The sequence below is a fragment of the Mycobacterium sp. genome, from assembly GCF_035640695.1.
GTDB lineage: Bacteria > Actinomycetota > Actinomycetes > Mycobacteriales > Mycobacteriaceae > Mycobacterium.
In genome coordinates this window covers 1-57,671 of the sequence record NZ_DASQVQ010000169.1, presented here as the reverse complement: position 1 = coordinate 57,671, position 57,671 = coordinate 1, and the positions used below count along the sequence as shown (strand labels likewise).

At 65.0% G+C, this 57,671-nt stretch carries 53 protein-coding genes and 2 pseudogenes; 27 read left to right on the top strand and 28 right to left on the bottom strand.

What is annotated here, in order from left to right; genetic code table 11:
* Positions 1-634: 634 nt before the first annotated feature.
* From VE759_RS20085 to VE759_RS20065, 5 genes are all read right to left on the bottom strand, one after another.
* On the bottom strand, positions 635-1,252 hold the full coding sequence (locus VE759_RS20085) for an LLM class flavin-dependent oxidoreductase (protein WP_324935699.1): 618 nt from the start codon (positions 1,250-1,252) through the stop codon (positions 635-637).
* Positions 1,253-1,870: 618 nt separating this feature from the next.
* Entirely contained in the window at positions 1,871-2,347 is a 477-nt protein-coding gene (locus VE759_RS20080; protein WP_414687962.1) for a DUF5078 domain-containing protein, read from the bottom strand.
* 17 nt (positions 2,348-2,364) lie between these two features.
* On the bottom strand, positions 2,365-2,706 hold the full coding sequence (locus VE759_RS20075; protein WP_324935695.1) for a DUF732 domain-containing protein: 342 nt from the start codon (positions 2,704-2,706) through the stop codon (positions 2,365-2,367).
* On the bottom strand, positions 2,703-5,606 hold the full coding sequence (locus tag VE759_RS20070; protein ID WP_324935693.1) for an MMPL family transporter: 2,904 nt from the start codon (positions 5,604-5,606) through the stop codon (positions 2,703-2,705). Before VE759_RS20070 ends, VE759_RS20075 begins: the two co-directional genes overlap by 4 nt.
* Positions 5,603-6,031 carry an MmpS family transport accessory protein gene (locus tag VE759_RS20065; RefSeq protein WP_324935691.1) on the bottom strand — a complete coding sequence of 143 codons (429 nt, stop codon included), beginning with the start codon at positions 6,029-6,031 and terminating at the stop codon, positions 5,603-5,605. The genes VE759_RS20070 and VE759_RS20065 overlap by 4 nt, the downstream gene beginning before the upstream one ends.
* 174 nt (positions 6,032-6,205) lie before the next feature.
* Here VE759_RS20065 and VE759_RS20060 point away from each other — a divergent pair, with 174 nt between their 5' ends.
* Complete coding sequence (locus VE759_RS20060) at positions 6,206-6,826, top strand: TetR/AcrR family transcriptional regulator (protein ID WP_324935689.1); 621 nt, start codon at positions 6,206-6,208, stop codon at positions 6,824-6,826.
* Between the two features lie 765 nt (positions 6,827-7,591).
* Entirely contained in the window at positions 7,592-7,744 is a 153-nt protein-coding gene (locus tag VE759_RS22970) for a mechanosensitive ion channel domain-containing protein (protein WP_414687961.1), read from the top strand.
* Positions 7,745-8,091: 347 nt separating this feature from the next.
* Here VE759_RS22970 and VE759_RS22965 read toward each other — a convergent pair whose 3' ends face one another.
* Complete coding sequence (locus VE759_RS22965; RefSeq protein WP_414687964.1) at positions 8,092-8,535, bottom strand: TetR/AcrR family transcriptional regulator; 444 nt, start codon at positions 8,533-8,535, stop codon at positions 8,092-8,094.
* Between the two features lie 936 nt (positions 8,536-9,471).
* Here VE759_RS22965 and VE759_RS20055 point away from each other — a divergent pair.
* Positions 9,472-10,368 (top strand): alpha/beta hydrolase, encoded by an 897-nt coding sequence (locus VE759_RS20055; protein WP_324935687.1) that lies wholly within the window; start codon positions 9,472-9,474, stop codon positions 10,366-10,368.
* Between the two features lie 201 nt (positions 10,369-10,569).
* Here the strand turns inward: VE759_RS20055 and VE759_RS20050 are convergent.
* Positions 10,570-10,692, bottom strand: a pseudogene (locus VE759_RS20050) (hypothetical protein); the annotation flags it as partial.
* Positions 10,693-10,744: 52 nt separating this feature from the next.
* Positions 10,745-10,849, bottom strand: a pseudogene (locus VE759_RS22960) (adenylate kinase); the annotation flags it as partial.
* 254 nt (positions 10,850-11,103) lie between these two features.
* Here VE759_RS22960 and VE759_RS20045 point away from each other — a divergent pair.
* Entirely contained in the window at positions 11,104-11,598 is a 495-nt protein-coding gene (locus VE759_RS20045) for a MarR family transcriptional regulator (protein WP_324935685.1), read from the top strand.
* 219 nt (positions 11,599-11,817) lie between these two features.
* Positions 11,818-12,459, top strand: coding sequence for an AMP-binding protein (locus tag VE759_RS20040; RefSeq protein ID WP_324935683.1), 642 nt, complete (start codon positions 11,818-11,820; stop codon positions 12,457-12,459).
* Between the two features lie 305 nt (positions 12,460-12,764).
* On the opposite strand, the gene VE759_RS20035 is transcribed toward VE759_RS20040, so the two are convergent.
* Positions 12,765-13,595 (bottom strand): MerR family transcriptional regulator, encoded by an 831-nt coding sequence (locus tag VE759_RS20035; protein ID WP_324935681.1) that lies wholly within the window; start codon positions 13,593-13,595, stop codon positions 12,765-12,767.
* Between the two features lie 131 nt (positions 13,596-13,726).
* Here VE759_RS20035 and VE759_RS20030 point away from each other — a divergent pair, with 131 nt between their 5' ends.
* The 3 genes from VE759_RS20030 to VE759_RS20020 all read left to right on the top strand — a co-directional run bounded on the left by VE759_RS20030 (position 13,727) and on the right by VE759_RS20020 (position 15,663).
* Positions 13,727-14,089 carry a nuclear transport factor 2 family protein gene (locus tag VE759_RS20030; RefSeq protein ID WP_324935679.1) on the top strand — a complete coding sequence of 121 codons (363 nt, stop codon included), beginning with the start codon at positions 13,727-13,729 and terminating at the stop codon, positions 14,087-14,089.
* Between the two features lie 259 nt (positions 14,090-14,348).
* A complete protein-coding gene (locus tag VE759_RS20025) occupies positions 14,349-14,762 on the top strand; it encodes a PPOX class F420-dependent oxidoreductase (protein ID WP_324935677.1) in 414 nt (137 codons plus the stop codon).
* 16 nt (positions 14,763-14,778) lie between these two features.
* On the top strand, positions 14,779-15,663 hold the full coding sequence (locus VE759_RS20020; RefSeq protein ID WP_324935675.1) for an LLM class F420-dependent oxidoreductase: 885 nt from the start codon (positions 14,779-14,781) through the stop codon (positions 15,661-15,663).
* 302 nt (positions 15,664-15,965) lie between these two features.
* On the opposite strand, the gene merB is transcribed toward VE759_RS20020, so the two are convergent.
* From merB to VE759_RS19995, 5 genes are all read right to left on the bottom strand, one after another.
* Positions 15,966-16,631: an organomercurial lyase gene (merB, locus tag VE759_RS20015; RefSeq protein ID WP_324935673.1), complete on the bottom strand. Its 666-nt coding sequence runs from the start codon at positions 16,629-16,631 to the stop codon at positions 15,966-15,968.
* Positions 16,632-16,639: 8 nt separating this feature from the next.
* Positions 16,640-17,614, bottom strand: a complete 975-nt coding sequence (locus tag VE759_RS20010) for a 2-dehydropantoate 2-reductase (protein ID WP_324935671.1) — start codon at positions 17,612-17,614, stop codon at positions 16,640-16,642.
* A gap of 10 nt (positions 17,615-17,624) precedes the next feature.
* Positions 17,625-18,146 carry a DUF302 domain-containing protein gene (locus VE759_RS20005; protein ID WP_324935669.1) on the bottom strand — a complete coding sequence of 174 codons (522 nt, stop codon included), beginning with the start codon at positions 18,144-18,146 and terminating at the stop codon, positions 17,625-17,627.
* Position 18,147: 1 nt separating this feature from the next.
* The gene (locus tag VE759_RS20000) at positions 18,148-18,711 is read right to left on the bottom strand and encodes a helix-turn-helix domain-containing protein (RefSeq protein WP_324935668.1); all 564 of its coding nucleotides are present in this window, start codon (positions 18,709-18,711) and stop codon (positions 18,148-18,150) included.
* A 99-nt stretch (positions 18,712-18,810) separates the two neighbouring features.
* Positions 18,811-19,785 (bottom strand): LysR family transcriptional regulator, encoded by a 975-nt coding sequence (locus VE759_RS19995; protein WP_324935666.1) that lies wholly within the window; start codon positions 19,783-19,785, stop codon positions 18,811-18,813.
* 107 nt (positions 19,786-19,892) lie between these two features.
* On the opposite strand from VE759_RS19995, the gene VE759_RS19990 reads away from it, so the two are divergent.
* Both VE759_RS19990 and VE759_RS19985 read left to right on the top strand, forming a co-directional pair.
* On the top strand, positions 19,893-20,921 hold the full coding sequence (locus VE759_RS19990) for an amidohydrolase family protein (RefSeq protein WP_324935664.1): 1,029 nt from the start codon (positions 19,893-19,895) through the stop codon (positions 20,919-20,921).
* A 12-nt stretch (positions 20,922-20,933) separates the two neighbouring features.
* On the top strand, positions 20,934-21,935 hold the full coding sequence (locus VE759_RS19985) for a 4,5-dihydroxyphthalate decarboxylase (RefSeq protein ID WP_324935662.1): 1,002 nt from the start codon (positions 20,934-20,936) through the stop codon (positions 21,933-21,935).
* A gap of 36 nt (positions 21,936-21,971) precedes the next feature.
* On the opposite strand, the gene VE759_RS19980 is transcribed toward VE759_RS19985, so the two are convergent.
* Entirely contained in the window at positions 21,972-23,621 is a 1,650-nt protein-coding gene (locus VE759_RS19980) for a protein kinase family protein (RefSeq protein ID WP_324935660.1), read from the bottom strand.
* Between the two features lie 197 nt (positions 23,622-23,818).
* The gene (locus VE759_RS19975; protein WP_324935658.1) at positions 23,819-24,709 is read right to left on the bottom strand and encodes a hypothetical protein; all 891 of its coding nucleotides are present in this window, start codon (positions 24,707-24,709) and stop codon (positions 23,819-23,821) included.
* A gap of 468 nt (positions 24,710-25,177) precedes the next feature.
* Here VE759_RS19975 and VE759_RS19970 point away from each other — a divergent pair, with 468 nt between their 5' ends.
* Positions 25,178-25,744 carry an XRE family transcriptional regulator gene (locus VE759_RS19970; RefSeq protein ID WP_324935656.1) on the top strand — a complete coding sequence of 189 codons (567 nt, stop codon included), beginning with the start codon at positions 25,178-25,180 and terminating at the stop codon, positions 25,742-25,744.
* Positions 25,745-26,089: 345 nt separating this feature from the next.
* On the top strand, positions 26,090-26,968 hold the full coding sequence (gene ppk2 / locus VE759_RS19965) for a polyphosphate kinase 2 (protein WP_324935654.1): 879 nt from the start codon (positions 26,090-26,092) through the stop codon (positions 26,966-26,968).
* Between the two features lie 21 nt (positions 26,969-26,989).
* Here the strand turns inward: ppk2 and VE759_RS19960 are convergent, their stop codons facing one another.
* Positions 26,990-27,577, bottom strand: coding sequence for a peroxiredoxin family protein (locus VE759_RS19960; protein WP_324935653.1), 588 nt, complete (start codon positions 27,575-27,577; stop codon positions 26,990-26,992).
* Between the two features lie 94 nt (positions 27,578-27,671).
* Positions 27,672-28,577 (bottom strand): SDR family oxidoreductase, encoded by a 906-nt coding sequence (locus VE759_RS19955; protein WP_324935651.1) that lies wholly within the window; start codon positions 28,575-28,577, stop codon positions 27,672-27,674.
* Positions 28,578-28,664: 87 nt separating this feature from the next.
* Between VE759_RS19955 and VE759_RS19950 the strand changes: the two genes are divergently transcribed.
* The gene (locus VE759_RS19950) at positions 28,665-29,237 is read left to right on the top strand and encodes a TetR family transcriptional regulator (protein WP_324935649.1); all 573 of its coding nucleotides are present in this window, start codon (positions 28,665-28,667) and stop codon (positions 29,235-29,237) included.
* Positions 29,238-29,285: 48 nt separating this feature from the next.
* Here the strand turns inward: VE759_RS19950 and VE759_RS19945 are convergent, their stop codons facing one another.
* From VE759_RS19945 to VE759_RS19925, 5 genes are all read right to left on the bottom strand, one after another.
* Positions 29,286-30,311: a protein phosphatase 2C domain-containing protein gene (locus VE759_RS19945; RefSeq protein WP_324935647.1), complete on the bottom strand. Its 1,026-nt coding sequence runs from the start codon at positions 30,309-30,311 to the stop codon at positions 29,286-29,288.
* A gap of 328 nt (positions 30,312-30,639) precedes the next feature.
* Entirely contained in the window at positions 30,640-31,917 is a 1,278-nt protein-coding gene (locus tag VE759_RS19940) for a HAMP domain-containing sensor histidine kinase (protein WP_324935645.1), read from the bottom strand.
* Positions 31,910-32,659 (bottom strand): response regulator transcription factor, encoded by a 750-nt coding sequence (locus tag VE759_RS19935; RefSeq protein ID WP_324935643.1) that lies wholly within the window; start codon positions 32,657-32,659, stop codon positions 31,910-31,912. Before VE759_RS19935 ends, VE759_RS19940 begins: the two co-directional genes overlap by 8 nt.
* Positions 32,660-32,669: 10 nt before the next feature.
* A complete protein-coding gene (locus VE759_RS19930) occupies positions 32,670-33,464 on the bottom strand; it encodes a YoaK family protein (RefSeq protein ID WP_324935642.1) in 795 nt (264 codons plus the stop codon).
* Positions 33,464-34,423, bottom strand: coding sequence for a lactate/malate family dehydrogenase (locus VE759_RS19925; protein WP_324935641.1), 960 nt, complete (start codon positions 34,421-34,423; stop codon positions 33,464-33,466). Before VE759_RS19925 ends, VE759_RS19930 begins: the two co-directional genes overlap by 1 nt.
* A 309-nt stretch (positions 34,424-34,732) precedes the next feature.
* Between VE759_RS19925 and VE759_RS19920 the strand changes: the two genes are divergently transcribed.
* On the top strand, positions 34,733-35,218 hold the full coding sequence (locus tag VE759_RS19920; protein WP_324935639.1) for a hypothetical protein: 486 nt from the start codon (positions 34,733-34,735) through the stop codon (positions 35,216-35,218).
* A gap of 576 nt (positions 35,219-35,794) precedes the next feature.
* A complete protein-coding gene (locus tag VE759_RS19915; RefSeq protein ID WP_324935637.1) occupies positions 35,795-36,337 on the top strand; it encodes a DUF3455 domain-containing protein in 543 nt (180 codons plus the stop codon).
* Between the two features lie 358 nt (positions 36,338-36,695).
* Here VE759_RS19915 and VE759_RS19910 read toward each other — a convergent pair whose 3' ends face one another.
* Positions 36,696-37,433, bottom strand: a complete 738-nt coding sequence (locus VE759_RS19910) for an IclR family transcriptional regulator (RefSeq protein ID WP_414687960.1) — start codon at positions 37,431-37,433, stop codon at positions 36,696-36,698.
* Positions 37,434-37,524: 91 nt separating this feature from the next.
* Here VE759_RS19910 and VE759_RS19905 point away from each other — a divergent pair, with 91 nt between their 5' ends.
* The 6 genes from VE759_RS19905 to VE759_RS19880 all read left to right on the top strand — a co-directional run bounded on the left by VE759_RS19905 (position 37,525) and on the right by VE759_RS19880 (position 46,449).
* Entirely contained in the window at positions 37,525-38,691 is a 1,167-nt protein-coding gene (locus VE759_RS19905) for a pyridoxal-phosphate-dependent aminotransferase family protein (protein ID WP_324935633.1), read from the top strand.
* A gap of 213 nt (positions 38,692-38,904) precedes the next feature.
* A complete protein-coding gene (locus VE759_RS19900) occupies positions 38,905-40,236 on the top strand; it encodes an MFS transporter (RefSeq protein ID WP_324935632.1) in 1,332 nt (443 codons plus the stop codon).
* A 93-nt stretch (positions 40,237-40,329) separates the two neighbouring features.
* The gene (locus VE759_RS19895; RefSeq protein WP_324935630.1) at positions 40,330-43,290 is read left to right on the top strand and encodes an FAD-binding and (Fe-S)-binding domain-containing protein; all 2,961 of its coding nucleotides are present in this window, start codon (positions 40,330-40,332) and stop codon (positions 43,288-43,290) included.
* A 71-nt stretch (positions 43,291-43,361) separates the two neighbouring features.
* Complete coding sequence (locus VE759_RS19890) at positions 43,362-44,510, top strand: CoA transferase (RefSeq protein WP_324935628.1); 1,149 nt, start codon at positions 43,362-43,364, stop codon at positions 44,508-44,510.
* Positions 44,507-45,307, top strand: coding sequence for an enoyl-CoA hydratase (locus VE759_RS19885; RefSeq protein WP_324935626.1), 801 nt, complete (start codon positions 44,507-44,509; stop codon positions 45,305-45,307). The genes VE759_RS19890 and VE759_RS19885 overlap by 4 nt, the downstream gene beginning before the upstream one ends.
* Positions 45,308-45,552: 245 nt before the next feature.
* Positions 45,553-46,449: an alpha/beta fold hydrolase gene (locus tag VE759_RS19880; protein WP_324935624.1), complete on the top strand. Its 897-nt coding sequence runs from the start codon at positions 45,553-45,555 to the stop codon at positions 46,447-46,449.
* A 79-nt stretch (positions 46,450-46,528) separates the two neighbouring features.
* Here VE759_RS19880 and VE759_RS19875 read toward each other — a convergent pair whose 3' ends face one another.
* The gene (locus VE759_RS19875) at positions 46,529-46,846 is read right to left on the bottom strand and encodes a hypothetical protein (RefSeq protein ID WP_324935622.1); all 318 of its coding nucleotides are present in this window, start codon (positions 46,844-46,846) and stop codon (positions 46,529-46,531) included.
* A gap of 223 nt (positions 46,847-47,069) precedes the next feature.
* Between VE759_RS19875 and VE759_RS19870 the strand changes: the two genes are divergently transcribed.
* The 6 genes from VE759_RS19870 to VE759_RS19845 all read left to right on the top strand — a co-directional run bounded on the left by VE759_RS19870 (position 47,070) and on the right by VE759_RS19845 (position 52,250).
* Positions 47,070-47,324, top strand: coding sequence for a hypothetical protein (locus VE759_RS19870; RefSeq protein ID WP_414687959.1), 255 nt, complete (start codon positions 47,070-47,072; stop codon positions 47,322-47,324).
* A gap of 53 nt (positions 47,325-47,377) precedes the next feature.
* Positions 47,378-48,721 (top strand): type IV secretory system conjugative DNA transfer family protein, encoded by a 1,344-nt coding sequence (locus VE759_RS19865; RefSeq protein ID WP_324935620.1) that lies wholly within the window; start codon positions 47,378-47,380, stop codon positions 48,719-48,721.
* Positions 48,722-49,036: 315 nt separating this feature from the next.
* Positions 49,037-49,483 carry a hypothetical protein gene (locus VE759_RS19860; RefSeq protein WP_324935618.1) on the top strand — a complete coding sequence of 149 codons (447 nt, stop codon included), beginning with the start codon at positions 49,037-49,039 and terminating at the stop codon, positions 49,481-49,483.
* Between the two features lie 170 nt (positions 49,484-49,653).
* Positions 49,654-50,316 carry a hypothetical protein gene (locus VE759_RS19855; RefSeq protein WP_324935616.1) on the top strand — a complete coding sequence of 221 codons (663 nt, stop codon included), beginning with the start codon at positions 49,654-49,656 and terminating at the stop codon, positions 50,314-50,316.
* Between the two features lie 63 nt (positions 50,317-50,379).
* Complete coding sequence (locus VE759_RS19850; RefSeq protein WP_324935614.1) at positions 50,380-51,336, top strand: hypothetical protein; 957 nt, start codon at positions 50,380-50,382, stop codon at positions 51,334-51,336.
* Between the two features lie 74 nt (positions 51,337-51,410).
* Positions 51,411-52,250 (top strand): conjugal transfer protein, encoded by an 840-nt coding sequence (locus tag VE759_RS19845; RefSeq protein WP_324935612.1) that lies wholly within the window; start codon positions 51,411-51,413, stop codon positions 52,248-52,250.
* 5 nt (positions 52,251-52,255) lie between these two features.
* Here the strand turns inward: VE759_RS19845 and VE759_RS19840 are convergent, their stop codons facing one another.
* The 3 genes from VE759_RS19840 to VE759_RS19830 form a co-directional block, all read right to left on the bottom strand.
* Positions 52,256-53,362, bottom strand: coding sequence for a F420-dependent hydroxymycolic acid dehydrogenase (locus tag VE759_RS19840; protein WP_324935610.1), 1,107 nt, complete (start codon positions 53,360-53,362; stop codon positions 52,256-52,258).
* Between the two features lie 87 nt (positions 53,363-53,449).
* Entirely contained in the window at positions 53,450-55,054 is a 1,605-nt protein-coding gene (locus tag VE759_RS19835) for an alkaline phosphatase family protein (protein ID WP_324935608.1), read from the bottom strand.
* Positions 55,055-55,110: 56 nt separating this feature from the next.
* On the bottom strand, positions 55,111-57,671 hold a 2,561-nt coding region (locus VE759_RS19830; RefSeq protein WP_324935606.1), incomplete at its 5' end, for an Hsp70 family protein.

Genomic DNA, 57,671 nt, shown 5'->3' with positions numbered 1-57,671 from the left:
AGATCTCAAAGAGATTGTCATAGTCTCGTTTTTTGTGTCATCTAAGTGTCATCGATGACACGAAAACCAGAATAAGTATGACCCTGATCAACGCCGAGGTACTTCTGCCGCTGAGCGGCGTGACCGTGAGGCCCTTTGCTGCCGAGCGGCTGGGTGGCTACTCCGGTCAATCTCGACAGCATCCACCGGGGCGCTGACGGCAGCGGTGAATCGGAGAGGCTCTACGTTGGTGAACTTCGACAGCTCCGGAGCCGCCGGGCTGCTCGTAGGCGGAACTCGGAATCGGCCCGCGAACGCCGGGTGATCGATCGATCCCTCGTCTGTTAATACGGCCCGCGATGGCGATGATCTTGCATCGCCAACGTGGTGACGGGGGCGTATACCAGTCATCGTCGACTCAGCTTTGACAAAGAGACGGTTTCGATGACCGAGGAGATTTCAGCGGCTGGCGGGCGGCTGTCCCCGACGGCACTACCGAGATCAAGCCTGCAGGTGCTCGTCGGGGCTGAAGCGGCCAGCCTGTTGTCAGCGATTTTGACGAGCGCGTGGTCACGCACATTCTACCCGCGCGCGAGCTCGAGTTCGGGTGCCAGCTCGGTCAAGATGGGCAGCCGATTCGACGTTAGAAGCGCGTTCACGACAAGGTGAGAGGCGCCTGCGTCCAGCTGGGCGCGCAGGTGCTTCGCCGCGGTCGCCGCGTCACCCTGCGCGACCAGCCCGTCGATAAGCTCGTCGCTACCACGTGGGTCAAGTCCTCTTCGGCGAAGCCCATGCGCATCAAGTTCGCCTGGTAATTCGCCAGCGCGAGATTGTTCGCTGCGATATTTGCACGACCGGCGCCGCGGGTGCTGTGCAGGCCGCCGAGGGCCACCTTGTGCTCGACCGCCAGCATCGCGTCCGGGCCGATCAGAGCCCGCGCGCGCCGGGTGTACCCGGATGTCACCAGAAACGGGTGGGCACCGGCTGATCGCTCAGCGGCCAGTTTCAACATTCTCGGGCCGAGCGCGGCGAGCGCCCGCCGTTGCTTGGGCACGCCGCGCTCGTCCAGCACATCTAGGTAGTCCACCACCGCCTGATACGGAGAGCGGAAGTTGGCACCATGTTCCCGGTGCCCCGCACCGATACCAAGTAGGAATCGTCCGGGGTAAGCCGCGTCAAGCCAGTGGTACGTGTCGGCAACGGCTCGGCCGTTCATATGCCAGATGTTGACGACGCCGGTGGCCACGGCAAGCGTCTCGGTTGCTTCCAGCATCTACGATTGTCAGCTCCGGGTCGCGCGTGCCCGCGATCCACAATGCGGTGTAGCCAAGGCGCTCTACGTCGGCCGCCGCCTCTGGAGTCAGTTCGTCTTGACGTAATGCACCCCGATCGCGCCAATGTTTACCGGTGTCGTGATGTCCTTCATCGATGATCTCCTTAGATGCCGTAGGTCGGCCGAAAAGTGATGGTGTGGAAAGCGTTTCACTTACCTGCTCCGGGAAGGAAACCCCTCAGTTCGCCGACGACATCGTGGCGAGCCGGCTCAGCGGGTGGGCAGCTAGTCGCGCAGTCGAGCTTCTGCCACGGCTGGCAGTGATCGGTCTTGAAAGACTTATCATCCGAATCGATCTGAACGACTTGCGGCTTCCTGCTTAGCGCGTTATCGACAACGTTGGTGCCGCTAACGCGTTTCCAGTAACAAGCGCTATCCCCGACCGGCCCCGCAGAGCTGTAGGTGCCCGGCGTTATCTCTGTCCCAATCGCATACGTGCCATCGCCATCGATGGTCGTTCTCGGTCCATCCAGGGGTGTTGGATCAGCATATGCAATTGCTGCGGTGCCACACATCGCGACAACCACCGCGACGGTGACAGCAGGTGCCTCATACATCTCACCCATCCCAGACGGACATGTCGTCTGGTGGGTAGTCGGCGCAATGGTCCGTTTCCTTCGCGGCGACGCCCTTGTTGTTGAAGAAGACCTTTGCCCAGTTCGGCCATGAGGCCGTCATGGGATCGGCGAAATGCGTCACCCTCTCTTCGGAGTAGGCGCGCCGATCGGCGGGGCTGAGCGAGTAGAAGTAGTGCGCGTTGTCGATGGCGGCCTGTTGAACCTCCGGCGACTTATTGTGCTTATCAATGATGTATCGCTGATAGTAGATCGGCGTGTAATCCCTTGCAGCGGCAAGGATCTGCTCGGCCGTGCAGGTTGTGACAATCATCCGATGAGGGATGGGATAGTCGTCCGTCGCGTCGGCTGCTGCGTTTCCGGGCAACAGCATCGCCCCGAATGCGCCTGCGAGAACGGCAATTCCGACTCGCAGAACCCTACCTGCGTTCTTTCGTCGCACGCGCCTTGGTCGGTGCATCTGTGGCTCCTGTGATCTCATTGATTAGGCCCCGCGACTGCCTTTAACCGCGCCGTCAGGTCAGGGCAGTAGGTGCCGATGGCAGTGGCGAGGAACTTCCACGTCTGCTCGGTCGTGGTGCCCCGCGGCAGGTTGTGCGACAGGAACTCGGCGGACTTCTCGGCCGTGGCGTCCCGTCCGCTGCCGAGTCGATCACACGTGATCTTGGCCAGCCATGCGTTGTAATCCTTCTGTCCGTAAATGCCGTAGCCATGAAGCTGATTGGCGAAATCGGTGTCGACGTCGGCGTGCGCCGGGGGGGCTAGCAGGACCGCCGCGGCCGCGATCGGCGCCAGTGCAGACACCATCCCCAATCTCATTGTCGCCCTTGGGGATTCATTGGACCCACGCTCAGCGGCTGGGTGGTGGTTGAGTCTTCTGCCGCTGGACCTGCGGCCGGGGCGGCGTGGGTGTGTACTCGTCGTGGCCACCAGAACCAGCGCCCGAGCAGCGCCGCGATCGAGGGTGTCATGAATGACCGGACGACGAAGGTGTCGAACAGCAGTCCGAGCATGATCGTGGTGCCGATTTGGCCGGCGATCCGTAGATCGCTGGCGATCATGGAGCCCATCGTGAAGGCGAACACCATTCCGGCGGCGGTGACGACACCGCCGGTGCCGCCCATGGCGCGGATGATGCCGGTCTTCAGTCCTGCATGGATCTCTTCCTGGAAGCGGGAGACCAGCAGCAGGTTGTAGTCCGACCCGACGGCCAACATGATCACGATGGCCATCGGCAGCACCAGCCAGTTCAGCGGCATGTGCAGCAGGTGCTGCCAGACCAGCACCGACAGGCCGAACGATGAGGCCAGCGAGACGGTGACGGTGCCGACGATGACCGCGGCGGCGACCAGGCTTCGGGTGATGCCGAGCATGACCATGAAGATCAGGCAGATCGACGCGGTGACGGCGATCATCAGGTCGTACATGGAGCCGTCGTGCATGTCTTTGTAGGTGGCCGCGGTGCCGCCCAGGTAGAGGTTGGCGTTCTCCAACGGGGTGCCCTTCACCGCTTCGGCGGCGGCCTGCATGATCCGGTCGATGTGCGAGATGCCTGCAGGGGTGGCCGGGTCGCCCTTGTGGGTGATGATGTACTGCGCGGACTTTCCGTCCGGGGATAAGAACAGCTTCAGGCCGCGGATGAAGTCCGGGTTCTGAAACGCCTCGGGTGGCAGGTAGAACGAGTCGTCGTTCTTGGCGTCGTCAAATGCCTGGCCCATCACGGTGGCGTTCTGCGAGAACGCGTCCATCTGGTTGATCAACCCGGAGAACGTGCTTGCCGTCGTCATCGTCAGCCCTCGCACCGTCTGCAGGGTGGTGATCAACTGCGGCAATAGGGCATCTAATTGCGGCAGCAGCACGTCGACCTTGTCGATGTCCTTGGTGACGTTGCCGATGTCGTCGGTCAGCGTGTCGATGCCGTCGAGGGTGTCGAACACCGATCGCAGTGACCAGCAGATCGGGATGTCGAAGCAGTGCGGTTCCCAGTAGAAGTAGTTGCGGATCGGTCGCCAGAAGTCGTCGAAGTCGGCGACGTGGTCGCGCAGATCTTCGGTGTCGGATTGGATTTGATGGGTTTGGCTGGCCAGATCGTGGGTGACGCCGGTGAGTTGATGGGTCAGGTCGGCGATGTGTTGGCTGATCTTGATGGTCACCAGCAACTCATCACTGACCTTGTTCAGGTTAGTCACGGCGTCATGCAGGTATTTCAGGTTCTCGATGGTTTGGCTGCTTTGCATGCTGATCTGAAACGGGATCGAGCTATGGTCGATCGGGGTGCCCAGCGGTCGGGTGATGTTCTGCACCCGGGCCATACCGGGAATGTGGAACACGCCGCGGGCGATGCGGTCGAGCACCAGCATGTCGGCCGGGTTGCGCAGATCGTGGTCGGCCTCGACCATCAGCAGTTCGGGCTCCATGCGGGCTTGCGGGAAGTGCCGATCCGAGGCGTGGTAGCCGACATTGGCCGGGGTGTAGGCGGGGATGTAGTAGCGGTCGTTGTAATTGGTGGTGTAGGCCGGTAACGCCAGCAACCCCACGAGTGCCACCGCAGTCGTGGCCACCAGCACCGCCCCGGGCCAACGCACCACGACGGTGCCGATGCGGCGCCAGCCCCGCTCGCGGTGGGCTCGTTTGGGGTCGAACACCCCGAACCGGCTGGCCACGACAACGATCGCCGGCCCCAGCGTCAGTGAGGCCGCAAGCACCACCAACAGACCCAACGAGCACGGCGCGCCGAGGCTGTGGAAGTAGGGGAGCCGGGTGAAGCTCATGCAATACATCGCCCCGGCCACCGTCAGGCCCGATCCCAAGATCACATGGGCGGTGCCGGAAAACATGTTGTAATAGGCGGCCTTACGGTCCAGGCCGCGTGATCGGCCTTCCTGATAGCGGCCGACCCAAAAAATCACGTAGTCCGTCGAGGCCGCAATCGCCAGGACGATGAGCAGATTGACCGCAAATGTGGACAGGCCCATGAGGTTGTTGTTGCCTAGCACGGCGATCACACCGCGCGCGGCCCCCAGTTCGATCCCAATCGTGAAGAGCATGATGACAGTGCTGAAGATCGACCGGTAGACCAGCAGCAGCATCACCGCGATCACCGCCAGGGTGACGAAGGTGATCTTCTTTGCACCCTCGTCGCCGTACACGCGCCGGTCGGTGGCGAGCGGCCCGGGTCCGGTCACGTAGGCCTTGATCCCCGATGGCGGGGGAACGCTGTCGACGATGCGCTGCACCGCGGCCACCGATTCGTTGGCTTCGGTGCCGCCCTGATCGCCGCGCAGATTCAACTGCACATAGGCGGCCTTGCCGTCGGAACTTTGGGAACCGGCCGCGGTCAGCGGGTCACCCCAGAAGTTGTTGATGTGCTCGATATGCGTCGTGTCCTGGGAAAGCTTGTCGATCAGCGTGTCGTAGAACCGGTGCGCGTCATCACCGAGCTTGTCCTGGCCCTCCAACAACACCATGGCTGTGGTGTCGGAATCGAACTGCTGAAAGTTCTTGCCGATGCGCATCATCGCGATCGTCGACGGGGCGTCCTTGGCGGTCATCGCCACCGAGTGCTCAGCACCGACCTCTTCCAGCTGCGGCGCAACAACATTGACCACGATGGTTACCGCCAGCCAGCCGAGGATGATCGGCACACACAGCAACCGGATCGTGCGTGCGATGAACGGGCGCTTCTCCGTATTGGCGGGCAAGGTGTGTCGCGTGCTCATGCCGACTTCACCAGGCAGGATGTCTGAGCGTTGTGTGCATCCACCGAATGCTCGTCGCGCACGTCACCATTGACGGTGATGCGGCAACCAATGGTGTCGCTGTCGCCCTGCGCAACTACGTTAGCGGCAACTGCGGTCAGCGTTGTGACGAGCTCGTGCGACCACGGCAAAGTAACGGCATCGATGCGCTGTGGCTGGGCATTCTCATCCAAATAGTTGATGTCGGCGACTGTGCCTGCGGGCCCGTAAATCTCATACAGAACGTGCTTGGGGTTGAACTGGACGATCGCATCGGCGTTACCGGCATCCGGACGGTATGGGTCTGAGCCGAAGATCCCGTGCAGCCGCGAGACCGTGAACGTGGCAATGACTACCACGACCACCATGACCATTGGGACCCAAATACGTTTGACAACTCTGGTCATTGCACTCTTTCTTCCCACAGGCTCTAGGAATGCCGCATGACGTGCTGACAATTAACGTAATATGTCAGTGGTTTAGTCTCCCAGCTCGATTGCTACGTGTCAAGTCGGCGGAAATCACAAGACTTCTGATCCATACATCACTGGACGTCAGACGTATCGTGTAACATCGGCTCTATGCCGCGAGGATCACGCAGTCAGCCAGCCGCCAGCACAGATGATGCACGCGAGCGGATCCTGGCCGCCGCTGAACGCTGCATCGAGCGTCACGGAATCCGCAAGACCACGATGGACGATGTTGCGTCCGAGGTTGGATTGTCACGGCCCAGCGTCTACCGTTACTTCGCCGACCGCGACGATCTGCTCCTCGAGTTGATCACACGGCATTCGGGCGCGTTGATCGCTCGGGCACACAAGTCCATCTCGCGGCAGAGCAGCCTTGCGGATCAGATCGTCGAGGGTCTCCTCTACATCGCCGAGCACGCCCGACAGGACCCCCTGACGCGGCATGTGATCGACCCCGATGCCACGAGTCTCGGCCGACGAATGATTACTTCAGGGGCGTCGGAAATGTGTAGAGCCGAGCTCTGGGATCCCTTCATCGATGCCGCCGTCGCTAACAATGAACTGCCGCGTGGGCTGTCCCGGGCGGACATCCACTTGTGGTTGGGCGGCCTGGGGACGATGCTGATGCGTGGTCTCGAGGATGGCGAAGCCGACGTCAGGCGCTACCGGTCGATACTGCGTCGCTTCGTCGCTCCTGCCTTCGCCGGCTCAAACGCACAGGTAAACGCCTGACCACCGCGAGTCGCCACATCGTGCCCAACGCACTTAGTTACGGGCGCGAATCGCCCACCCGGCTGGATTGCGCTCGAAGGCAACATCACTATCAGCGCTGCGCCGGAGATGAACCACTTGGCGTCTGACGAAACCGGCTGAACCTCGACGCTGGCTCGCACCTCATCTGTTGCGACAGATTACGAGATGCGTTACTCGTCCAATTACCACATCCAATGGTCAATGGCTCTTGACACTCGGCAGCGATCGGGCATACTGACAAAAGACGTTAATCGTCAGTCGACAATCGTAAAGTTGATCGCCCGTCGATAGGTGTAGTCATGTGGATACTCATCACCAGTGACGGCCACCGGGTAGCCGGTATCTGCTCGGAGATGGATGCACGCCGTAACGTCCACACGCTGGGCGTTACACAGCTGCGTGGTCCCTATTCGTGGGACGTTGTAGATAACCGAGGGCACCGGTTCATCGCTGAGATCAGCTATCGATCGGGAGGTGGCTGGCGATGATTGTTGGACGCAACCCACGCCTTCCGGTTATCGGCGACAGCGTGCTGTTACGGGCCGGCAACACCAGCGGTGTCGGCATCATCGTCGACACAAACGCGATTGGGTACAAGGTCTATTGGCGCATGGGGAGAGGCAAGCTCTCTTGGCATGCCCGCCGTGAGTTGACCGTCCCCCGGCTCGACTACGGACGGCGATGGCCATGACGTGCAAACGGCAAAGAGTTCCCTAATGGCGATGGTTCTAGAAGCAGTGGAGGGTGCAAGTGAAATTTCAGCTAGGCGATAGGGTGCGCGACGGCGTGCATGTCGGCACTGTCACGGACGTTGGCACCATACTGATCCAGGTCAAGTCCGATGAGGGAAGATCGCGCCTCGTCTGCCGGTGGGAACTCGTGAAGGCTCTTCGCTGACATGAAAGTCGGGCTTGACCATCGGATGATCGGCACGTTCCGTAGTGGGTTACCAAAACCCCTGCACCGCTCGTCGATTGGGGCGGCCGTAGGCTCCATCCTTGCGCGGGGTGGAAATGCTGGCGGGTGTTGACCACGACAGGAATCGTGCAGGAAACCGACCTGGCATGGGCACTCGCCGACGCCGTCAAGCCGTACCTGAGCGCCGTTGAATGCAACCACGTCTTTATGGCAATCGGCGCTGGCGAACCATTTGCAGCGATCCGGGGCCTATTGAAATCGGCCGTTATCAAACGAATCGCCCTGCAATCCGATCTGGTGCAACAGTGCACAACCTGGCTGCACGCCTACGGTGGGCACATCGACGAGCGGTACCTTCGAAGCCTCATTGAGGACCATTTGGTTCCACACTCGATCCGTGTTCCGATGACGGTAAGGATCAACCGTCTGCCAACCACGGCAAAACCCCGGCGTGTCAGGGGTCCTGTCGGGCGTGCTCGGCGATGTAGAGGAGACCCTCGACGATCTGATCCGCAAGGCTGCCGGGAAATGGACTTGTGTGCTCGGCCGATCAACTCTCGCGAATGCCGCGTGATCAGCTCGATGAGCAGATCGTCGCGATCAGCGAAGTAGCGGTAGACGCTGGGCCGCGACAATCCAACCTCGGACGCAACATCGTCCATCGTGGTCTTACGGATCCCATGACGCTCGACGCAGCGCTCAGCGGCAGCCAGGATCTGAGGCTTCAAATCAACGTCCAGCGTTGCAATTTTGATAGCTGCCGTACGCATTTGTGCAGCCACCACCGGGCGACCCCGAGGCGGGACCGGGTGAGACCCCGGACTTACCCCCGCGGACGTCACCGCCCTGTGCGCACACTGTCGAACCGCCGACGGTTTGACAGTCGGAAGTGGGATCGGCTGCCGCTGGCGGCGCAATGGTAATGCAGATGGCCGTCCCGATGGCCACGGCGGCGGCAAGGACAGAGCTGGTCTTTTTCATGGCTGATCTCCAAATCTTGAGACGCCGCCCCGACCTCCGCTATTTCGGACGAACTGCTCGCGTGCATCGACGATCGTGGTGAGTTTGACTTCCGGTTGCAGGGGCAGGCCGCGGACATAGTACATATTACGTCATACGTTGTATGACGTATCAGTACGTCAAAGTCTATTGAGATACCTTGACTCCAGCGTCGCTGTTGCCGCATAATGACAACAAACGTAAAACGTCAGTCGTGGATAGTCATGCCACTGACTCGGTATGGCTTCGTTGGCCCGATACGGCATGGAGACGAGTGCAATGCAGGAGCGACCAAGGGCATCCGCCACGACCGCAAATACCCTCGATGAAGCGCTACCTCAGGTTCGGGCGGGCGTCCCGCCGGTTGAGGTGCGGGCCACTGAGGTTTTGATCACCGAACAGGAACTCGCTTTCAGCACCGCAGCCGCTCTGGCGCCGCAGCGTCATGGGGTCGGCCAACGGCTCGTCACCAGCCTGTGGCGAGCGTTGGCGGGGACGACGAATGCACCCCATCGGCCCCCGCCTTCCCCGCCGTACTATCTCGAGCGGGCCCGCCTGTCCCGTGAAATCGACCGCTTATGAACGCGGTAGCAAGCGGTCGTATCAGCACTACTCGTAGCCGCGATCGCGACGCCCGCCCCTACCCCGTGTTGCGGGGGGACCATTGTCGATCGCATTTTGCTCCGATCCGCCGGCGCCACAAGGATGTGCACATCACCACGGGCGACGGCGTGCAGTTAGCCCTGCGCGACTACGACCCTCCCACCCGTACCCACACCGTCGTCTTCCTGCATGGTTTCTGCCTTTCTCGAACTTCGTGGACGCGCCAAATCGATTACCTGCTAAGGCATTACGGCCACAGCACGCGGATCATTGCCTACGACCACCGCGGTCACGGCGGCTCAAGCGCCGCTCCCATGGGCACCTACCGGATCGATCGGCTCGCCGCTGACCTCGACGAGGTGCTTACCGCGCTGAACGTCACCGCGCCACTGACCCTCGTCGGCCACTCCATGGGCGCAATGGTGGCGCTGGGCTACCTCAGCCGTCCCGCCAGCGAACGAACCGTCGATCCCCACGGGCTGGTCCTGGTCTCCACCGCCGCCGGAAAACTCGCCCAACGCGGTCTTGGCCGGCTACTGGGCACACCCGCCACACCTGTGCTGTTCAAGCTCATTCAGCACACCCCCGACCCGGCTATAAAAATGCTGGCAGGGCCCGTGTGCGCGGCGCTGAGCCGATGGTGCAGCTGTGGAGCCGCGCAGCGCGCAACTCTTGCCACCACCGCCGCCGAAGCACTGGCCACTACACCCATATCGACCGCCGCTGGATTCCTGCCCACGTTATATGACTACGACGTGTACCGGACCTTGGGCTCGGTCCGCGCGCAGACAGTCGTTGTCAGTGGAGGTGCCGACCCGTTGACGCCGCCCGTGCATTCCCGCGAACTGGCCGACGGCATCCCCGGCGCCGCCCACTTGCACGTTCCGCAAGCCGGTCACATGCTGCAGCACGAAGCACCGCACGTCATCAACCGCGCAATCCGGCAGGCGATGACGATCCACGCCAACGCTCACGCTGGATCCGCAGTGATCTCGTGTTGAGGTTCAGATTGGCTCACGCAGGGTCCGTGGCCCGTCTTATTCCTCTCAGTGCGGTCGATGGCTGCACGCCTAGTTGGGCGGGAGGGCGAGTGACCTTTCGGCGAAAGTATGGGTTAATTATCACCCAACCCGCCACCGGTTCGCTGGTTGTGCTTACGGCGCAACATCATCGGTATGGTCGGGGACCGAGACAGCCGTGGCCTAGGCGCGGAACCGGCTGAGCGTGCGCATCTTGTTCATCACCTCCAACGCCGCCACTTTGTAAGCCTCCGCGAACGTCGGATAGTTGAAAACCGCATCCACCAGATACTCGACGGTGCCGCCGGTCAGCCATCAGAGCGTTCATCACCTTTGATGGCACAGGATCACCTGCCTCGAGGTACCGGTTGGCTGCCATACCGAGCCGTGATCCGACGCTGATGCTCTCGCGTATGAGTTGCTCCGGTGCGATGCGCGGAGTCGCGAACTTGGCGGCAAGCATGCAAGCCTGTGTGCTCCTACCCGACCGGGCGGTCCAATCAAGATGGCCTTCACTTGCTTTTCCCGAACCGCGAATCGCTTTGGCCTGCAAGCAGGGCCGCGCGAGTACAACGAAGCGATATTAGTCATGGTACAGCGATAACATCGAGTTCTTATACAACCATCCTTATGTGTCGCAGATAACTCTAGCAATAACCAGGGTACAGGTGGGCGGTGAACTAGACAGATACATAAGTCACTGATATAAACAAGCCCATGCAACGAGAACGCTCTAGAGGTACCCGAGAGGGGATCGCTGAGACGCTCGACCGGGCTGCGCTGCTGCTGGTGCGGCACATCGCGCGGAGCACCAGCCTCACTTCTAGAGCCGCGTTGAGGGCGCTTCGCGACGACGGTCCCACTCGGCTCACCGAGCTGGCGTGCGCGCAGGGCGTCAGCCAGCCGGCGATGACTCAACTGGTGGGTCGGCTGGAGCGCGAAGGTTTGGTCGTACGGCTGATCGATCCTGAGGACGCGCGCGCGACATTGGTCGATATCACCGAATCTGGGCGCGCAGCGTGGACTGAGCTGAAGGAATCCCGACGCGAGCGGCTGGCAGAACTGCTGGACACCCTGTCGCCCGATGAGGAGGCGGCGCTTGGTCTAGCCATGCGCGTTGCACTGCCGCTGATCGAGCAACTAACCCGCCACGCTGCCGCACACCCGAAGCCCCAACCGGCGCCATCGGTTTTGGCGTCCGAAGCCGTCTGATTCGAAGTCTCGATATGCAGTTCACCATCGCAGTGATCGAGCAGGCCTGCTGGGTTCCCGACGTTGTCGCCGGCCGAGGCCTTCCTGCCTCGACTTCGCCCGACTTGGCTTCTGCCGAAGGCAAGTCGCCTTCGCCGTCGACGAAATCAGCTGCCCCATCGAAAGCGAGCTAGCCGACGAGGCTGCCTGCTTGCGGGCATTACCGATCAGGAGGTTTCGATGTCGGCTGACAACCCACATGAGCCGGTCGGCTTTGCCGACCGCCTGGCGTTCGGACAGCGCGCGGTGCAGATTGTCAAAGATCCCAACCCTGGGTGCACCTTGGCCGAGCCTCTGCCTCGATTCGAAACGATCACCTACAGGGAGCTATGGGAGCGCGCGGGCGCGATCGCCAGCGCGTGGACGAGCAAGCCCGTGCGGTTTGGCGACCGAGTATGTCTACTGGGATATCTCAGCATGGATCGCGTCCTGATTCATGTGGCGTTGATTCGTCTTGGCGCCGTGGTGGTTCCGTTGCAAGCCGGTGCCGGGGTAACACAGCTGAGGACCATCGTCGCAGAGGCGGAGCCAGGAGTGATTGCCGCCAGCATCGGTTACCTGCCCGATGCGCTCGAACTAGTGCTGACGGGCCATGCACCGACCCGGTTGGTCGTTTTTGACCAGCAGCCCGAGGTTGATCACCACCACGAGGCAGTGAAGGCAGCACGACGCAGGCTGGCACGCGCCCACACACCGGTGATCGTGGAAACCTTGGCCGATGTGCTCTCACGCGGCGAACGGCTTCCTCCCGCGCAGTCGTTTGCAGCGCCGGACGTCCTCGTCACATACGTCTCGAACTTGCGGCTGCTAGGCCTGGTGTAGAGCGGCACGCGGCGTCATCGCGTGGGACGGACACCAATGGACGTGGATCCTCACTATTGGACCTCGTCGACTCGGGCTGAACCTCAGCGGATCGCTGAGGCGCTCCGGGCGGCGCGGGAGTGGGTGCCAGTAAATCCAACGAATATCCGCGGCTCGGACCCCGGAGCGCGATCCGCCCGACGCCTCGTCACCCCGCAACACCGCGCCGGCAGCAGACAACAGTGCGCGCAAATTCTGCGTGGTCGTCTGGATGTGGCCGTGTTGCACCGTCGGTGGGCATGCAACGTGACGGCGCGTGGGCGGGGTTAGGCGGTGGTGGTGTGAAAGACCGGCCAGCAAATTTCGGTGCGCCAGGCCGTTTCGTCGCGGGTGTCTTGGGGGCCGACGAGGAAGTACTCGCGAATGGGCGCATCGACGGTGATCGCGTGTTGGGCGACATGGGTGGCCAGGGCGCCGTAGGCCAGGTCGAAGTCGCGATACGAGCCGGCGTGCACCACGGTGATCAGTTCGGCGGCGGGTACCACCAGTTCGGTGAGGCGTCCGGTGCGTCGGATGTCGCCGGCGATCGGGACGAAAACGGTCGCCAAGCCTCGGTCGTTGGCGATTAACTCGTCGGCGAAGATGCCCCCAGCCGGGCCGCAGATGCGCCCCCGTTGAGCGGTCAGGTTGGCGTACAGCTCGGCGAGCGCTCCCTGGACCCACGTCAGCGCATCGCTGACGTCGACGACCTCGCTGATCGCAACCGCCTCGGTCGGTTCGACTCTGCGGTAACCTATCCGGCCTTCCGCAGTGGGCCCGGGTTCGAGCAGTTCACGCAGCGTCTCAACGGCCCGCTTGGTCTGCGCGAGTTGGGATTCCAGACGCATCAGGTGCGCGTTGATCAGCTCGTTGCGTTGACGAGTGTCGGTGGTGTTCATAACGGTGCGGATCTCGTCGAGCGGCATTTCTAGAGCCCGGAAACGCCGAATGATCTGCGCTGTGGAGATCTGGTCGGCGCTGTAGCGGCGGTAGCCGGTAGCGCGATCAACATCGACGGGTTCGAGCAGCCCGATCTGGTGGTAGTGGCGCAGCATCTTCACGCTTAACTGCGTCGCACGGGAGAAGTCCCCGATGGCCAACAGCGCGGGTGAACTCATCGTCTCAGTGTGCACTCTCCCCCTGGGGGAGACTCACGCCCTGAGCGAGCCTTGACTCGCCCACGATGGTAGCGCGCACGGTGGATCACCGGCTGCACCACGGCGCCGGCCACGAATTGGGAGACAAGAGTATGAAAGAGACCGACCTGACGGGGATCGTCGCCGAACACATCGACGCCATCAACGCCGGCGACACCGATCGCACGGTCGCCACGTTCGCCGAGGATGCCTACGTCAACGACAACCTCCGCGAATTCGTCGGAATCGACGCCATCCGCCGTTGGGTGGCCAAGGAGATGGTCGGCGAGAAGGTGAGGATCGAAGTGCGCGAGGTGCTCGATCATCACGGCGATACCGTGGTACGCGGGGCCTACGACGGTACGTTCGACCGAACCAATCTGCCCGACGACATAGTTCTGACGAACTACTTCAGCGTGCGTGACGGCCAGATCGTCAGCCTTGTGATCATCTTCAACCAGCCAGTCGACTACTGACCTGGCACAGCGAATCGACCCAGCGGTAGCGCCAGGCGTTCGACACCCCGCGTTGCTTTCGGGTTCAACGGCTGCAGAGACGTAAAGACAATCTTCCGTAGATGCATCGGTCCGCATGCGTTCTCGTTCTTAGCGCGCGCTACCAACGTATAGGGGCCATCCGCGGGCCGCAGGCACTCGGGGAATTGACCGGCGGGGGACGGCGTTGTGTGCGATGTGACGCTGGACATATTCCGTCATATGTTAGATAGGAGCGAATATGGTTGCGGTTCCCGCCGGCTACGACGACCTGCTTGAACGCCCGCTATATGGGCATTTGGCGACGACCCGGCCCGACGGTTCGGTGCAGGTGAGTCCGATGTGGTTCGACTGGGACGGCGAGCTGCTGCGGTTCGCGCACACCACCAAGCGGCAGAAGTACCGCAATGTACAACGCAACCCGCGGGTTGCCATGTCGATCTCGGATCCCGACGATCCGTACCGTTATCTGGAAGTACGCGGCGACGTCGAGCGCATCGAGCCCGATCCAGCGGCGAGCTTCTTTCGGCGTATCGCCAACCGCTACAGCGGCGACGAACCTCCCCCGGACGCCCCGCCCCGGGGCGAGGCTCCCTCCGACGCCCCGGACTGGGTGGTCATCGTGGTTCGCCCGACCGGGTTCAGCAAGCATTAATACAGCGAGGACACCAATGACAACACCAAACATCGACCTTGGCCGATTCGGCGTGTTTACCTGGGACCCAGGCAGCAGTTTCCTCGACCTCGGACTGGCAGTCACCCCCGAGCAGGCCCAGGAAATCGAACGGCTCGGCTACGGCACGCTATGGGTTACTGGTTCGCCGGCCGCCGAATTGTCGTTCGCCGAGCCGCTTTTGGAGTCCACCACCGAGCTAAAGGTTGCCACCGGCATCGTCAACATCTGGACGGCGGACGCCAAAACCGTCGCCGAGTCGTTTCACCGCATCAATGCCGCCCATCCCGGCCGATTCGTGCTGGGCATCGGGGCCGGCCATCCCGAGCACACCAAGCAATATCGCAAGCCCTACGACGCGCTGGCCGAGTACCTCGACGAGCTAGACGAATACAGCGTACCGGCCAATCAGCGTGTGCTCGCCGCGCTCGGGCCGCGCGTGCTGAGGCTGGCCGCCGAACGCACCGCCGGGGCGCACCCGTACAACACCACACCTGAACACACTGCACAGGCCCGCGAGATCATCGGGCCGAACGCACTGCTGCTGCCCGAGCACAAAGTGCTGCCGATCGCCGACGCTGAGGAGGCGCGCGCGGTCGGCCGGAAGGTTCTGAACACGTACAACTACCTCAACCTCACGAACTACGTGAACAACTTCAGGCGGCTGGGTTTCACCGACGCCGACCTCACCCCGCCCGGCAGCGACAAGTTTATCGACGCGCTGGTCGCCTACGGCACCACCGACGACATCGCCAAGCGCCTGGGCGAGCATCTGCGGGCCGGCGCCAACCAAGTCGTGATCCAAGTGCTCGGTGGCTCGGACAAACTGCTGCCGACGCTGAGCGAACTGGCTGGCGCACTGCGGCCGACTCCGCGGCTATGACCTCTCGCGATGCACCCCCCGACCGAAGCGACGCGGAAGGTCAACCCTCAGAGATAAGTGCAGCATCATTGGGCCCGGCGCCGGCAACACCGAAACGGTGGTACACCATCGTCCCAGCGCACGGGCGTCGACCATGCTGGAACTTCTCCACGACCTTCTGCTGACGTCACGGTGACGAAATGGACTGTGATCTGCCCAATCAATTTTGCGGTTACCTCAGGGCGCCTTCCACGCGTTTCAACGCTGCCTAGGAAATGACTCTCAATGATTAAGTCAAGCCGCCGCGGTGTACTGGGCGGGTTTCACAGCTCCCAAAACGGTCCGCTGAGACCGACCCGGCGGAAGTACTCGCCGGACTCAGCGGGCTCGCGACGGACATAGCCGCGGTCGAGCCGTCCGCGGTACCAGCCTGCCGCGAGGCGCCACAGCGTAGCGAGGTCCATCACGTAGCCCCGCGTGTTCGACGTCCGATCCAGCCACGCGTCAACACAGGCATCGCCGCAGAACAGAAGCTGATGCCTGCAGGTATGTACGACGTCGTCCCATGTCCTGCTCATCGGGACAAGGAAATGGGCTACTTCGCCGCCCTCCGGTGGTCGATACCTGTCGACCACCCAAGCCAGTGCAGCGTCGCAGCCCGGACAGCGGGTGGCCACCAACACGTCCGGCTCGCTGTCCAGGAGATGCGCGATCGCAAACGAATCCCATGCGCAGCCGCCCCACCACAGCGTCGACGATCCCATTACCGCGAAGCCCAGCGGGACGGCCGCGAACGGGTGAGCCATCACAATCTGATCGCGCTCGCCGAGCACTAGGTGGCGCGCGATAGCAAGGCGCCGCAAGCTATCCCGCGCCTCATCCTCATCAACGCGCAACGACGTGGCAAGCGCATGGACACCCGGCGCGCTGCCTGTCGTGGCGAATGCTCGATAGACAGTTAGCCGGACGTCCTCATCGTCGATGGACACGGCCGGAGTTATTTAGACTCGACCGGCGACCTCAGCTGGGTCAACCCGGGCGGTAATTGGGTCTCAATTTGGGCGATCCGGCGGTGATAGAGGTTGATGACGACGATGGCGGCGTCAAGTAGCGGCGTGGGAATGGTGTGCGTGCGGGCGCAAGCGGCTAGCTCGGTTAGCACGTCGATTTCGATCGGGCGGCCGGCCTGCATGTCCCTGAACATCGATGGCCTGAACGCCGATGTGGGATCGGTCAGGACGGCCTCAAGGTTGGACTGAGCTGACGGCGCCAACCCGTAGCCCTCGGCGGCGGCAACCGTGGCGACTTCGGCCAGAACGGTGTGGGCCAGGTTGCGTCCGCCCCCCGTTCGCGCCACGGTGCCGATGTTTCCCCCGATGAGACAGGTCAGCACGGCGGTCGCCGTGATGAAAGCGAATTTTTCCCACATGGCGGCTACCACGTCGGGTCGAATCGTCACGGCGACGTTGTCGACGTCGAGCTCGTTGATGGTGCGGTTCAATGCCTCGGATCGGCCGCCGTCGAGTTGGCCGATAGTGACTTGAATGCCCGGGGCAACCTCCTCGATTGTGTTGTCGGGCAACATCGAGGTGGCTAACTTCGCTTCGCTGCCCAGCACCACGTCGTGTCCGAAGGCGGCGGTGAGCCGTCGCAGGTGCCGAATTCCGTTTACCACTGGAACAATTCTGGTGTTGGACGCGACGGCGTCGGCGATGTCGTTGATCGCGGACGGGACGGCGTTGGAACGAACGGCCAGCACGATGACGTCGTAGTGTCTGCTCAATTCGGAGGCTGTCACGGCATCGACGGGGACGGTATCGACGCCGCCGCTGTGACGAATGCGCAGACCCTCGGTGGTTAGGTGCGCCAGCCTTGCGGGACGAACCAGGAACGCAACATCGCGCCCGGCGGCCAGCAACTGGGCGCCGAGATAGCCGCCCACCGCTCCGGCCCCAACGATAAGGATGCTCACCGTGGCCCTCCTAGGGTTGTTGCATTCTCAGCTGCCGAGGTACGTCGCCGCCGAGCAGGGTGATCAATTGGGCGAGGAGAGCGTCGAGTTCGTGGCCGACGTGGGCGATCTGTGGGTTGTCGTAGCTGGCGAAGAGCAGGCTGGGTTGGTCGACGGCGAGTTTGGTGTCGCCGTCGGGGTCGGCGTAGAGCAAAGTACGCAGGGGAGCGTGCAGCATGACCGCGGGGTCGTGGCGGAACATGCGTTCGGCGATGGTGTGGTTGCCCATCAGGTATTCGGTGGCGTTCCACACTGACGGCGAGCCGGCCATGAGTGCGGTGACGTCGGCGCGGAAGTAGCGCATGAAGCCGTGTGGGGCGTTGATTTCGGCCAGCTCCAGGGTGGCCTGCCAGGAGGCCGTTTGAAAGAAGCGGGCGGAATCCACTTCAGGGACAAGGGTTTCGTACTGTTCGCGGGCGTCGTCGTAGATTGCCGGCAGCGCCACCACGAGGCGTCGCGACGGGTGGTCGATGGCGGTGGTGTGGGCGGTCATGTCACGCACTCGGGGTGCTGGCCACGGCTGCCTCGGCGCTGGCGGCCAGTTCGGCGATGGCCATGTCGAATGGCTCGGGGCTGCGCAGCACGCGGCTGAGGATGAGCGCTCCCTCCATGCTGGTGACCGCGTTGGTGGCCAGCTCTACGGCGCGGCGGTGGGGGATGTTCTTTTCGGTGAGCCGCGCGGCGAGGGTGGTGATCACGTCCTGGAAGGCGCGCCGGGTCACGTCGCTGAGCTGAGCCGACTCGGGGGTCGACTCAATGACAATGGGGGCAACGGCACACCCCTCGCGGTAGTTGCTGGCGACCAGTTCGTCGCGAAAGCGACCGATGAAGGCCGCGATAAACTGCGCGGCGGTGCCGGTGGTGCCCGCCGTACGGTTGATGTGGGTGATGGCGTCGGCGGCATGGACCAGGGTGACCTCGGTGGCCAGCTCCTCCTTGCCGCCGGGGAAGTGAAAGTACACCGAGCCGCGCGGGGCAGCGCTCTCGGTGACGACGTCAGACAGCGCCGTACCGAGGTAGCCGTGCTCGCGGAAAAGCCGGCGCGCGGCGGTGATCATGCGCTGCTTGCTGTCGCTGCGTCTTGGCATATCGTTCATCATACATAGTGTTTAGACTGCGGTTCCGGCCTCCCGGGGCAGGAATCGCGTATCTATGGTTTATATGTCGTCCGACATATTTCTATGTGACGGCCGCCCGGAACGCTTCGACTGCGATGCGGGCTGGCGGCGCGGCGGGCTTGGTGCGGCCACGCTGCCCACGATGTGGCGTAGCCAGGCGTGGGACGGATCGTTGTCGAGGCGTGGGTGCCAGACCGCGTAGAACTGCAACTCGCCGAGTTCGGGGGGCCCGTCGAGTACGCGTGTGGCGTCGGGGTCGGCGAAGTGGTGGGCCAGTCGGGCCGGAACGGTCAGGATCAGGTCGGTGCCGGGCAGAATGTTTGCCGCCAGCACGTGATAAGGCATGCTGACGGCGATACGTCGCGGTGTGCCGCGTGCTTCGAGGGCCTGGTCGACGGCTGGTTGACCGATGTCAATGGTCAAATGCGGCCAGCGCAGATATTTCGAGAGCGACACGGCGCTGCGCCGCGCCAGCGGGTGGTCGGCCGCTACGACGCACACGTAGCGATCGGTGAAAAGGTGTTGGCCGCGGTGTTGCTCGGGTGGTGGGCGCCCGTAGATCAGCAGGTCGATCGTCCCCGCGTCGAGCTTGGCGAACACGTGCGCGTCGAGGGGTTCACAGCGAACCGTCGAATGCGGCGACTGGGTCAGGATCGTGTGAACCAGCGCCGGCCCGAATGCCGAGAAGGTGTACTCGCTGACGGCGACTCGAAACGATTGCGCCGCGCTGGCCGGATCGAATGTTTCGGTAGCAAACAGGTGCTCGAGTTGCGTCACTGCCGTGGCCAACTGGGCGCGGATGCGCTCGGCGCGCGGCGTCAGCGAGTAGCCGTCGGGTCCGCGCACCAGCAATTCGTCGCCGAACTGGCGACGCAGGCGGTGCAGGGCTCGGCTCATTGCCGGCTGGCTGAGCCGGACCCGCAGGGCCGCGCGCGAAACGTGGCGCTCCTCCAAGAGCGCCACCAGCGGCGGCAACAGGTTCAGATCGACCTCGTCAATATGCGTGGAATGCATAGTAGCCATATTAGTCATTCATTTCACAAATTAATGTTGGCGGCGCAGACTCGATGGTGAGGCAGTCGCACCGGTGGCCTCCACAGCACCGAGACGAGGAGAGTCCAGTGAAGTTGATTTGTATCGAGGAACACGCCATCGACCCCGCGATCCAGGAAGCGGCACAACCCGCCCTGCAACGCGAAGCGCCCTACATGGGGTTGCAAAACACCGGCAATGCGACCTCCCGGCGCCACGCGGGTGATCGGTCGAGGGGCCTTGAGATGTCCAAAGCCCTGAAGCTGGCCGCGGATCTCGGTGATGGCCGAATCCGCTCCATGGACGAACACGGAATCGATATGCAGGTGGTCTCCTACAGCAGCCCGGCCCAACTCGTCCCGCAGGAACAAGCCGTTAAGCTCGCGCAGGCCGCCAATGACCGGCTGGCCGAGGCGATCCAAGCCAATCCGGCGAGGCTGAGTGGCTTCGCAGTGCTGCCATGGCAAATTCCGCAGGCCGCCGTCGATGAACTCGACCGCGCGGTCACCGAACTCGGTTTGAAAGGCGTGCTCATCGTCGGACGTCCCGGTGAAACATTCCTCGACGATCCGAAATACGACCGGGTGTTGGAAAGGCTCAATGACCTGGGGGTGCCAATCTACCTGCACCCGTACCATCCGCTGGCCCAAGTGCAACAGCCGTACTACGGTGGCCTGAAACCCGAAGTCACTGCTCAGTTCTCGCTCGCGGGATGGGGATGGCACCACGAAGCCGGCATCCACGCCTTGCGCTTGATCCTGTCCGGGGTCTTCGAACGATTCCCGAAACTTCAAGTGATCAGCGGCCATTGGGGCGAAATGGTGCCGTTTTACCTGCAGCGCCTCGATGACACGATGCCGCCGACCGTCACCGGCTTGTCGACAACAATCACCGAAACCTATCGCAAACACGTATGGGTCACCCCCAGTGGCATGTTCTACCGGCCACAGTTTGAGTTCATCCGCGAGGTCATCGGAGTCGACCGGCTGATCTGGTCAGTCGACTACCCCTACCTCACCCTCGATGGCACCCGAAAATTCCTGGAAGGCCTTCCCATCACCGACGACGAGGCACACAAGATCGCACACCGAAACGCCGAACAGCTCTTCCACTTGTGAAAGGGGCAAGCCATGACCGGTGTCAAGCTCAGAGTTGGCTGCCGTGAATATGACCACACCCGTGCGTTATTCGAGGGCACCACAACGATTGATGGCGTTGATGCCAGCTTTGAGACCGCCCCGATCGTCTCGGACATTTTCGAACGCATGGTGCGCCATCATGCGTTCGACGTCGCCGAGCTGGGATTGACGTTCTATCTGCGCACGCTGGACTTCGACGACCCGCCGTTCATTGCGCTTCCGGTGTTTCCGGCTCGCCACTTTCGTCATTCCGCGATATACGTCAATACCTCTAGCCGGATCAAATCCCCGGCAGACCTCGCGGGCAAGACCATCGGTGAATTCGCCATCTACGGCCATGACGCCGGCGTGTGGCCAAAGGGTATCCTGTCCGACGACTACGGCGTGAAGCCAGATCAGTGCCGATGGATTGTCGGTGGCACCAATTGGCCGATGACGCCGCTTGATTTCGTCCCGTCCCGACATCCGGTCGATGTCGATGTGACACCGACCCCGGACGGCAAGGCGCTGGATCCGATGCTCGAAGAGGGGCGGATCGACGCGCTCATCTCGGCCCACGTGCCGCGGTCTCTGCTGGATGGCTCAACGAAGGTCGCGCCGTTGTTCGCGGACTCCGAGTCGGTGGAACGTGAATACTTCGCGCGCACCGGAATTTTCCCGATCATGCATACTGTCGTGGTTCGCAGGGATTTTCTCGCCCGGCACCCCGGCGTTGCACAGGCCATTTATCGAGGATTTTGCGACGCGAAGGACATCGCACTGGAGCAATATGGGCGCGGCCGAAACGATCAATACATGGACTGCATGGTCCCGTGGTTCGCCGCCCTCTTCGATAAAAACAGCCGTCTGCTGCCCGATGACTGGTGGCCCTACGGCGTCGACGCGAATCGTCACACGATTGACACCTTCCTGCGCTACTTCTACGAACAAGGTCTTTCCAAGCGCAGGTTCAGATGCGAAGAGATCTTCGTGCCAGAGCTACTGGACACATGACTCCGCCGGCGGCCGCGCTCGCGGCGGAGGACGATGTCACGCCCGGGGCGACGTGGTCTGCAGCGTGATTTCTGAAACGTCGGAGTGGCTCTTGCCTTGTGTGGTGCCGAGTGTGGCGATCCACACCAGTACGTTCGCCACCGGCTCGGGGTGATTCACCGGGATGCTGTTATGGCCGGGCCGCACGGGCATCGGCGGCGCGAGCTCAGCGGTGTCGGCGAGCCGGACGGGGGTGGCGCTGGTCGCAGACCGCACCTGTACCACAGTGCCGGTGCTGCTTAAATCGACGGTCACCGCGCTGAGCGCAGTCGGCTGTGGAAGTTGCAGCAGCACGCCGACACCCTCTTTGAACTTCGGAAACGGGACGGCGTCGAAGTAGGTGTCGGTTGACCATGCCGTCGACGGGTCACCGTCGACTGCCAACCCGGCCGATTCGGGACTGTCGGGCGCGCCACCCGGCGAAAACACCGCAGCTTTGACGGGTTTCACCGGACCGCCGACGGTAGTCGACGGCGGCGGTTGCGGCGGTTGGGGTGACTTCGATGACTCGGCATTAAGACCCAACTTGTCGGTGTTCAGCGCCCTGCTTGCGGTGCCGTCCCCGGTCATGCCGTTGAGCGTCGAGGCGAGCATCAGCGCCGCCACGACGATGACTGCCGCGGCGACGGCGAAGTACGCTCGCAGGGTCTGGCGGCGAGCGGCTTCGGCCCGCTCCGCCGGCCCGAAGTTGCCAAAGCCCGCATAACCGCCAGGTGGCGGCAGCCGGGGCGGTTCCCTGACGAATGATCGCGGCTCGGCCGCAAGGGCTTCCGCAGTGGCTTGCTGCAGCAGGCCCAGAACCGTCGAATTGTTGTGGATTCCGCCTTGCTCACGAACCAAGCCGGTCGCGACGGCAGATATTAGGAACGGGATTTCCGGGTTGAGGGTGGCCGGCTCCGCCGGCTGGCCTTGCGGATCACGCTCAGTGTGGGCCCACCCGCTGGGCAACTCCCGATCCTGAAGCGGCCAACGCTTGACCAGCAGTGCATACATAGCGCCGCCGATGCCGCGCAGGTCGCCCTGCGGCGTCGCATCCGGCATCGTCGCCGGAAATGCCAGTACCACATCCCCTTCCGCACTGACCCGCAGCCTGCTGGGATGGTCGATCGACAACGCGATCCCGCCGCGGTGAGCAGCCTCGGCGGCCACCACCAAGGGTTCCACCGCGTCGGCGACACGCACCGGCGACGGCGCGGTGTCGGCCACCTCCCGCAGCGTGGCGCCCCTGATCCACTGCGCAATCACCAGGCCGCCGCGAACGCTGCGGCCCACGCCGAGCACCCGCGCGATGCCCGGTGTGTCGATTCCCCTCAGCTGCGCCGTAAGCCAAAGGATGTGATCGATGTCCCCGGCCGGCAGGACGCCGTCGGGGTCGACGAGCGTCAACGCCACCTGGTGGCCCAGCACGGTGTCGACGGCCTGCCAGAACTGCAGATGCTGGGGGCCACCGTGGAAGATCAGCAACCGGAACCGGCCCTCGGCAACGCTCCCTCCTGGGGTCAGGTGAATGTCGCTGTGATGCGGGCGGGGCTCGTCGGTCGCGGAGGCATCCGCCGGCGGTGCCGAGGGCTGCTTTGGACAGTCCGGCTCGGCACCCGATGGGTTCTCGTTCGATGTGGCATCGGTTGTGGGCTCGTCGGTCGCCATGTAGCTCGAACCTCGGTTTCTTTGGCCCCGGCTGGAGTCCCGCGCCGAACGCAAATCTGGACGCCAGAATACGTACGTCGTCGTGGACATAGCCGCGCACGAGCGGCCTTAAACCCCGCATCGGATGCTTCGGTGTCGTCAGCAGCGAGGCAGCGGTACCCCATTCATCACATGTATTGATTTGCAATCAATTACAGTCAATCGCCGCGAGCATCCAGGCCTGTTCGAAGCAATTCCCAGGCAAGATGCCGAGCTTCTGCGGCTCTCTCGTGCATGAGCCGCTGTACGGGCGGGATGGGATTGGGCTGCGGCGCACTGCCCTCGACGACGCCAATGTGCACATCCTCCGCTACGCGAATCGCCATCAGCGCGGCCGCATTGACCCGGTTCAGCGCTTCATGCAGGCGGTCGTCCTCGACGAGCAGGTGGGCATTGCCGAGCTCCACCGAGAAGTCGTTCACGACGTGACCGATCTGCTCGAAGATGGGATTCATCGCCCGTTCCCGCTCGTCGGGGTCCTCGATGCGCAGGATGCTCGCGCCCTGGTTCCACAGCATGGCGAGCATCTGAGTGTGCGCGCTGACGGCACGCGATACGCCGATCATCGCTTGCTTCTGTTGATGCTCAAGTAGCTGGAGACGCTGAATGCGAGCTAGCTCGCGTTGGGACTCCATCTCGGCGCGGTGCAATCGCTGCGTTAGCGCGAGTTCGCGCCCGAAGCGCTCATCGGCGGCCGCTAGCTCGGTTCGCAGCCGTTCGGCGGCTTCGGCGGCGTCCTGCTTCGCCTGGCGCTGGATGTTGAGGGTCTGCCACAACGCCACCGCGACCGCGCAGAATGCACCGGTTCCGGAGAACCACTCGGCCTTGGATCCGATTTCGGCGCGACTGAGGAACATGAGCCAACCGACGGCCGAGCCGACAGCGAACCCGCAGGCCAGCCACCAGATTCCACGTGAGCCTTGGGCGGCGGCGAACCAGTGCGGTCCGCGGCCGCCCGCCAGGATCGGCTGCGTCAACTCCGCGGAGTCGCTCGCTTCACCCGGTTCTGGAGACGCAGCGGTCATGGTGGCTTGCGCTGCTCCCGTCATGTTGGCCTCCTGCCTGCCGGAGCCTCCCGCAGTGCGGGTTCAGACTAGGACCCGCGGATCAGCCGATGCAGGGCACCGCCGGCGGCGCCTCGACCCGGCCCGACATCACCTACCATCCATGCGACCCGGGCGCATGGACGATGGGTGACATCTGGCACCAGTCATTAACCGACTCGTGTCCGTTTGTCCGCCTGCAATTCGACGATCGGTCAGCATCGCCGTGAACTGACAGGCCCTGCGCTGCATCTGTGCTGGGCGGTAATCATAGGCGTCCCCAACCATTTCGGTCGGCACGTGTTATCCATCGCACGTTATCCATCGCACGCTCGCGGAACACCTTCGCGTTGTACGCGAGCGATGTTGACCGCTAGTCTCAACCCATGCTCGCCAAGGAGCGGTGCGCTTGCGGAAGCCGCCTTCTGAGCTACTCGCCGTTGCTGGAACTAACTGTTGGAAAGTTGAGGGCTGATGGGAGAACCTGCGCCACATGAGGGTGAGTCGTCGGTAATTGTCAGTCTGTCCGAGGCGGCGATGCACATGTACACCGCCGCCATCGACGCATTGCCCTTCCCAGAGGACAAGAAGTTCCACAAACGGGCCGACGTGGTTTTGTCGGGCATGCGCAAGCTGCGGGCCGCGCTGACGGAAGCAGCAAGCCGCAGCAGATCCTCACCCGCAGTGATTGTGGCGCTCAGCGATGTGAGGCGGCGCTACGACGATCTGATGACCTATGCGGCCGCGGCACCCGGATCGAGTTTGGGCCAACAGCTGTATTCCGTACGTGTTCACGCCAAACTGTCGGCCGAGGAGGTCGCGAACGGGGCGGGGCTGCGCGCCGACCTGCTGGATGATCTGGAGGCCGGCGAAACCCCTACCGAAGAGGAAGCGGCGAAGCTCAACGATCTCATCGCCGCCCTTGGCGGGGTGCCCGGTACCGAACACCTCGAGCAGCCGCCGCCACCGCCGTCCCAAGAGCCCCAGGAGTCGCATGTCAATGGCTGGGATGAATCGCTAGTCGGGGACAACGCCGGCTAACAGTCGGGCGCAGTGATAGACGCCGCGCCCGCGTTTCCGCGACACTCGTCGAACTGGACGTGGTTCAGGTAGGTCCAGTGCTGCCGGGCCGGTGAATGGTGTCGGTAACGGCACGGTCGACGGCATCGCGCCACCGACCGAAACCAGGCAACCTGCCAAAGCCCGGCCGACTGTTGCGGCGTGGTGTAGTGGCGCGCTGCCATCACCGGCTATCTTCGGCGACGATGAACGCCGGCTGGGATCGACAGCCTTCCGCGGCGAGCGACGAGTCGTCGCGCGACGCCGCCCGCCATGCGTTCATCTGCGGCAAATCACATGAAGCGGTTCATCGGGGGACGTTTGGCGATGACTGAGATTGATCTGGAAGCGCTTTCCACCAGCGAACACGGGTACACGGTCGACGACGAGGACGACGACGATCCGGTCCTGCTGGACCGCGACGGCAATCCCGTCGAGACTTGGCGTGAGGGCTATCCCTATGATCAGCGGATGGCCCGCGACGAATACGAGCGGGTGAAACGGCGGTTGCAGATCGAGCTGCTCAAGCTGCAGAAGTGGAGCAAACGCACCGGTGCCCGGCACGTGATCGTGTTCGAGGGCCGCGACGCCGCCGGCAAGGGTGGCACCATCCAGCGGTTCATGGAGCATCTCAACCCGCGAGGTGCCCGGGTGGTGGCCCTGGAGAAGCCCACCGAACGCGAAAGCACGCAGTGGTATTTCCAGCGCTACGTTTCACATATGCCGGCTGCGGGGGAGATGGTCCTGTTCGACCGGTCCTGGTACAACCGGGCTGGAGTGGAGCGCGTGATGGGCTTCTGCACATCCGACGAATACGCCGAATTCGTCAGGCAGGCACCGCTTTTCGAACAGATGCTGGTTGAAAACGGCATTAGCTTGACCAAGTTCTGGTGCTCGGTGTCACCGGCCGAGCAGCGCACACGCTTCGCGATCCGGTTGGTCGACCCGGTTCGGCAGTGGAAGTTCTCGCCGATGGACATGGAGTCGATCAACAGATGGGATGACTACACCACGGCCAAGGAAGACATGTTCGAAGCCACAGACACCGATAAAGCACCGTGGATCGTGGTCAAGAGCAATGACAAGAAGCGTGCCCGGATCAATGCGATGCGCCACGTGCTCGGCAAGTTCGACTACGACGACAAGGACCACGAGGTGGTCGGCGAGGCCGATCCACTGATTGTGGGACGGGTCCTCGCTGACTGAGGCGGGAGGGTCTGATGGCTGCTATGTCGCACCAGCGGCTTCGGCCTTCCGGTAGGGGTAGTGCATCGAGTGGTCACCGGCGTCCCATGCCTCGCGCAGCCCAGGCGCCGACGGATCCCAGTCAGGACGGACTTCGCGTGTCACTTCGCGCAGATCACGGCGCAGCTCCTCAAACGAGGGTCGTCCCCAAAACCAATAGCCGTTGTAGATGCGGTGGATCACCAGCCCCGGCTTGAGCACCAACGTGTGCGGAATCATCGGGTCGTGATACGGATCGGTGTATTCCTGGATCTGCAGATCCTTCTGCACCCTGCGGCCGGCGTCGGATAGGAATGTCCACTGCGCGCCAACCGATGCGCGGAACTCCGCGGTCTCGAGGATGTTGTCTGTCGAGATGGTGACGATCTGGGTGTAGGCCACCGCGATCTTCGAGTAGTTAGCCGCCAGCTCCAGATGCTGCTGGTGATCCTTCGGGCAGAAGTGCCCACGCGACAGCATCAGGATCATCGGGTCGATCCCCTGAAGCTCGCTTAGCCGGCGCCGCGTCTTGGTGTGATCAGTAAGCTCGTAGTCGGGAAAATCCCCACCTGGCACGATGTCGGCGCGCACGGTGCTCTCCTTCGCATGGTCGTATTGGTCGGCGCCACCGAAGTGACCGACGCTTCCAGTGTCGCTGACGAACTCGGCGCGCGAATCTAGCCGGTCACGCCTGGAAGTAGTGGTCCTGTTGGAGGTCCTCGAGCAGACCTGCGTGCTGCGGCTGCCAGCCGAGAAGCTCGCGGGTTGCCGCACCGGAGCACGGGTTGTCGAGCACGACCATGGCGGCGAGGAATCCGAAGGCGCCCTGGGCGTCGTCCGGCGCGACGCTGACGGCGGGCACACCGAGCCGGCGACCGATCGTCTCCGCGATGCTACGAAACGGAATGCCCTCATCGGCCACGGCGTGAAGCCGAAAGCCAGCCGGCGCCGACTCCAGGGCGAGGCGGTAAAGGCGGGCGGCATCGAGGGTGTGGACGGCGGGCCAGCGGTTGGCGCCGTCGCCAACGTAGCCTGCCGCGCCGTCGCGCCGGGAATTGGCGATGAGAGTCGGGACAAAACCGTGCCGGTCCAGCGCGCTGTGCACCGTGGGTGGAAGACGGACGATCGACGAACGGACACCACGATCGGCCATGGCGACGACCGCGTTTTCCGAATCGATGCGGTACCCGCTCTCGAACGCGTCGGCCTCGGTGCCGACCCCGTCCACTCCGGCCATGGCCAGCATGAGAGTTCCAGACGTGCCGACGAATGGCTTGCCGGTGCCGGCGAGCGCTTCACCGAAGGCCTCGATTGCTTTGAGGTCAGTCGCGGCCGCGCCGACGATGTCGCCGGTCGTCATGGCGTTGTGATCGAAAGCCAGGTGGATGACTGCGTCGGCCGCGACGGCCGCGTCGCGGAGACCGTCTGTGTCATCAAGGTCGGCCCGCCGCACTTCGGCACCGAAGCCGTCGACCACGGATGCGGCCGCATCGGAGCGGGCCAAGCCGACCACCCGGTGCCCGGCGGCAAGGAGTTCCGGGACGACGGCCGAGCCGATGTGCCCAGATGCGCCGGTGACAAAGACATGCATACAATTCCTCCAACCACGGTGATGTCAGTTACTGACATCGACTATAGGACCTGATGTCAGTTGGTGTCATCACCTAGGATTTCGTGGATGGGACGCTGGCAGCCGGACTCGCGCGCACGCCTAGAGCGGGCGGCGCTGGAGCTGTTTGTTGAGCGCGGTTTCGAGCAGACCACTGTCGCACAGATCGCCGCGCGCGCCGGCCTGACCGAGCGGACCTTCTTCCGTCACTTCGCCGACAAGCGCGAGGTGCTCTTCGGCGGCGGCCAAGAGCTGGAGGGCGTTCTCGCTCGGCTGGTCGCCGAGGCCCCGGCCGGCGTTCCGCCGCTCGAGGCGATCGTCGCTGCCCTCGAGAAGGTCGCTGACGAGGTCTTTGCCGAGCGGCAGAGCTTGGCGCGGCAACGCCAGTCAATCGTCGAGGCGAACCCGGAGCTGCAGGAGCGCGAATTGCTAAAGCTTGCCTCTCTCTCCGGTGCCCTCGCCCGGACGCTGCGCGAAAGGGGGATCGGCGACACAGCGGCAAGTCTTGCCGCCGAATCAGGAGTGACTGTGTTTAAGGTCGCCTTTGTCCGGTGGCTCGACCCGCACAACGCGCGCAGTCTCGCTGAGCTGGTCCGGGACGCGGTTACGGAATTGAGGGCACTGGCGACCCGCGCGCGATGACGCACAACCCGACGAGGTGCAGGTCGAGTCGGCAGCCGCGACAACTGGTCAGCTCCGTGTCAGCTCGATCGCATCGACGACGACCGCGGTCGCGTCGTCCTGACCACCACGCGTCACTACAGCGCCAACCAAAGCGTCGGCGACCGCCTGCGGATCGACATGAGCCGCAAGCACACGCCCGATCGTCGCCTCATCGAGTTCGCGGGTTAGCCCGTCGGAGCACACCAGGATGCGGTCGCCGGGTCTAATCGGCAGCATCCGCGTGTCGGGTTGGCAGTCAGCGTGCGCCTGCACCGCGCGGGTCAACACGTTGCCCATCGGAGCGCCCCGCGCCGCCGAAGGCGTGACCGTGCCGGAATCGATGAGACCCTGCGCGACGGAATGGTCGACAGTTAGCTGCCTCAAGCCGCCGCAATCCCAACGGTAGGTCCGCGAGTCACCGACGTTGACCACCAGCCAGCTCGGCGCCGCGTCGTCGCCGCCGGTGACGATCACCCCGGAGACGGTGCTGCCGGGCGACCGGCGGTCCCGCACCGGGATCCGAGCCATTCGGGCCCGGGCGTCGGTGAGGCAGCCAGCCATCGTCTGGCGGGTCACGTCGGCGCGCCCGGCAAGCGTCAGCAGCGCGTCGACGACCGCGCGGCTGGCGAGGTCGCCCGCGGCGTGGCCGCCCATGCCGTCCGCCACCATGAAGACCGGCGGTTCCGCGGCCGACGAGTCCTGGTTGTGTCGGCGCGCAGAGCCGACATGGCTGGCCGTGCCCCAGTCGAGAACCGCGCCCGCGATGACGGCGCGTCCGAGGGTGGCCTCGACCCGAAAGTAGCGCCGACCCAAATAGATTGTGCTGCCCGGCGGAACCGGTGTTCGACGCGATGTCCCAACGGGGTGGCGGCGGCGTCCATCGGTTTCAATGTCGGAACCGTTGGTGGACCCACAATCTCGAATCCACAGTGTGCCTTCGGCGACGCCAAATTCGAGGTGTGTTCGCGACAACGTCTCATCGGCCAGGATGACGCGTTGCCCGACGCCCGAGGCCCGCGCGAGGTTCCGCCCGATCAGGCCGCTGTCGCGCACCGGGACGGAGGTCCCGTCGTCGAACTGTAGGCGGAAATGAGCCCGGCGGGCCGGTCGTGATGTGGCCGTACAAGGAAGAGGCTTTGTAGAGGTATTCCTCGTGTCGGTGAATGTCCTCAACCGGGGTGAGGACGCTAGCGGACCGGTCGACCGACAGCGTGGCACCGATGGGAGACGCACACCGGCCGTCTTGTCCTCGTCGAGCACCGTCGGCTCCCGTCGTACGCCAGCGCCAGATGCGCTGATAATGTCCACGGTCCTCATTGAGGCTGAGGCGAACCTGTGAACTTGTCATGAAGTCGCCGGAATTCGACTACGTCGGTCAACCTCAGTCGGCCTCGGGGAGAAACAGCGTAAAAGTGGTTGGGTTGCGGCCGGTGATTACCAACCGGGCGCCCTCGGCCTCGGCGAGGCTGCGCGCCAGCGGCAGGCCCATGCCGCGCCCGGTTGCCGAGGAACGAATGAACACTGCGTCATCGACGTCGACGCTGCCCTGGTCGCAGACATCGACCGCGACGCTGCCAATCGTTTCGCGGGCGTGCACGTCCACGCGCCCGGACCCGTGGTGAACGGCGTTATCCACCAGCACCGCAAGGATTTGTCTCACCGCCGCCCCCGATGCCCGGACCGGACGGTTCCCGGGATCGGCCCGGACAGACAGGGAGCGACCTTCTTTGGCGAGTAGAGCGTGCCAAGATGTGTCGATTTCCCTTAGCAGGGCGGCGATATCGAGCGGCTCAGGTCGCCGGTCGACGTGGACACGGGCCAGCGATATCAGGTCATCGATGGTGTGCTCCAACCGATCCGCGGATGCGATCGCCTCGCGTGTGGCAGCACGGAAATCGGCGCCCGGCGTCGCGAGCGCGTTTTCCAGGCACAACCGCAGACCTGCCAGCGGCGTGCGAAGCTGATGTGAGGCGTGCGCGGTCACCGCGCGCTCACGCTCGACGAGGTCGCTGATGCGTTCGGCGGCTTGGTTCAGCGCGGTTGCGGCCGTGTCGATTTCGGATATCCCGCTGGGATCGGCCCGCATCGTGAAGTCTCCGTCGCCGAGCTTTGACGCCGACTGGGCGAGGTCTTCCACCGGGCGGGCCAGGCGGCGTGCCTGCCAGCGAGCCAGTTGCCAAGTAAGGGTGAGGATCACCACCCCGAGGCCGAACATGCCGAACCATGTGAGCGCGATTCTCGGGTAAACTCCGCTGGTAGCCGTGCTGGCGCGGATGGCGTAGTTTCCGCCGGCCTGGTCTGGGATCGGCACGGCCGCGGTCAACGTACCCAGGGCGGACTCATGCTGGATGGTGTCGTCGGCGATCGCATGCGCCACAACGTCATCCGCGGTGGCCGGGCCGTCACCGCTGAGCAGCCGGCCGTCGGGACCGTACAGGGCCAGCCGGGCGTCGTGCGCGGGACTGACCAACGGACCCGGGCGCCCCAAATGGACCACATCGGCCGTCACGTCCAGGGCGGCGATATCGGCGGTGTGTTCAAGCTCGGTGGCCTCCTGCGAAAGGAAGTAGGCCGCGGCCGCCAGCGCCAGGGGGAGACCGAACAGGGTGGTGGCCACGGTCGCGGAGATGACGGCCAGCATGACGATGCGGTTACGCATGCCCGGACTGCTGATGCGGCTGGTGGGTCTTCGGGCCGGCCGGGGAATCGAGGCGGTACCCATAGCCGCGCAGCGTGGTGATGCCCGGGGCGGCATGCGGTGCGACGCCGTGGCGCGCCGCCGCCTCGGCGAGCTTGCGACGCAGGATCCCAATGTGCACGTCGAGGGTTTTGGTTGACCCGTACCAGTGTTCATCCCACACGTCGGCCATCAACGTATCCCGGGTCACCGCGATGTCGGCGGCCGCGGCGAGCCGAGCCAGCAGGTCGAACTCGCGGCTGCGTAGCTCGAGACGGTGCCCGCGATAGCTCGCGACGCGGGCGCCCTCGTCGACGACCAGCTCCCCAATGACGCGGGCACCGGCGGGCGCGGCCTGGGAGGAGCCGCGGCGCAAATGGGCCCGCACCCGGGCGAGCAGTTCGGCGTACCGGAACGGCTTAGTGAGATAGTCGTCGGCGCCTGCGTCGAGGCCGACCACGACATCGATCTCGGCGTCGCGGGCGGTGAGGATCACCAGCACGGCTGCCGGCAATGTATTTCGCAATTCCCGGCACACGTGGACGCCGTCGAGGTCTGGCAGCCCGAGATCAAGTAGTACCAGTTCCAAGCCCTGCGACGCGGCCGCCTGCAGCGCAGCGTGCCCGGTGCGCACCCAGGTGACCTGATGGCCGTGACCGCCCAGACCGTCGGCGAGCTGTTTGCCGATGGTCTCATCGTCCTCGACCACCAGCAGATGGGCCATCGCGGCAAGTCTATCGACGGTCCAACCCGGCACCGCTGAGCAGAAGACCACGGTCTGATGCCGGTTCGCTGGCAGCGACTACCACGCCGCGGTGACGACGGGCGGCAGCAGTGACGACCACACCCAGCGGTGCGAGCAGGAGCAGCGGCATCGCCGCCGGAATGGTCGACAGCACGATCCCACCGGTGATCGCCCCGCCGATTGCGGCGAGCAGCGACGCGACGGCGGCCCGGTCCCAGTGCCCTCGCGACGTTTCGGCCAGCCCGGCAACCACACCGGTCATGGCGCCGGTGAGGTATGTGGTCGACAACGGAACACCGACCCGGCGGATGGCCGCCGTTTGCAGACCCATGGCGACGGCCGCCGTTGCGAGCAGACCTAGCTGTGCCGGCCCAGTCGGGGCCGCCGACGTGGCGAACCACCCGATGGCGAATCCGCAGAGCACCAACAGTTCTGCGAGCAGCACCCACGTCACCCCCGGGGGCCATCGGCTCGGGTGTCCGGCGCAGCTGCGGGTGGCACGTGTGCCGATCGCGACGCCGGACACGAATCCGGCGACAGCGGTGGTGGCGTGCACGACCGCAGCGGGATCGGTGTGGGCAACGCCCAAACCCATCACGATGAGGTTTCCGGTGACGACGCTGGCAAATCCGCCGCCGAGGTGCGTCAGCGTGGCCACGTCGATCGCGCCGGTGCCGAACGTCAGCGCGGCGGCCACCTGTACCGGCCAGCGTGAAGCCCGGGCAGACGGAGCGCAGTTGCCGGCCCCGGCGGTGGCCGCCGCGCCGAAATCTCGCCTGGCCATCAGCGGTGCAGGGCGGCCAGGTCGAGCGCTTCCTCGCACTGCTCGGTGGCCGCGCGCAGGATCGCGGCACTGCGCTCCACCGCGCGGCGCTCCTCGGGCGTCATGGCAGGCTCGATGACACCCCGGACGCCGTCAGCCCCGACCACCGAGGGCAGCGACAAGGTGGTGCCGAAGTCCGGGTGATATACGCCGACCGGCAGCAGCACGCGCTCATCGCGGAGCACGGCCGCCGCCAGCCGCGCTGCCACCGCGGCGATGCCGTAGCGACTGGCGCCGGTGCCCTCGATGATCGCGATGTTGGCGAACCGCACGTCATCCTCGATGTCGCGGCGCACGGCCTCAGCGTGGGCGTTTCGGCCCAACAGCTCCAGCACCGACCGGCCGGCGACCGTGGCCGACGACCACAACAACACCTGTGAGGTGCCGTGCTCGCCGACGACCATCGCCGAGACGTCATCGGTCTGCACGGCCAGCCGTTGGGCCAGGTGGACCCGGAACCGAAGGCTGTCCAACAGCGTGCCGGTGGAGAAAACCCGTGAATGGCCCGCCAGCCCCCGGGTGATGTCGGCCAGTGGATCGGGCGGGTCAGTGACGACCATCAGCACCGCCTGCGGTGCCGCCTGCACCGCCATCGGCACGATGCCGGCGTAGATGCGTGCATTCTCCGCGGCCAGCCGCAGCCGACCCTGCGGATCGGACCGGTCGATCGCCCCGCCGGCACGCTCATTGACACCGGCCGTGATGATCACAAGCTCGGCTCCGGTCAATAGGTCGTAGTCGCCCGCGCTCACCTCGACGGCCGGTGTCAGTGGCGCCGCGTAGCGCAGGTCCAGTGCCGTTCCCGAGGCCCTCGCCGGATCACTATCGATCAGGACAATGTCACGACATACCTGGCGCTCGATCAACGCCAGACCGGTGGCCGCGCCGACCGCGCCCGCGCCGATAATCCCGACTTTCATGCCGATAACCTCCACAGCTAAAAGTGTTGTGTGCGTATGACTTCGAAGCTAGGAAGGCGACAGTTAGCCTGGGGCCATCGGTAGGTAAAGCTTTTCTTTACCTCGTAGCCCATTTGGGCCGTGATAAGGCGCGCCGTCTGGCTCCGCCGCGACTCGCCGCCAAACAGACAGCGGCAATCTGTCCCGTCCGCAACGGTCAAAAGCGGCTATCACAAACGGTATTCAAGAGAATCGCCTCAGGCGTCATTCACAGCATCTTCTTGGCTGCGATACATCCGCCGCACAACGTCGGTGGGCAAGGTCGAAGACATGACCGAGACACCCGGGCGCCCCAGCGATCCGCCGCCCGAACCGAATTCAGACGAGACGACCGAGCCGACGCCCGCGGCGACTGGCGAAGCGGCTACCGAGCCGACGCCCGCGGCGACTCGCGAGGCTATTACCGAGCCGACGCCCGCCGCGACGAGCGCACCGACAGCCGAGATGACCGGAACTGCGCCGCGTACTGCCGATTCGAGTGCCAGGTGGCGTTGGCTGAAGAACCCGAATCGCATTGCGGCGTCGGTCGCAATCATCGCCGGCGCTGTCGCCGTCGTCGCGGCCGTCTTCACGAGCGGATTCGTGGTGGGTGCGCACGCCGGTGGTGAACACCACGACCGATGGAGACAACATTCCGAGATGTCAGCTGGCCGTGAACACACGCCGCCGGGCAAGATCTGGATCATCCCGGGACGAGGACACGACGCTTTCATCGTCGCCGGATCAGGCACTGGCGTCTACGACGGATCTGATTGAGGCGGATCTGCGAAGGGTGCCCGACGGCCACCTCGGCGCCGAGCCTGTGCATGGCGATGGACATTGCAAGGCCGGCCGGTGAGCACAACGATCGACGGAAGCGACGCTGCTCAAAGGGTGACTGACCGTGGTTAATTCGAGTGGCGTCCCGCGGGTTGTCAGCGTCTGCTCAGTACTCCTCAGCGTGCTCTCAGCGCACATCTAGCAGTCTCGTCCGGGTATACGAACCGCAACGACGCAGTGCAGCAACGTTATTCATAGCCTGTGCGCTCTTTCCACCACCTGGGGAAGGGTGTTCACGACTACCCGGATGGAGCATCGATGTCCTGGCCGCGCTCATCGGGTTGGTCGGCTACCAAACTATCGACGTTGCCCGCCATCCGCTGCGGCCGTTGCCCGCACCGGCCAACCGCCACACCGGCAAGGCACAACGCCCCAACGGGGAACTCGTCACCGTGTCGGCCGGCTAGTGGCCATCGTGTTGCGCAGCGAGTGAACTGCGTCACTGCAGCGACCGGTGCCGCACCTGATGTGCGTTGACATGTTCGTTCAGACATTGAGCCCGGAAGGGGACAAATGAATCGCAGGACGCTGCTGTTGGCGATCGCGTCGAGCATAATTGGGGTGGCTGCGTGTTCGTCTGGTGCACCGCCCGCGACGACCGCCACGCCCGTGTCCCAGCCGGCGATCCAGGAAGCCGACGTTCCGCCGCCGCTGAAGGTGCCGCCAGGAAACAAACTGACCGCGTCGCTGGATGGCGCCGGTGTACAGATCTACCAATGCTCCAACGGCGCATGGAACCTCCTGCAACCCGCCGCGACCCTCAGTGACCAAGGCAAGCCGGTGGGTCTGCACTTCAAAGGGCCCATCTGGGTGTCGACCCTCGATGGCAGTGAGGTGGGCGCGACGACTGTGGCAACGGTCAACCAGGACGGCGCGGTGCCGCAACTGTTGTTGAAGACCACCCAGAACCAGGGGCAGGGAGCCTTCAGCAATGTGAGCTATGTGCAGCGGCTGCGGACCAACGGCGGCACGGCGCCGTCTGGTTCGTGCATCAACGGTGTGCAGCAGGCCATCAAATACTCGGCCGTATACCGCTTCTGGTCCGCCAGCGCCTGACGTGCGAGCACACGCGGTAATGATGAATCGGAACATCTTGCAGCACAACGTGAAAACGGATGCATAGAAGTTTGCCGGTCCACATTCGTCGGCTCGCCTGACCCGCCTCTCAGGCGCGGGTGAGCTCGAAGAGCGGAATGACGCGATCGGTCTTGGTCTGGTAGTCCGCGAGCACGGGTACCAGCTGGGTGACCCGCGCGTTCGTGATCGTCGGTGAGGGAGTGACGTCGTGAGCTTTTCCACCGCGACTGCAACCACCTCATCGGCGGCAATTGCAGAAGCACGGGTTAGAACCGCGCCAGCGAGAAATTCATGAACAACTCCGACGCCTCGACCGATCGGGGTTGTTCCACACGCTTTAGCCAAGCCGGGCGCTGAGACTGCTGGCCGCCTCAGTCACTGCGGCGCCGAAGGCGGCTTCGGATTCCTCGGTCAGGCGGCTGATCGGAATGTTCACACTGAGGCCGGCGATCGGTTTCTCGTGGCCTCCCATGACGGCTGCCGCGACCGAGCCGACGTCGGACCTCCATTCCCCGTGATTGACGGCGAATCCCCGCCGCCGGATCGCGGCCAGCTCGGCGCGCAGCTTGTCCGGGTCGGTGATCGTCGTGTCGGTGTAGCGCGGCAGCTCGTCGGCGAGGAGTTGCCTGATGACCTCGGGGCTGCTGTTCGCGAGCACGGCCTTGCCGTTGGCGGACGCGTGCAGGGGGAGGGCGTGCCCGAGCGCCATGTTGGTGCGTACCGGTTTGTCCGTCTCCAGCCGCTCGATCAGGACCATCTTGCCGCCCTCGGGGACCGTCAGGTGAATGGTTTCCTCGGTGTGCCGGCGCAGGTCTTCCATGATCGGCACGGCCGCACCGCGCAGATCGAGATCGCCGCTGGCACGACCGCCGACCGCGAGTGCCTTGGTGGTCACCACCCACCGGGTAACCCCGCCCGACGCGGGGCGAATCCACCCGGCTGTATCGAGCGTGACCAGCGCGCGCTGCACCGAACTCTTGGGCATGTCCAGTACACGAGCTAACTCGCCGACGCCGACTGGCTGCCGGGATGCGACCTCTTCGAGCACGCGGAGCGTGTTCAGGACGTTCCGCAATGCCTTGACTCCTCGATCACTCAAACCTACCCTGACTGAACCTTCCTACGGCACAGTGTGCCATTTAACGGCACGGAATGGAATTGGTGTAGTGACCGCTCGCAGTGGACGGCATTTCCTGCAAATCCCCGGACCGACGAACGTCCCGGATCGGGTTCTGCGCGCCATCGCGCAACCGACCATCGATCACCGCGGACCCGAGTTCGCCGAGCTCATTCGGGACCTGTTGCAGCGGGTCAAACCGGTGTTCGGCACCACGGGTCCGGTCATGATCTATCCCTCGTCGGGCACCGGGGCGTGGGAAGCGGCGCTTGTCAACACCCTCTCGCCAGGCGATCGCGTGCTGGCGTTCGAAACCGGTCATTTCGCCAGCCTGTGGCGTGAGATGGCGGAGCGTCTCGGGCTGGTTGTCGATTTCGTTCCCGGCGACTGGCGGCGGGGTGTCCAGCCGGCGGCGGTCGCCGAACGGCTGGCCGCCGACACGGCGCACAGCATCGCGGCGGTGATGGTCGTCCACAACGAAACCTCGACCGGGGTCGCGAGCCGGATACCAGAAATCCGGGCAGCCATCGACGACGCGGGTCATCCCGCGCTGCTGCTAGTCGACACGATTTCATCGCTGGGGTCCATCGACTACCGACATGAGGACTGGGGCGTCGACGTGACGATCGGCTGCTCGCAGAAGGGGCTGATGCTGCCCCCGGGTCTGGGCTTCAACGCGATCAGCGAGAAGGCACTCGCAACCGCACCGATGGCGCGGCTGCCGAAGGCCTACTGGGACTGGGCGCCCATCCTCGAGGCCAACGAGCGCGGTTTTTACCCGTACACCCCGGCCACCAACCTGCTCTACGGCCTGCGGGAAGCGTTGCTTCTCCTGGAAGAAGAGGGGCTTCCCAACGTGTTCGAGCGGCACAACCGCCACGCCGAAGCGACCAGGGCAGCTGTCCGGGGCTGGGGCCTCGAGGTCCTGTGTGCCGACGAGCGCGAGTACTCAAGTTCCCTGACCGCGGTTTTACTGGGCGAAGAACACGATGCGGACAAGGTCCGCCAGATCATCCTGGACCGCTTCGACATGTCATTGGGCACCGGCCTAAGCAAGCTTGCCGGGCGCGTGTTCCGGATCGGCCACCTCGGCCACTTCAACGACCTGACGCTCGCCGGAACCCTCGCCGGGGTCCAGATGGGGCTCGAACTGGCCGGCGTGACCGTCGACCCCGCCGGTCTCCAAGCCGCGCTACAGGTGTTGCGCGCTGAATGAACCCGCGCGAGCGCCGGGCTTTCGACGACGAAAGGAAGTGATCGGCTGGCCACAGCAGTTTCTCGGTCGATCACGTCGTAAGGCTGCTACGACGGCACGGCCGACCCGCGAGGTCGGCGCTGGAAACCGGCACCTGCCTCCCGCTCTCGACTCGCATTGCTTCGACCCAGGCCGGCGCCGACCGGGCCGGCCACCTACAAGGAGGTAGGTCGTTTGATCGAGCGTGCCCCCCGGGGCCTGTCCCACATGAAGCGGTGGACCTATATCTTGCCGGTCATCGTCTTCATCTACGTCATTTGCTACATCGACCGAACCAACATCAGTTTCGCGCTGCCCCACCTCAAGACCGACATGCACCTCACCGGGGCCCAGCAGGGTCTCGCGAGCGGCATCTTCTTCTGGGGCTATCTGCTGCTGCAGATTCCCGGCGGATACATGGCCGAACGCTGGAGCGCGAAACGGTGGATCGCGATCCTGATGGTGCTGTGGAGCGTGGCCGCGATGGCCTCCGGCTTGACCCACACCTTCGGCCAACTGATCCTCGCCCGTTTTCTCCTCGGGGTGGCCGAGGGTGGCGTGCAACCCGCGCTGATGGCCACCATCCGGTCCTGGTTCCCCTTCGCCGAACGAAGCAGGGCATACGCGATCTTCAAGCTGTACACCCCGATCGCGGCAATAGTCGCCGCCCCGTTCTCCGGCATCATCCTGACATACGCAGACTGGCGCTGGATGTTCATCATCCAGGGCGGCGTTCCGCTGGTCCTCGGGCTCATCGCCTGGCTGGCGGTGATCCACGACACGCCCGCCAAAGCGGGCTGGCTGTCGGAGACCGAGCGCAACTTCATCGAGAGGTCTCGTATCGAGGAAGGCGAGCCACTCAAGCACCGCGGGACGTTCAAGGCCGCCTTCACGAGCCGAATTGTGTGGCAGTTCGCCCTCATCTACACGTTGACGCAGATGGGCCTGCTCGGCCTCACATTGTGGCTGCCGAGCGTGCTCAAGAAGGCTTTTCACACCGACATGCAGGTGGGTTTCGTCGCCATCCTGCCCCAGGTCGCCGCGGGTGTCGCCATCATTCTGGTCGGTCGGTCGGCGGACCGCCGCGGCAGCCACGTCGCCCATATGTCGGTGGTCCTCGGTTGTGCGGCGGTGATTCTCGGCGGCGCGGGCCTGATCTCGCCGCAACAGAAGTGGCTTGTGCTCGGGGCAATGATCCTCGGCACGGCGGCGTCGATCGCCTGGTACGGGCCGTTCTGGGCGACGGTTACCAAGCTCGTCCCCGCGGCGGCCGCGGGCGCGGGATTGGGCCTCATCAACGGCGTCGGCAACCTCGGCAGCTTCTTCGGACCTTATATCGGGGGATGGCTCAGCGACCTCAGCGGTGGGGGATATGCGCTCACCCAGGTGTTCTTCGGTGTGGTCTTCGGCATCGCGGCACTGCTCGTCCTCACGTTGCGAAAGCAACTGCGAGCGGCGACGAACCCCCAACCGCCCCCAATGGAGAAAGAACCAAAGGAGGAAGAACCGGCGCCGAATCCCGCGTGACTTATCTAACTCACCGCGGCGGCGGGTCCCCTTGCGGATCGGCCGCCGCGGTGGCGCCTGTTGCAAATGACAACGGCTCGAAAAGGACTCGTGATGACCCTCCCCGCATCTGACGCGGCCGCGAACGATCGGTCAGCCGTGGCCCCGCGCCTAGAGCGTGTGCTCCGCGCGACGTTGGACGGCGAGGTCGCCTTCGACGACTACAGCCGCCACATTTTCTCCCGCGACGCCAGCATGTACTCAATAACTCCGCTGGGCGTCGTGTTTCCGCGTCACGCCGACGACGTCGCCGCGGCCGTGAAGGCAGCCGGTGAGCTCGGTGTCCCGATCGTGGCCCGGGGCGCGGGAACGAGCCTGGCCGGCCAGACGGTGGGACCCGGTGTGGTGCTCGACCTGTCCCGGCACCTGAACCGCATCGTGGAGCTCGACCCGGTGGCCCGCACCGCGCTCGTCGAGGTCGGGGTGGTGCAGGATCGGCTCAACCAGGCCGCCGCCGCCCACGGGCTGATGTTCGGCCCAGACACCTCAACCAGCAACAGGGCCACGATCGGCGGGATGATCGGCAACAACTCCGCGGGAAGTGGCTCGCTGACGTACGGCATGACCATCGATCACGTGCGGGCACTGGACGTGGTGCTCTCCGACGGCTCGCGCGTGCGGCTGGAACCCGTCGACGATGCCGAGCGGAAACGCCGGGCGACGGCCGAGACGCTGGAGGGCCGGATCTACCAGGCACTCCCGGACCTGATCGTTGCGAACGAGGAGACCATCCGGGCCGGGATGCCGGCGTTCTGGCGTCGTGCCTGCGGCTACCGGCTCGACCGGCTGGTGGGATTCGGGGAAGACAAGCCATTCGATTTGGCCAAGTTCGTGGTGGGTGCGGAGGGCACACTGGTAGTCGTCACCCACGCCCTGGTGGACCTGGTGCCCAAGCCCGCGCGCACGGTTTACGCCGTCGGCCACTTCACCGACACCGCGAGCGCCATCGCGGCCACCACGGATGCATTGAGCTGTGAACCCCATCAGGTCGAGCTGATGGACCGCACGATCCTGGAACTGTCCCGGCAGCGGATGGAGTACGCCGAGCTCGGGAACATCCTCGTCGGTGACCCGGGCGCACTGTTGTTCGTCTCGTTCGCCGGTGACGACGAGGCGAGCCAGATCGCCAAGCTGGACCGGCTCGACGGGCTGTGGCGGCAGAACGGGCATGGCTACCACACGCTGCGCGCGGTCACTGCTTCCGATCAAGCGGCGCTGCTGAAGGTTCGCAAGTCCAGCCTGGGCCTGCTGATGGCCGCCGGCGAGGGCACTCGGCGCCCGCTCGCCTTCGTGGAGGACACCGCCGTCGATCCGGCTCGGCTGGCCGAATACACCAAGCGGTTCAAGGAGATCCTCGACGCCCACCAGCTGGAGGCAGGCTTCTACGGCCACTGCTCGGTGGGCTGCCTGCACATCCGCCCGTTCGTCGACCTGTCCAAACCGGACGAGGTGGCCACGATGCGTGCAGTGGCCGAAGCGGTCAAGGATCTCGTGGCCGAGTACGGCGGGGTGAACTCCAGCGAACACGGAGACGGCCTCGCGCGCAGCGAGTTCAACCGGGAGATCTTCGGCGACCACCTGTATGAAGTGATGCGCGCGGTCAAGCGCATCTTCGATCCCGGCAACGCCATGAACCCGGGCAAGATCGTCGACGCGCCGCCGATGACCGACAACCTGCGCGACCGCGACGCGCTGCCGCCCGCCCCGCCCCTGAGGACGGCGCTGCGGTTCGACGTCGTCGGCGGCATGCGTGGCGCCGCGGACCGCTGTATGAACATCGGCCTGTGCCGGAAATCCACTTCGGGCGTGATGTGCCCGTCCTACATCGCCACCAACAGCGAGGAGCACTCCACCCGCGGCCGGGCCAACGCGCTGGTGAAAGCGCTGTCCGAGCCGGACCCGCACGCCGCGCTGGGCGGCGAGCGGCTGCACGAGATCCTCGACCTGTGCCTAATGTGCAAGGCCTGCAAGAGCGAGTGCCCGATGAGTGTGGACATGGCCTCGCTCAAGGCCGAGACGCTGGCGCACCACCACGAGATCCATGGAGTCCCGCTGCGCTCGCGTATCTTCGGCTCGATCCGCCTGCTCAACCGGATCGGCTCGGCGACCGCCCCACTGTCGAACCTGCCCGGGCGGACCGGGTTCGTGCGCCGGATCCTCGACCGTGCCCTGGGCATCACGGCTGCGCGCCCGCTGCCCGTTTTCCAGCGGGACAGCCTGCTCCGCTGGTTCCGCCGCCGTCGGGGGGCCCAGCCCCGGGTCAAGGCGACGGTCGGCACCATCACCTGGTTCGCCGACTCGTTCACGACCTTCACCGAGCCGCGCATCGGCAAGGCGGCGATCGAACTGCTTGAGCGCTCCGGCTGGCGGGTCGAGCTTGCGAGCGACGGCTGCTGTGGTCGGTCGAGCATGTCCAAGGGGCTGCTCGACGACGCGAAGAAGAAGGCGTCGGCGTTGGTCCGCTCGCTCGCGATGAACACAGACCCGGGCTCACCGATCGTCGGCTGCGAGCCGTCGTGCCTGTTCATGCTGCGGGACGAGGACGTCGCACTGTTGCCCCGCTCGGAGTCGGTGCACGCGGTCGCGGGCCGGGTCAGGCAGGTGGAGGAGCTGCTCGTCGAGGCGATCGACGAGGGTCGGCTGACCCTGCGCGCGGATTCCCCGCTAGCGGGGCGGCGGATCGTGTTCCACGGTCATTGCCACCAGAAGGCCGAGGTCGGCACGGCCGCCACGATGGCTTTGCTGGGCCGGATTCCGGGCGCGCGCGTCGTCGAGATCGACTCCGGTTGCTGCGGGATGGCCGGCTCGTTCGGTTTCGAGTCGGAGCACTACGACATGTCCATCACCGTCGGCAACGATCGGCTATTCCCGGCCCTGGCGGCGGAGCCGGAGGACACGATCGTGGCCGCGACCGGCGTGTCATGCCGGCAGCAGATCTTCCACGGGGCGGGTCGCACCGCGTGGCACCCGGTCGAGCTGGTGCGCGAGGCGCTGGCCGGCCCCGGCCGAGAATAGGAGAAGGCGGGCTGGGAAACATGAAGGCGGAGGACACATTGACGACAGGATCGAACCCACCCTTGACGGGCGTGACGGTGCTCGAGGTCGGCGCGTTCATGGCCGCCCCGTACGCGACGCTGCAACTGGCCGACCTGGGGGCCCGCGTGATCAAGGTGGAGAATCCCGACGGAGGCGATCCCGTCCGTGCCACCGGGCCGTTCGTCCACGGGGAGAGTTCTCCGTTCGTGCGGCTGAACCGCAACAAGGAATCGGTCACACTCGATCTCAAAGCTGAACGCGACAATGCCGCGTTTAGGCAGCTCGCACGCGCGGCAGACGTCCTGGTTGAGAACCTCCGGCCGGGAGCGATGAGTCGGTTGGGACTCGATTATGCGACCCTGCGCGAGGAGAACCCGCGGCTGATCTATGCCTCGGTCTCGGGGTGGGGCCAGGACGGCCCCCTCGCCCACCTCCCTGGTCTGGACATCATGGCGCAGGCGCGCAGCGGCCTGATGAGCGTGACGGGCTTTCCAGACCACGAGCCGGCCAAGGTCGGCGTCCCGATCTGCGACCTGGTGTGCGCGCTGTACGTCGCCCTGGCGGTGACCGCGGCGCTGCGCGAGCGCGACCGTTCGGGGAAAGGGCAGCACATCGATGTCTCCCTCCTGGAATCCGGAGTCTCGTTCGCGGTATGGGAAGCCGGCACGTATTTCGGTGACGGAACGGTCCCGCGCCCGCACGGGTCCGCACATCAGAACAACGCGCCCTACCAGGCGGTGCGGACCGCTGACGGGTACGTCACCATCGGCGCAACCACAGCCAAGACCTGGCCGGCGTTCTGCCACACCCTGGGCCTGGACGACCTACTCTCCGACCCGAGATATGGTGACGCCTACTCCCGCCGGCTGCATCGAGAAGAGCTCATCGAGGCCATCGAAAAGGTCACCACAACCAGGACTGTGCGGTCCATTGTGGACGACCTCGAGCTGGCGGGGGTGCCGTGTGCCCCGATCCTCGATTACCGACAGGTGTTCACCGACGAGGCGTTGCGACAACGGAATTTCTTCTGGGACGCACCACACCCCACCCTTGGGCCGGTCAAGCAGCTGGGGTCCCCGATGCGCTTCTCCCGCACCCCTGTGCGGCGGGCACATGCAGGACCGCCGCTGGGCGATTCGACCACAAAAGTGCTCGCGGAAATCGGCCACGTCGACCGAAACGGTGATGAGCGGCGTTGAGCACATCCGAAGTTGAGGTCGGCGCCGAAAACCACGTGCTCACCGTGACCTTCAACCGGCCGGATCAGCGGAACGCCATGACCTGGGCCATGTATGAGGCGCTCGAGCAAGCCTGCGACCGAGCCGACTCCGACGGCGACATTCGGGTCATGGTCCTGCGCGGCGCCGGCGGTCGCGCATTCGTCGCCGGTACGGATATCAGCCAGTTTGCCCGGTTCGCCACCGGTCAGGATGGTGTGGACTACGAGCGCCGGGTCACCACGGTGCTCGACCGGCTGCAGGCCGTGACGATCCCCACCGTCGCGTCGATCGACGGCTACTGCGTCGGCGGCGGCCTCGGCATCGCCTGCGCGGTCGATCTCCGTGTCGCGACACGACGAGCGAAATTCGGAGTTCCGATCGCACGCACACTCGGCAACTGCGTCTCGGCGGCGACCCTTGACTTGCTCGTCCAGAACTTCGGTCACTCACGCACGATCGCGCTGCTGCTGACAGCCGAGTTGATGAGCGCCGAGGAGGCCCGTGCGGCGGGATTCCTCGTAGCGCTAGCGGACGATCTGGAAAAAGCAACCGAAACGATTACCGAACGCATTCTCGCCCACGCGCCGTTGAGCATGTGGGCATCCAAAGAAGGCCTGCGAAGACTGCACCGCAGCGGACGCGACGCTGACGTGACTGACATCGTCTCGCGCGTCTACGGCTCCGCTGACTTCCGGAACGCGGTCAACGCGTTCACCACGAAACGAGCGCCGAGCTGGAATGATTACCGCGACTCGACAACCGGCGAAGGCCCGTAGTGCCGCAAGCGGGGATCCGCGATTTCGGCCGCTGGGCGAGCTCCGTCGGTGAGGTGGCCGGTGGGAATCTCTTCGGGCACCAGCGGTTCCCAGAGGAACGGATGCAGGAGCCGAACGCCGAACATAATCAGACTCCGGGGCCATCACCGCCGTCAGGCCGCGTGTCACACGTCGACAGTCCGGTTACCGCCCGGTAGCCTACGAATACGTAGGTTACTGACGGGTAGCGGAGCCGGGGGCAGGCAGTGAACGAGCTGAAATACGTCAATCTGCACGGCGAGCGTGTCGCCTACCGAGAGGCCGGTCAAGGCCCGGCGGTGCTGCTGGTCCATGGCATGGCCGGCAGCTCGCGCACCTGGCGAGCGATCCTGCCACGACTTTCGGAACGCCATCGCGTTCTGGCCCCCGACCTGCTCGGCCACGGGCAGTCGGCTAAACCGCGCGGCGACTACTCGTTGGGCGCCTTCGCGGTGTGGCTGCGGGACTTTCTCGATGTGTTGGGCGTGGCGCGGGTGACGTTGGTCGGGCATTCCCTCGGCGGCGGGGTGGCGATGCAGTTCGTCCACCAACATCCCGACTACTGCGACCGGCTGGTCCTGATCAGCAGCGGCGGGCTGGGTCCAGAACTGGGAAAGACGCTGAGGCTGATGTCGGCGCCGGGGGCCGAATTCGTCTTGCCGGTTATCGCACCGCCGTTCGCCGTCTCGCTGGGTGACAAGATCAAGTCGCGGTTGGGGGCGATGGGTATTCACAGTGCCAGGGCCGAGGAGACGTGGAATGCCTACTCGTCGCTATCGGATCGCAACAGCAGGGAAGCGTTCTTGCGCACCTTGCGCTCGGTGGCCGACTACCGCGGCCAAGCCGTCAGCGCATTCAACAGGCTTCACTTCGCCTCCGGGTTGTCGACGCTACTGATCTGGGGCGATGACGATGCCATCATTCCGGTCGCGCACGCCGGCGCGGCCCAACGCGCGCAACCGGGCAGCCGGCTGGTCGTCTTACCCCGCGTAGGGCATTATCCGCACGTCGAGGCCGCCGACACGGTGAGCACCGAAATTCAGGAGTTCGTCGCCACCACCGCGCCTTGGCAATGGCGGCGCCATCGCACCCGACCGGTCGCCAAAGATCAACCGCGCTGCTGAGTTTGGGGGCTGCGTCGGTGCCGATCCCGGCGCCACGGCCGGGCTACCACATCGCGACCTAACGGGTATGGCGTGTGTATCACCTACCGTGGCCGCCCCCGCCCCCGCCGAAGCCGCCGCCATGGCCGAAGCCGCCGCCGTAGCCGCCCCAGTAGCCGCCCTCGTCGTAGGGATATTGAGGCCCAAAGCCCACTCCCCCAGGGGAGGCGTTGATCTCGCTATTGCCGGGCGGCGGGCTAATCAGGGTGGAGTGGGTGCCCGGGCACACCGGCTCTCCGCCCATCATCGTGCACGGCTGCGGGGCGCTAGCGGCCATGGCCGTCGGTGCGGCAGCAATCGCGACCGCCGCAGCCCCCGCCGCCAGCAGTGGTGCGATGTGCCTGAGGTTGATTCGCATGGCCGAGCTCCTTTAATGGTTGCGTCCTGATCTCGACTCATTTCAGGATCGCTTCCCAGCGAAGCGCTGTCATCGCTGCTGGCACCGATTTATGGTTGGTGCCAACGGGAATCGTTTGGTACGGGTTAGCAGCCAGCGGCGCTGAGCCCGGCCAGTCGGCCCCGGCGCAGCGGCGACTGCAAGCGCCAAACATCGATCAAAGCATCGGGACCGCAAGCGGGACATGGTCGCGGCGCGGCATCGCAAGATCACTAACCAGCGCAAGGACTTTCATCACAAGCGGGCCCGCGCCCTCGTCGAGCGCTACGACTTGCTCGTGGTGGACGATCTGCAGAACGCGAAATGCTGCGGCGGCCCTTCGAGGGCTTGCCCGTCACGCGCAGGCCGCGTGAGAAGAAGCCGGCGACGAACGGCGAACCGGCTGGCGTTCCTGGACACATACTGGTGGGGCGTCGCGTCGGCGGCCCGGATTGTATGAATCGCGCAGAAGTGGTGCATAGCAGCGACTCTCAGCGGCCATAGCCTGGGATCGTGGGTGACGAGTACCAGGGGCCGGTGATGCCGTTCGGCGGCTGGGTCAGGGATCAGCGGGACAGGTTGGTGCCGTTGGAAACCGCGCCGCACATCCTCGGTTTGGCGCCGCCGGGCACCGGTAAGACGCGGCGCTGGCTTGCCCAAAGCGCAGTGCTGTGGCCGGGAGCGGCGGTGGTGTCCTCCAGCAAGGACGACCTGATGCAGATGGTCGCCTCGCGCAGGTGGGGACGCGGCATGCTGCTAGATCTGCGTCCGATCACCCCGCCCCGTTACCCGACCGAGTTCACCCCGTGCCGCTACGACCCGACCGAGTTGATCAACACGCTGGAAGATGCTCAGGCCGCTGCCGAAACGCTGCTGGGCATGTCGTCGGTCGGCTTCGCCGGGGCGCAGGCGCGTACCGCGGTTGAGGGCGCGATGTGGGAAAACCTCGCCTTCGCGCCGTTGACCTGCCTGCTGTATGCCGGTAGCCCGGCCGCACTCGGACTGGGCATGCGCTGGGTGCTTGAGGCCGCCGAGAACGTCGCCCAACCGAACGGCCGGCCAACGCCGCAGAGCACGCAACCGTCATGGGCGCAGGCTGCAATATGGTGCGGCGATGCGCTCTTCGAGGCGCGGGTGCGCGGCGTGCTCGACATGGAGCCCAAGCAGCGCGACTCGGTGAAGATGACCGTCACCAAGACCCTGACCGCCTGGCTGCGCACCTCGATCCGGGACCGCGATCTGCCCGCGTTCGACCCCGCGTTTCTCGACGATCCCGCCGCCACCCTCTACGTGCTCTCGCCGGCCGACGGCACCGTCGCACCCTTAGCGGTCACGCTGATGGAGCAGCTGATCCGGCGACAGCGCATCAAGGTCGCCCAGTGGGAGCAATACGGCCGGCTGGGAATGTTTCTCGACGAACTACCCAACACCCCGCTGCCCAAGATCCTCCAGTACTTCGCCGAGGCGCGGGGTTTAGGTGTGTCGATTTGCGCTGCCGCGCAGGCCAGTTCACAGCTCGATGTGGTCTACGGGGCGCTAGAGGGACGCGCCATCCGCGACGTGGTGCCCGCGACATTGATCATGTACGGCGCACATGAGGAGGAGCTCATGCGCGCCGCGGCCTTCTGGGCCGGCAAGACCACCCGCAGCGACCAGTCCTACCTGCACAACGGCGACGACAAAACCACCGGCCGCTACTTCGGCAACGCATTCGAGCCCGAGGAACTCAGCCCCCGCAACATGGACCAGGCCCGGCTGCTGGTGCGCGGAACGCCCGGCCGCATGGTCAATCTCATCGACTGGACCGACTTCGTCAAGCTGCTCGACGAGGCGCGGGCCGCGCGCAGGGCGGTATGACAATCCCCGATCATGTGAGTGTCGTCGGTTGACCGGTGACGTCAGAGAGGCGCCGTCCAGCGCGCTCTACTGTCGCTCTAGCCTCCAATTGAGAGTTTGCTACAGAAGTCAGTGATAAGACGCATATCTACGCATCGCTGCAGGTTGCAATTCTATTCAACCAGTGGAACTGCTTGCATCGGTAAGTATGTGACGTTTGCCGGCTTTGTAATTTACCCGTGCGCGGCAATAGAGTGGCCCAGTCGGTTTCGACAAATGACAGGGGAGGAAACGATGCTGAAGAAGTTAGTGACTAGCGGTGTTGCAGCCTGTGCCATGGGGGTTGCCCTCGCCGCAGCGGCCTCGGCGGAGCCGTCCCCCAATCCCAATCCGCCGGCTATGCCCACCGCCAACGGTCAGAATCCGGCCAATCCGGCGGTTGCGGGTTCTAATGGGCAGGCGCCGACCTGCGTCGTGTCGGCCAACACCCCGCCCCAGGCGGGTTCCGGCACGGTCAACAACCCTGTCCAGGGTGCGCCGGCGGCGACGTGGCGTGAAGTCGCCACGCTGCAGGGCTCGGCTGCTTCGGACCTCGGCCTGCCTGCCGGACAGACCATGAAGGTCTTCTGCGCACCAGCTGGCACACCCAATCTGGCAGAGCAGCCGGTCGGCCTGCAGAACCCGGGCCAGACCAACCCGGCGACGAACCCGGTGCAGAACCAGCCCGGGCAGACCGGCCCGCAGAATCCGGCGCCGCCGAACCCGGCGCCAGGTCCGCAGTAAACCGCTCGGAAGCATACAAAACAGGCCTCGCCCCGCCGGGCTCGAAACGAGTTCGACGGGGCGAGTGCTGTTACATGGCCGGCGTGACTCGTCGACGGCGGCGGTGAGCGGTCGGCCCGGCGGCGAAATTAATGCACAAGCACCCCACTCGGTCGCCTTAGGCTCGCAGCATGCCGGCTCGCATCAGCGACGATAGGTTCGACGAGGTGCGCCGCGCCTGGATCGCGGCCCATCAGGATTGGTCGACCATCCAGCGCCGCCGCGCCGAGCTGCTGGGCCGCAAGGTGCGTGCCCGCCAGCGCGCGGTAGCGGCGGCCGTGCCGGATCCGCACGACGACATGGCGATCCCGCCGCTCTGGCTGCGGAGCACCAAATCGGCTGGGTCGCAAGTGGAAATGCTGGCGGCGGTCCTTGTCGCAATACTGACGCCGATCGGGTGGCTCGCCGGTTGGCTGCTGAAAATGCTTGTTGCGCGGCTGGTTCCAGATACACTTCGTGCGTATCCGATCCCCGCACTGCTGTGGGCCGGCGCGCTGCTGGGACTGTCTGTTGTCCTGTTCTACAACCCGGAGCCGACGCTGCGACAGATTGTGGTGTCGCCGTGGGTGTGCGCGCAGGTGGCCGCTGCTCCGTTCATCGCGGGCGTGTACGGCATCGCCGACGGCTGGCTGGCGGTCACCGGATCGGATCAATGGTGGCCGCTCACCCCGCCCAAGCGCCCGATGACCGCCGAGGACGCCAGCCTGATACTCGGCCCCTATGACAGCACAGGGCCGGGACTGCTTGACGCACAACCGCTTCCCGAGCCCGGCGAACGGTCCCAGTCGTGGTGAGCCGCACTCGCCTGCTCCCCGAACATGTCGGCGAGGGCCTAGTGGACCTGCGAGGGGTGGTTGATGTCTGACATCGACAGCACCGAGCAGTGGTTGGCCGACGTGTTCGGGCCGGACCCGTCGGCGGCGCCGGCGGCGGGCGATGAGGCGACGGAGCAGGACGAAGGCGGCGTCGACCGCGGAGTGGCGAATCTCGACGCGCCGGCGGATGGCCCGGCGTCACGCAACGAAAGGACGCCAAACGCCAACGCCGGGGCGGCGAAGGCGGCCATCGTCTTGGTCGCCGCATCGGCGGTCGCGATGACGGCGATCGTGGCTACGCTGGTGGGTTTCGGTAACTTTGCGTCGCCGTCACCGCCGCCTCAGCCGGTGGCCGCTGCCACGGTTGTAACGCCGAGCGGCGCGCCCGCCGCCCCACCGGTCGGCGAGGATCAGGCGATTCCGTTCACCGCATCGGCGAACTGCCCCGCCGGGTCCACATCGGCGCAGGCGCTGACCGACACCGGCACCGACTCGGCGTGGGTGTGCGTGCGCGGCGGGGTGGACGGCCAGGTGCTACACGTCGAATTCGGCCGCGCCTATGTGCTGAACGCGGTGTCGGTCACGCCCGGCTGGGTCGCGAAAACCCCTGGCGGAAAGGACGAATGGTTGCAGCACCGGGTGGTCACCCGGGTTCAGTACATCTTCAACGACTCTGAGCGCACCATCGTCACGCACGACACCGGTAACACGCACGGCCCGGTGGTGCTGCCGCTGAAAAAGATTCTGGCGTCACGGGTGACGGTGATCGTGCTGCACACCTCCCGCCCGCCGGCAGAGCCGGCGCCGACGGAAAGCCCGAGCATCGTTGCGCGTCCCGGCTTCGTCGACTCAATGCTCGGCGCCGGCGGCGCCCCACTCGCACCGGACGCCACCCAAACCTTCGAGCCGGTGGCGCCGGGGGAGCAGGGCGGCGGCGACCCCGTTGACGCGACGTTCGCAATCAGCGGGTTGAAGTTTCTGGGCCACCAACCGAATTGAGCACCGTGGCGCTGTCTAAGACGTGGCAAGGCCGGCTTCGGCGGTGGCGGGAGCACTGTCGTCGGTTGGGCCGCGTGGCGTTGATCGCCGCGGCGGTGTTCGGCGCGGCCGCCGGGTGCAAGCTCTTCCTGACGCCGGATGCCCCCAACGTCGCGGCGGTCGCACAGCGGGTCGATAACCGGCGGGCCCAAGTCGGCGGATTCGCCGCTGATTTCGTGGTGAGCTGGCTAACCGCTACCACCGAGCAGCGGCGAAACCTAGCGCATTACATCACAATTCCCGACAATGCGCTCACGCTGCCCACCACGCCGGCCGCGGTGGTCACCGCCCCGCAGGTGGTTTCAGTGATCAACACCGGCCGCGTCGGAGACGCCGACGTGTACGCGGCGACCGTGTCGGTCTCCGAACGACCGTACGCCTCGGCCAGCCCCACCCGCGCGTTCTACCGGGTCCCGGTGGCAATGTGGAGCTATCAGCCCCGCGCGCTTGCGCTGCCGGCGCGCATCAACGCGCCGGGCCCGGGCGCCGACTTCAAACTGGCGTATCCGCAGGGGCTTTCGGCCGACAGCCCGGTCTACGCATTGGTGGAGGGGTTCATCCGCACCTACCTGACGGCCACGACTGGGCTGGACCGCTACGTGGTCGCCGGCACGGTGCTGGCCCCGGTCGGCGGGTATCAGAGCGCGGTAGTTACCGGCGCGGCGAGCGCTCGTGGTGTGCCGGGCGCGCCGCGCGGCGGAGAACAGATTCGTGTACTGGCCAGCGTGGCGGCGCGGACGTCGCAGTTCGCCACCGTCAACCTCGTCTATCCGCTGACCATCGAGAACAGCGCGGGCACATGGATGGTGGCGGCGATTGATCTGACGCCGCAGATCAGTGGCACGAGCGACCCGGTGCCGGTGGGCACGGGATGACGAAGTTAGTGCAGTTTGGGTAACACCTGAGTGCGGTAGAACTCGATCGCGTCGGCGGGATTCTGCTGGGGAAAATGCAGAAACGGAGTGACACCTTGATCGAGGATGGCCTGAACCGCGGCCACGTGCTTGGCGGGATCGCGGCCGGTCGTCCAGCCTTCGGTGATCTTGTCCAGCGGCGTCGCCTGGGCGGCTTGCTGAATGTCGACGGGGTTGGGGCGGTCTATTTTGAAACCTTGGCCGGCGAAGCGCCACAGCTCGGCGGCGTGGCTGATCTCACCCTGGTCGCCCACGACGGCGAACAGTTCGACGCGCTTACCCAGCGTGTTGGGGTCGCGACCCGAGGCTTGTGCGCCCTGAACGAACGCGGCGGCGAGCTTGGCGTCCTTGACGGCGGACGGCTGGGTGATCCACCCGTCGCCGTATTGGCCGGCCAGCTGTGCGCTCTTGGGACCGCTGGCCGCCACGAAAATCGGCGGCGGTGGCGCCGGCACGTTGTAGAGCTTGAGTGCGTTCGTTTGAAAGTACCGCCCGGTGAACGAAATCCGCTGGCCGCTCCAGAGCTGGCGGGTCAACTGGATGGCTTCGATAAGCCGGTCGTGACGCTCCTGGTATGGCCCGTATTGTCCGGTGGCTGCCTGCTCGTTGAGTCGTTCGCCGGTGCCCACGCCAAGGAATATTCGACCGGGAGCCACGAGGCCCAGCGAGGCGAACGACTGCGCCACGACGGCCGGATGGTAGCGATAGATGGGGCAAGTCACTCCGGTGCCGAACGTGATGTTCTTGGTCTTTTCGGCCACCAGTGCCAGCGTGTGCCACGGAAACATGGAATGGCCCTCGTTGTCTTGCCAGGGCTGCAGGTGGTCGCTCGCCCACAGATAGCGAAAGCCCGCGTTTTCCGCCGCCTGGGCTTGCTCGACCAGTTCGGCGGTGCTGAACTGCTCGTGGGACAACACGAATCCGACGCCGCTAGGTGTCGGGGGTGGGGGAGTCGCCGGCTTCGACGGCGAGCCGGACGGAGACGACCGGCCGCAGGCCGCCGCCAGCCCGGCCGCGCTGATACCTACTCCCGCCGTCAGGCGCCCGAACGTGCGTCGTGAAATATCACTCATTGGACGCGAATACCCCAAATCCGGTCATCGCATCCGGTGTGATGTGTGCGGTTTCTCGGCGTATGGGTATGGCCACGCCGGCGACGACTACTGCGGGTTGCCGGTGCGCGGGTTCAGGGTCAGCGGCGGCTGAGTGGCGCCGGTGAAGTCGAACATCGCGCTGAGGGTGCCGGCGCGTTCGTCGAACGAGTCGTCGCCGATGCGGGGAAGTTTCCAGTTGTCCTCGATGAACCGCAGGATCGACGTCTGGTCGGTGACCGTATGGTCAACGAAGTTCGTTTTGGCGTACGGGGAGATCACCAGCAGCGGCAGCCTGGGGCCGTAGCCGCAGCGGCCCTGGTACGTGGAGGGGGGCGTCGTCGCGGTTCCGCACATGGCCGGTCCGTTCAGCGCGTCCTGCGGGGTGGTCGAGCCCGACACGATCGGCGACGCTTTGTGGTCGTACCAGCCGTCGGAGTCGTCGTAGGCGATGACGATGGCGGTGTCGTTCCAGTCGGCGAGGCGCTGCACGTGGCTGATCGTCTCGACGAGAAATTGCTGCTCGTCGACGGGATCGGAGTATTGCGGGTGGCCGTCTTGGTATCCCGGCGCCTTCAGGAAGCTGACTGCGGGTAGGTGGCCGCTGTCGGCGGCGGCCCAGAAGTCCGATAGGTCGTATTGGTGGTTGGCCTGATCGGTGTGGCCGATTTGATCCGGTGAGCTGGGCGGCTTGTGATGCGGATTGGCCGTCGACGGGTAGTACTGGAACGGCTGGTGGTGGGGGATGTAGTCCTCCTTGGTGCCCAGCGGCAGCGCGCCGGTTTTTCCTGTGCCGCCCAGTATTTCGCCGACGTTGTGGACGGCTCCACAGACCGCGGTGCCGTCGGGCTTGGTCGCGGTCGGCCGGAAACCACCCTGAAAGTAGCCCCAGGTGATGCCCTTCGCGTTGAGCAGGTCACCGATGTTCTTGTTGTCGCCGCTGAGCTGGATCTGATCGCGGCTGGAGCAGTCGTCGCCCAGCGGTTGGGCGTCACCGATCACCGTGCCCTGCCCGTTGCCGGTGTTCTCGATGACCCCGCCGGCGGGAAAGGCCATACCCCCTGGCATGTATTCCTTCACGACACCATGGGTCTGGCCCGCGACGAGGTTGAGGTGTCCGGGTGTCGAGGGCCCGAAGGTGGTGTTGTAGGAGTTGTCGCTCATCGCGTAGTGCTGGGCGTAGTTCCACAAGGCGGTCACGCTGTTGCCGTCGTAGTAGCCCATCACCAGCCCGGGAGCGCTGAAGACCGGCGGGGCGCAGGTCGCGGTCTCGGTGTGCTGCACGAACTGGTCCATCGCTCCGCCGTGGAATGCCAGCTGCTCGGCGGTATATTCGTGGTTCTGATCACAGGTCACCTGCTGGCCCGTGCCGCCAAGGCGTATCGGCTGCGCCGTATTGGGGTTGTGCGTCAACAAATCCGGGGTTAGCCCGTCGACGGCGGGGGTGTCAGGCCGGGCGGTGAACGGCTGGCCGTCGGTGTTGGCGGCGCGCGGGTACGTCGCGAAGTAATGGTCGAACGAGACGTTCTCCTGGAAGATCACTACTACGTGGTGGATCGGTGTGGCGGTACCGTGCTCCGGCGTAACGCTGGGCGTCTTGGTGGAGCACGAGGCCGCGATCAGGGTCAGCACCGCAGCGGTCGCGGCCACAGCACGGCGCGGCCGGGGAATCACATGCGGAGCCTTCCGGTGATGAGTGGCTTACAGGTAAACCACAGCTTTCCGATTGGCTAATCAAGAGCTGAAAGGCCGCGGCCGAAGGTGGCATCAGCACGGCTGGCGATCAGTTCGAGGTCGGTCTCGCCATAGGTGGCCAGCAGCAATCCGACAGGCGACGCACAAGCGATCAACTGGCGCCGGGCCGCGCTGACAGCCGCGGCCACTGTCGGTGTGGGCAGCCGATTCGAATGCATCGCGTGAACGACGGCCGCCGCGGCCGCCGCGGCTTGCGCGCCGCCGACGCTAATCAACGTGGTGATCACCGCAGCGGCGCCCTGGTCGATGAACGCCGCTGGGAAAATGCCGACTTCCGCGCCGACGACGTCGGACCCAGTTCCAAAGAGCAGGACGAGCGGCGCCGGCGCGGTGACTGCCCGGCGGCCCAGCGAAACGCTACCCGGAGCGAGCCGCGACTTGCTGCCGATCAACAGCTTCGGCGTCCCTTTGCGCATTTCGGTGTCGGCCAGCACGACCAGCAACTGCGGCGCGACGCCGCGGGCCGCCCTGCGCCACGCGCGCCAACTGCTGACCCGGGTGCATTGACCCACCGCGCGCCCGCTCAGCGTCTTTTCGAGCGTCTCGGTGAGTGGTTGCCAGGGCGGGCTGAGCTCGTCGGCGGAGTCGGCAGCACCGTAGAGGACCGGACGGAGGGAAAGGGGCGCCAACCGGGGGCGAGCCGGCAGCCGTTTCACGGGTTCGGCAGCCACGGTGCGAATGATCGCCCGGCTCATCCCCCAGAAGGCGTACGGGCACACCGTCTGTGCCGATGCATGTGAGATTCCGGCGCCCCGTGGCGGGTTCGGCCGCGACAGGCAGCCACACAACGCGGCGCCGGGTTCGGGTGCCACCCCGTCGTAGGCCAGTTCCAAAGGCACGATGGGTAAATCGCGGCGGGACTTGACAGCAATCGTGTGAGCATCAGTCACGCCGATGTCGGCGAGCGTGTCCGCCAATCGGCGGCCGAGGCGGGCAAGGTTGATCAGCAGTGTGACTGCCGCGGGCTCATCCAACCTGTCCGGAGCGTCGTTGCCGGACAGAACCTTCGACGCGGATTCTTGCATGACGGCACTGATGGCAGTGACGACGGATAGGGGGACTTGGGTCGGGGCGTCGGTACCGAGTCGCTTCAGGGCTGTCGCCGTGCACTCGAGCGTGGCTTCTGCTTTGGTCGTGTCCGCGCGCGGCTCGACTGTGGCGCTCAGCGGCACGTGCAGCAAGCGGACATGGTCTCGCAATGAGGGTTTAGTTCGAACCGGAGCCGCCAGCTGCGCGGCGTGGACAGGCCTACCGTCCCGAAGGACGCGGATGTTCAGCCGGACACTCGATCCGTCGCCGCCGGTGGTGAAGGACACGGAGGCCGCGGTGCCGGGCTTGCTGCCATCGCACCCGGGCGACAACGGTGCGCTGCGCTGGATGGTGCCATCCGCACTGGAGACGTCCACAACCAGCCCGACGGCCGGCTGGCCGTGCTCGATCCGAACGTGGAGCTCATGTTCGCAACCGGGGGCCAGCGCTCTTGGGCAGGCCCTGCCGTCGCGCGTCACCTCCGCCAGCAGCGAAGGGGTGGTCGCTTTTCCGTCAGCGGACCGTTGCCTGGGTTCACCATCAACCTGGCCGTGTCGAGAACGCGCGGCCGGCGGCCGGAACGATGTGTCGGCACGGGCGCCGGACGAAAATGTTCCGCAGTAGGCGGCGCCGCGGGCGATTATCGTCCTCGGGTCGCCGAGATCTGCGAGAAACGCAAGCTCGCCGAGGCGGTGCCGCAGTGTCGGGTTGCGAGCCGCGGCGCCGGTCGCGACGATGACGGTGCCAGCGGAGGACTCCTTGAGTTGCTTCGCGACCGTGAGCATCTCGCGGGTCAGCTCGACGGCCGCGTCGAGATATCCGCGGGCCAACGCGTCGAATTCGGCACGGGTGAGCCGCAGAACCGCCGGCTCCGGAGCGATGTCGATGTTGATGTCCGCCGAGGTGGCGCCGGATAGTGTGGTGATGGCTTGGCGGACGGCTAGGCGCAACCGCAACGCGTTGCCGGAAAGCGGTTCGCCGAGGGCGGCTCGTACGCTCGGCAACCGAGTTTGCAGTGAACGGCAAACCCAGTCGCGGACGCGGGCCTCCAACGCCAATCCGCCCAGTCGTGTGACGCTGCGGGAACCCACCGGAGCATAGCTGCCGTCGTACTGGCGGACGCACGCCACCGCGTCGCATTCAGCTGCACCAAAGTCGATTACCACAATCGCCGGCGCCGCGAGCTGCACATCGGTCTCGATGAACCGAGTGATCGCCATCGAGTCAGGCACCAGTTTGGACCGCCGGCATACAAGCAAGTCGGCCGCCTGCTGCAGCCCATTCCGGCGCGCCGAGCGCTCTGAAGACGATTCGGACTGACTGTCGGGATAAGTCAGCACCAGTTCCTGAGGAATCTGGCCGCCGGTCACTTCACGTGCCCGGCTCAGCGCTTCAGACAACACCGCCGCGACCAAGCCGGGAACGTAAACCTTCGGCTTGACCGGCCCCAACGCCCAATCCATCGGGTTAGTCGCCAGTAGGCGTTTCGGATGGAGCTCCAGGGCGG

What these genes read in the sequence shown, in the direction of transcription:
- VE759_RS19935 (WP_324935643.1), bottom strand. Translation starts at nt 32,659, where the DNA reads ATGGCCCATCTGCTGGTGGTCGAGGACGATGAGACCATCGGCAAACAG.
- VE759_RS19860 (WP_324935618.1), top strand. Translation starts at nt 49,037, where the DNA reads ATGGGGGTTGCCCTCGCCGCAGCGGCCTCGGCGGAGCCGTCCCCCAAT.
- VE759_RS19975 (WP_324935658.1), bottom strand. Translation starts at nt 24,709, where the DNA reads ATGACGGGAGCAGCGCAAGCCACCATGACCGCTGCGTCTCCAGAACCG.
- VE759_RS20085 (WP_324935699.1), bottom strand. Translation starts at nt 1,252, where the DNA reads ATGCTGGAAGCAACCGAGACGCTTGCCGTGGCCACCGGCGTCGTCAAC.
- VE759_RS19980 (WP_324935660.1), bottom strand. Translation starts at nt 23,621, where the DNA reads ATGGCGACCGACGAGCCCACAACCGATGCCACATCGAACGAGAACCCA.
- VE759_RS19950 (WP_324935649.1), top strand. Translation starts at nt 28,665, where the DNA reads ATGGGACGCTGGCAGCCGGACTCGCGCGCACGCCTAGAGCGGGCGGCG.
- VE759_RS20000 (WP_324935668.1), bottom strand. Translation starts at nt 18,711, where the DNA reads ATGATCACCGCCGCGCGCCGGCTTTTCCGCGAGCACGGCTACCTCGGT.
- VE759_RS19840 (WP_324935610.1), bottom strand. Translation starts at nt 53,362, where the DNA reads ATGAGTGATATTTCACGACGCACGTTCGGGCGCCTGACGGCGGGAGTA.
- VE759_RS19915 (WP_324935637.1), top strand. Translation starts at nt 35,795, where the DNA reads ATGAATCGCAGGACGCTGCTGTTGGCGATCGCGTCGAGCATAATTGGG.
- VE759_RS20075 (WP_324935695.1), bottom strand. Translation starts at nt 2,706, where the DNA reads ATGAGATTGGGGATGGTGTCTGCACTGGCGCCGATCGCGGCCGCGGCG.
- VE759_RS19985 (WP_324935662.1), top strand. Translation starts at nt 20,934, where the DNA reads ATGACCGGTGTCAAGCTCAGAGTTGGCTGCCGTGAATATGACCACACC.
- VE759_RS19970 (WP_324935656.1), top strand. Translation starts at nt 25,178, where the DNA reads ATGGGAGAACCTGCGCCACATGAGGGTGAGTCGTCGGTAATTGTCAGT.
- VE759_RS19930 (WP_324935642.1), bottom strand. Translation starts at nt 33,464, where the DNA reads ATGGCCAGGCGAGATTTCGGCGCGGCGGCCACCGCCGGGGCCGGCAAC.
- VE759_RS20065 (WP_324935691.1), bottom strand. Translation starts at nt 6,031, where the DNA reads ATGACCAGAGTTGTCAAACGTATTTGGGTCCCAATGGTCATGGTGGTC.
- VE759_RS19870 (WP_414687959.1), top strand. Translation starts at nt 47,070, where the DNA reads ATGGTCGCGGCGCGGCATCGCAAGATCACTAACCAGCGCAAGGACTTT.
- ppk2 (WP_324935654.1), top strand. Translation starts at nt 26,090, where the DNA reads ATGACTGAGATTGATCTGGAAGCGCTTTCCACCAGCGAACACGGGTAC.
- VE759_RS20040 (WP_324935683.1), top strand. Translation starts at nt 11,818, where the DNA reads ATGTCGGCTGACAACCCACATGAGCCGGTCGGCTTTGCCGACCGCCTG.
- VE759_RS20020 (WP_324935675.1), top strand. Translation starts at nt 14,779, where the DNA reads ATGACAACACCAAACATCGACCTTGGCCGATTCGGCGTGTTTACCTGG.
- VE759_RS19920 (WP_324935639.1), top strand. Translation starts at nt 34,733, where the DNA reads ATGACCGAGACACCCGGGCGCCCCAGCGATCCGCCGCCCGAACCGAAT.
- VE759_RS19855 (WP_324935616.1), top strand. Translation starts at nt 49,654, where the DNA reads ATGCCGGCTCGCATCAGCGACGATAGGTTCGACGAGGTGCGCCGCGCC.
- VE759_RS19875 (WP_324935622.1), bottom strand. Translation starts at nt 46,846, where the DNA reads ATGCGAATCAACCTCAGGCACATCGCACCACTGCTGGCGGCGGGGGCT.
- VE759_RS19955 (WP_324935651.1), bottom strand. Translation starts at nt 28,577, where the DNA reads ATGCATGTCTTTGTCACCGGCGCATCTGGGCACATCGGCTCGGCCGTC.
- VE759_RS20005 (WP_324935669.1), bottom strand. Translation starts at nt 18,146, where the DNA reads ATGACCGCCCACACCACCGCCATCGACCACCCGTCGCGACGCCTCGTG.
- VE759_RS22965 (WP_414687964.1), bottom strand. Translation starts at nt 8,535, where the DNA reads ATGCGTACGGCAGCTATCAAAATTGCAACGCTGGACGTTGATTTGAAG.
- VE759_RS20060 (WP_324935689.1), top strand. Translation starts at nt 6,206, where the DNA reads ATGCCGCGAGGATCACGCAGTCAGCCAGCCGCCAGCACAGATGATGCA.
- VE759_RS20030 (WP_324935679.1), top strand. Translation starts at nt 13,727, where the DNA reads ATGAAAGAGACCGACCTGACGGGGATCGTCGCCGAACACATCGACGCC.
- VE759_RS20070 (WP_324935693.1), bottom strand. Translation starts at nt 5,606, where the DNA reads ATGAGCACGCGACACACCTTGCCCGCCAATACGGAGAAGCGCCCGTTC.
- VE759_RS19895 (WP_324935630.1), top strand. Translation starts at nt 40,330, where the DNA reads ATGACCCTCCCCGCATCTGACGCGGCCGCGAACGATCGGTCAGCCGTG.
- VE759_RS19850 (WP_324935614.1), top strand. Translation starts at nt 50,380, where the DNA reads ATGTCTGACATCGACAGCACCGAGCAGTGGTTGGCCGACGTGTTCGGG.
- VE759_RS20035 (WP_324935681.1), bottom strand. Translation starts at nt 13,595, where the DNA reads ATGAGTTCACCCGCGCTGTTGGCCATCGGGGACTTCTCCCGTGCGACG.
- VE759_RS20045 (WP_324935685.1), top strand. Translation starts at nt 11,104, where the DNA reads ATGCAACGAGAACGCTCTAGAGGTACCCGAGAGGGGATCGCTGAGACG.
- VE759_RS19925 (WP_324935641.1), bottom strand. Translation starts at nt 34,423, where the DNA reads ATGAAAGTCGGGATTATCGGCGCGGGCGCGGTCGGCGCGGCCACCGGT.
- VE759_RS19940 (WP_324935645.1), bottom strand. Translation starts at nt 31,917, where the DNA reads ATGCGTAACCGCATCGTCATGCTGGCCGTCATCTCCGCGACCGTGGCC.
- VE759_RS19995 (WP_324935666.1), bottom strand. Translation starts at nt 19,785, where the DNA reads ATGCATTCCACGCATATTGACGAGGTCGATCTGAACCTGTTGCCGCCG.
- VE759_RS20080 (WP_414687962.1), bottom strand. Translation starts at nt 2,347, where the DNA reads ATGCACCGACCAAGGCGCGTGCGACGAAAGAACGCAGGTAGGGTTCTG.
- VE759_RS20025 (WP_324935677.1), top strand. Translation starts at nt 14,349, where the DNA reads ATGGTTGCGGTTCCCGCCGGCTACGACGACCTGCTTGAACGCCCGCTA.